Below are 57,671 nucleotides of genomic sequence, written 5' to 3' on the forward strand. Positions count from 1 at the left end.
AAAAGAACCTTTATTGATTATTGGAAATTTAGAGTAAATGGCCAATCCGAAATTAGAATTTAATTTGCTAGGTTTTAAATATTTGTATTTATAATTAAAATTTATTCCTTTTTGATTGAAAAATTCTTGAAAAAGCAGAATGTCTGGCGATTCTTTTTTGACAAAATTATTGATGTTTGCTAGTACATTTTTATCATCAATCCAGTTCCAATAATTAAACATTCTAACATTATAACTCATCACTTTTAACTCTTCTTTGTTAGAAATCTCTTTATCAGAAAATTTATAAATAGAAGGTATGCTAAACCAACCTATAACTAAAACTAAAGTTGATAGTAGAAATTGTTTCTTTAAGTTGATGATCCAATACACCACAAAAATCATATTAATTACAATTAAAATGGGTACTAATAAGCTTAAAATTGCAAAAGCAGGAAATGATTTTGGAGATACAAAAGGCAGCAAATAAGAGAATAACAAACAAGCAGCCATCAAAGAATTGATGATATAAATAAGCTTATTTATAAAGGATAACTTTTTCACGCTGGGTAAATATATTTAGCTATTTTTTGCCTTGTCTAAACAAAAAATCTTTTTCTGCTTTGGTTAAAGTATCGTAACCAGATTTACTAATTTTATCTAAAATGGCATCTATTTGCTGCTGATTTAAATTGTTAGTAGTACTCTTTTTTACTTTGGATTTATGTACCGTTTTTAATGGCGATTTCTTTTTCTTTTTAAAAAGATTTGCAAGTTTATCAAAAATTTTAATTTCTGTATTACTTGCTTTTGTAACGTATAAAAAGCCAAATAAAGAACCTCCTAAATGTGCAAAATTACCTCCAGCATTATTGCCAATTAAACCAATAACATCTAAAGCAATCCAAATACCTGCCAAATACCAAAGTTTTACAAAACCTATAAAACGTAATTTTAATTGATAATTTGGTATATAAGTAGCAATACCAATAAAAATGGCAGAAATGCCTGCAGAAGCACCAATTAATATCGAGGATTCACCATCAAATAAAGGAAAATAACTCTGACTAAATATGTAAAAAATACCTCCAAAAAAAGTGCCTAAAAGATAAAAACTAAGCAATTGTTTTTGAGTAAAATATTCAAGAAATAAATTACCTATAAAATACAAAACCATTAAATTCATAAGTATATGAATAAAATCGGCGTGTAAAAATCCGTAAGAAATTATGCTCCAAGGTTTTTTTAATAAAGCATTTACATTATTGTCTAAAGAAAACCAATCTATAAGCCAATTGATTTGTCCTTCATATAAACCTTGAACAACACTTACCAAAATAGTAATAACAAATGCAGTAATATTTATAAAAATTAATTTTTCTACAATATTACCTTTTGTATATCTTTTTTTTATGTCGTTTATAATACTCATTAATTTACTTTAAATTGATTTTTTTTCCAGAACCAAGCGATTAAAAAACCTATTAAAGCACCACCAACGTGTGCAAAATGGGCAACATTTCCAATAGAATATTTTGTCATTCCAAAGAATAAATCACCTAAAATCATTACAGGAATAAAGTATTTAGCAGCAATAGGAACAGGAAAAAATATCAATGCTAATTTGGCATCTTTAAAATACAAGCCAAAAGCTACTAAAATTCCGTAAACAGCACCAGAAGCACCAACTGCAGGTGTATTATACAATGACCAAATTTTATTAAACTGATCTTGATTAATTACTTCTGCTAATCTAGGATCATTTGTGCTACCAATTTCTAAGATAGAGATTACTTCTGAATCAGATAAACCAGCATTTATAAAAATTTCATAAATACCATTAAACTGATAATAATTAACCAATGTGTAAATTAAACCAGCTCCAATTCCTGCAGAAAAATAGAAAAAGAAAAACTTTTTCTTTCCCCACATTTGTTCTAAAGGTGTTCCAAAAGCCCATAAACCATACATATTAAATAGTATATGAGAAAAGCTTCCGTGCATAAAAATGTGCGTAACATATTGCCAAAATCCAAAATGTTCATTTCTTGGAAAATGCAATGCCAAAACATTAGTAAAATCTAATTGCAAAATTTGTGGTGCAATAAAAAGAATTGCATTTATAATAATTAGATGTTTTATGGCGTCTGTAATTCTATTCATTTTTAGCTGTTAAATAGATTATCTATTTCGTTTAATGTAAGCGTTTTAAAAGTTGCTTTTCCAGAAGGAGAAACTGTTGGCTCTTTGCAAGAAAATAAATTGTTTACTAAACTTTCTTGTTCTTGTTCAGAGAGTTGTGTTCCTGTTTTAATCGATAATGTTTTGGCAAATGATTTGGCCATAACATCAAAATGACTAAAACTTGTATCTGGCACTTCTAAATTAATATCATTTAAAAGTTCTTCTAAGATAATGGTAATTTTACTTTCGGTAACAGAAACTGGAATTCCTTTTATGGTAACACTGTCTTTGGTAAATTCATCAAAAGAAAAACCTGCATTTTCTAATTCGGTTTTTATGGTGTAAATCATTTCTATTTCTTGTGATGAAAAAGAAATTTTTACAGGAAATAATAGTTGCTGACTGTTGGCTTCTTTTACAGTGATACTTTCTAAAAACTCTTCGTACAAAATACGTTGATGAGCCAATGATTGGTGAATTAAAACCACTCCAGATTTTATTAAACTCATTACATATTTACGCTGAATTTGGAATGTTTTTTGTGTCTTAGTCTCTGGTTGATGTTCAAATAATTCCTCTTGCTTTTCTGTCTGATGATTTGAAACAGAAGTATATAAACTTTCCCAGCTTTGTGTATTTTGCTCTCTTTTGTAAGGAAAACTAATTTCTTTCTGTTTTATTTCTTCTTTAAAAGGATTAAAATCTGGATCTACCGTAATTTTTGGTGTAGCTGTTTTTGTGTTATTTTTATTTAAATGATAAGGTGTGTCTAAATTTGCATCTCTATTAAAATCTAAAACAGGAGCTACATTATATTGCCCTAAACTATGTTTAACAGTGGCTCTTAGCATAGAATATAAAGCCTTTTCATTATCGAACTTTATTTCTGTTTTTGTAGGATGAATGTTAATATCAATAGTGTTTGCTGGTACTGTTAAATATAAAAAATAGGAGGGATGTGAACCTTGTTCTAGCAAACCATCAAAAGCATTTACAACTGCATGATTTAAATATGAACTTTTTATAAATCTGTCATTTACAAAAAAGAATTGTTCGCCTCTTTTTCTTTTAGAAAACTCTGGTTTTGCTACAAATCCGTTAATATTTAAAATATCTGTTTGCTCGTTTATGGGTACTAATTTTTCATTCATTTTTGTACCAAAAACAGCTACAATTCGTTGTCTTAAATTGCTGCTTTTTAAATGATAAACCTCATTGTTATTATGATGCAATAAAAATGCAATATCTGGATGTGCCAACACAACTCTTTGAAATTCATCAATAATATGTCTGGTTTCAACAGTATCAGATTTTAAAAAATTTCTACGCGCAGGAATATTGTAAAATAAATTTTTTACAGCCAAACTAGTACCTTTAGAAGTAGAAATAAAATCTTGAGAAATTACTTTGCTGCCTTCTATTTTTAAGCAAGAACCTAATTCCTCATTTTCTTGTTTTGTTTTTAACTCTACGTGTGCAATTGCTGCAATAGATGCTAAAGCTTCACCTCTAAAACCTTTTGTGCACAAATTAAATAAATCTTCTGCTTTCTGAATTTTAGAAGTTGCATGCCTTTCAAAACACATTCTGGCATCTGTGGCGCTCATCCCTTTACCATCATCAATAACCTGAATTAAAGTTTTACCAGCATCTTTTAGTAATAATTTTATACTAGTTGCACCTGCATCAATAGCATTTTCTAACAGTTCTTTTACCACAGAAGCGGGTCTTTGCACTACTTCTCCTGCAGCAATTTGGTTGGCTACATGATCTGGTAAAAGTTGAATAATGTCTGACATTAATTATTAATGAATATGGATAAATCGAAATCGATAATGTACAAGAAAATTAAAACTAAAATTAAAACAATGTAAACAATGGTTTTGTTAAACTTGTTTTCTGAATCTTTAAAATCGTTAATTGCTGTTGTAAATTTAGATTTTAAACCTTTGTTTTTTCCTGTTGTTGTTCTGTATTTATCTAGTTTATGTTCTATTTTAAAAGGACTTCCTTCTCCTTTATAATAGCGAGGTTGGTAATCAAATTTTTTATTTGTTCTTTTTAAAAATCCCATAATTTTAGATAATAATTGGTGAATAATGGTTTAGAAAACTCAAATATTGTACCAATTTTAAGGATATCAAAATTAAAGAATTAAAAGGAATACATCAAGAAATGATGTTAAAAGTATTCTTAAAAATCCTGCAAGGTTTTTAAAACCTTGTAGGTTTGTGTATTGGATTAAATTTATGGAAGATTCTAATAGGCTTAAGAAATCTTATAGCGTAAATTTTTTATGAATATTGCTGAATACTTTTTAATGCTACTTTATTAAAAACCAATACTATCAGAAGTTCTGTCTATGTTTTTTAAAGCTGCCATTTTTACAGCTGCAACAGCACATTCAATTCCTTTATTACCTAATTTACCTCCAGATCTGTCTAAAGATTGTTGTTTGGTATTGTCTGTTAATACACAAAAAATTACAGGCACATCATATTTAATATTTAAATCTACAATACCTTGTGTAACACCTTCGCAAACAAAATCGAAATGTTTTGTTTCTCCCTGTATTACGTTACCAATGGCAACAATAGCATCAACTCGTTGAGATTGAATCATTTTTTTGCATCCGTAAACCAATTCAAAACTACCAGGAACATCCCAAGAAATAATGTTTTCTTCAGTTGCACCACAGTCTAAAAAAGCTTCTATAGCTCCTTTTTTTAGGTTTTGTGTAATTTCAGGATTCCATTCAGAAACCACAATCCCAAATCGAAAAGGTTTCGCATTTGGGATTGTAGCTTTATCGTAATAAGATAAATTGGTTGTAGCCATATTATAAAGTTAAAAGTTTTGAGTTCTGAGTTTAGAGTTAAGAGTATTCCTCTTAATTCATCACTTTTAACTCATAACTAATTTTTAGCATATTTTGCTGCATTGATAAACTTTTCTATATCTCTACCTTGATCAGATTTCGAATAGTTTTCTTTAATTTTAGTAAATAAATCTTCTGCTTTGCTGTACTCTTTTAAACTCATTGCAGTTTGTCCTGCTTTGTATAAAAACAAAGGAGTTGTAAAATCGTTAGTTTTTTTGCTAGCTGCTTTTTCGTAGTATTCTAAAGCATCTTCTTCTTGATTTATGTCAGAAAAAGCATCGCCAATTGCACCTAAAGCAACAGGACCTAACATTTCATCATCAGAATCAAATTTACTTAAAAATTCAATAGCTTTATCATACTCACCCATTTGTAAGTAAGAAACACCCGCATAATAATTTGCCATGTTTCCAGCATCAGTTCCAGAATAAGCATCAGCAATATCTATAAATCCATATCTACCATCTGCACCTTCTAAACCTAAAGTTAAAAGAGAATCTATACCAGAACCAGCAGTTGCTGCTTCATCAAAATATTTTCTAGGAAAAGCCAATTCGTTAGAAGCTTCTAATTCATTTGGTTCTACTATGTATTTATTGTATCCTAAAAATGCTAAGAAAACCACAACAATTGCTACTAGAGCACCAAATAAAACTTTGCTGTTTTTCTCAATCCATTGTTCAGATTTAGAAGCAGTTTCATCTAAAGTATTAAATACTTCAGCAGTTGTGCTTTCCATATTTTCTACTTGTTGTTCTTCTTGTTTATTCTTAGGTTTGTATCCTCTCTTCTTGTATGTTGCCATATTTCCTTAAAAATTAGTGGCGCAAAAATAGTTTTTTTAATTGGATTTTAAAAGGGGTTATTTCGCAAAATTTTCAATAATTTGCAATCCGTTTTTAATCTAGTTTTTTATACATGTATTTACAGAAAATTTCTATTGTAAATTTTAAAAATATCGAATCGCAAACCTTTGATTTTCAAGAGAAAATTAATTGCTTTGTGGGTAATAATGGTGTGGGTAAAACCAATGTTTTAGACGCAATTTATTACCTTTCTTTTACAAAAAGCTATTTTAATTCTGTGGCAGTGCAGAATATTAAACACGGTGAAGGATTTTTTATGATAGAAGGGAATTACCTTTTAAACGATAGAAATGAAAAAATTGTCTGCAGTTTAAAAAAAGGACAGAAAAAGGTTTTAAAGAGAAATGAAAAAGCTTACGGAAAATTTTCTGAACATATAGGTCAGTTTCCTTTGGTAATTATTTCGCCTGCAGATAGAGATTTGGTAACAGAAGGTAGTGATACTCGTAGAAAATTTATAGATGGTGTAATTTCTCAGCAAAACAAAACCTATTTGCAAGATTTAATTGCTTATAATAAAGTATTAAGTCAGAGAAATGCATTGTTAAAATATTTTGCGGCAAACCGAACTTTTGATGCTCTAAATTTAAGTGTTTACGATGAACAATTGGCAGATTATGCAGCAAAAATATATGAAGTTAGAAAAAACTTTTTAGAAGAATTTATCCCGATCTTTAACGATAAATATCAAATAATTTCTGGGGATAAAGAGCAAGTTAACTTAAATTATAAAAGTCAGTTGCATGATTTTAATATGGAGACTTTATTAAAAAAATCCTTAGAAAAAGACAGAGTAATTCAATATACTACATCTGGGATTCATAAAGACGATTTAAATTTTGAGATTGGCGATTATCCTATTAAAAAATTTGGTTCTCAAGGTCAGCAAAAATCATATTTAATCGCTTTAAAATTGGCGCAATTTCAATTTATTAAGCAGCAATCTAAAGTTACGCCTATATTATTGTTAGACGATATTTTTGATAAATTGGATGAAAATAGAGTAGCACAAATTATAGATTTGGTAAATAATGATGAGTTTGGACAGATTTTTATTACAGATACACATTCTGATAGAACTGAGAATATTTTAAAACAAGGTGATAAAGCCTATCAAATTTTTAAGTTGTAGGTTATTAAATTTCAAAGTTGCAGAGCTGTAAATTATCAATTTTTTAAAATATCCAACAATCCAACAATCCAACAATCCAACAATCCAACAATCCAACAATCCAACAATCTAATAATCTAAAACAATCTAACAGTCTAAAAACCCCAAAAAATGGCAAAGAGAGAAAACGATTCTTTTTCGATAGAAGATTTAATGAAAACCTTTATCAAAGAAAATAATTTGAGCAAAGGAATGCAGAAAATTAAAGTTGAAGAAACTTGGCACAAAATGATGGGACCAGGAGTTGCAACGCATACTACTTCTGTGCGTTTGCAAAATAAAACGTTAATTATTCAATTAAAATCTTCTGTTTTACGTGAAGAATTAAGTTACGGAAAAGATAAAATTATAAAAATGATGAATGAAGAGTTAGGTGAACAAGTAATTACAAAATTAATGTTGGTGTAAATGAAAAAAATATTCCCTAAAGTTGTTGGAATACTAATCATTTTATTGAGTCTATTTTGGTTGTATCAGAATATGAATCTTTATTACCTTTATCATTATACAGAAGTTCTTTTTGCTTTTAGATATCCTAATTGGGTTTTGTTTTTTCAAGTTTTTTTAGGTGTCTTCAATATATTTATCGGATTTAAAATTTTTCTTAAAACAATTTCATTTAAAAAAGAGCTACAATATTTTATTGCAACCCTTTTTTTAGGCATTTTAGTAGAACAATTTTATTACTTATTTTAATGGCTCAATACTAAAACTATAAGTATATTCTTTTGGCGTAACTCTATATTCTTTGTGTGGTTCAGCTCTTTTAGACCAAGTATTATCACCACCAACTCCCATTTGAATTAAATCGATATTAACCGTTAATTCTTTTCTTTCTGTAAGTTCGTTAGTGTGTTTCGCTTGTTCTAAATCGTTTGTGCTGTAACGTAAAACACTAAAATTTAAAGGTTGTTCTCCTTTTATAATCAATCCTTTTTTCTGATTATTGGTCAATTGAAACCATTTTGTACCCATATGATTTCCATATTCTTGTGGCAAAACATACATGTAATTCATAGCAAAAACATCCTCTTGAAACAACCCAAAATGAGAAGCTGTATTTCTATCAGAATAGTTTGCTTTTGGCCCTTTACCTAAATATGTGATGTTTTTATATTGCTGATCAATATCAAACTGCATTCCTATTTTTGGAATGTTAGGAGCATTTTTATCTACATTAGCCGTATAATTTGTCAATACTTTTCCATTACCATAAATAGTATAGATAAGTGTTACAGCCGTTTTTGGTTGAGCTATTGTACCAGTAATAGTAACCACAATTTCCCCTTTTTTATTTTGGTTGATGTTTGTGTTGCTTACCTTAAAAAGATCTCCAGCTTTCATCCAATCTCTCTCTGATGTTTGTTTTTTTGCTCTTCTATAAGCGGCATCATTTTCTGTTTCTGGTCTCCAGAAATTCAATTTTAAAGGAGCTTTAAAATAGCTTGTGTTTTTATAAGTATATTGCTGTATAGTTCCTTTTTTCTTATCAATCTTAATGTTTAAATTTTTATTGTTGATGGTGATAAGCGCATCATTTTCAGAAACATTTAAACTAGGATAATTTTTAGATTTAACTTCTTTAGATATTTTTACATTTGGTATTAAAAATTGCTCTTCAAAAACAGTGTAATTTACATCTGCCCATAAAGTTTTCTCTTTTAAATTTCCTTTAAAATTGATGTAATAATCGCTACCGGCTTTTAGTTTTAGCTTTTTTAAATCGATTTTAAATTCTTTAGTTTCGTAAGGTGCTAAATCTAAATCATTTATGCTACCAGAAAGAATGATTATTCCGTCTTTTTCTACATTCCAGATAAAATTATAATGACTTAAATGTGTTACTTGATGTCTATTGGTAATTTTAAAAATCCCTTTTTCAACATCAACAGATGAAATAATTATAGGTTGATTTACCTTTTTACATTCATAAATTTCTGGTTTAGGTGTTCTGTCTGCAGCAATAATTCCGTTAATACAAAAACTACCAGAATTTGGTTTATCACCAAAATCGCCACCATACGCTAAAAATTCAGTTCCATTTTCGTCTTTTTTTACAATTCCTTGGTCAATCCAATCCCAAATATAGCCACCTAAAGCTCTGTCGTAATTGTAAATTAAATCCCAATATTCTTTCATGTTTCCAACAGAATTACCCATAGCATGTGCGTATTCGCACATTAACACAGGTCTTTTATCAAAACTCGTATTGTTAATTAAAGATTCTAATTCTGCAGGTTGTGGATACATTCTACTAATCATGTCTACATATACTGGATCTGTAGGATTTCCTTTACCATGATTGTAATAATTTTTCTTGTAATCTTTGTGTGTAGGATCACCTTGAGCACCTTCATAATGTATAAAACGAGTTGGGTCGTAACTTTTAATCCAACCAGCCATTGCTGCATGATTTGGCCCAGTACCAGATTCATTACCTAAAGACCAAAAAACAATACTTGGGTGATTTTTGTCTCTTTCTACCATTCTTACACCACGTTCTAAATATGCATTAGACCATTCTGTAACATTGCTCAATTTTCCTCTTAAACCATGAGTTTCTAAATTGGCTTCGTCCATCACATAAATTCCATATTTATCACATAAATCATAAAAATAAGGATCGTTAGGATAATGAGAAGTTCTAACCGCATTAAAATTAAATTGTTTCATTAATCGAACATCTTTTTCCATGTCTGCTCTGGTTAATGTTTTTCCGTTTTTCATATGATGATCGTGTCTGTTAACACCAATCATTTTTACCGGATTTCCGTTTACCAAAAAACGTCCTTTATCATCGAATTTTGTTTCTCTAAAACCAATTTTTGTGCTTACATATTCTATGGCTTTACCAGTAGTATTGCTAAGCGTAAAAATCGCAGTGTATAAATAAGGATGATCTGAAGACCATTTTTTAGGAGCTTTTATAGGTATTTCAATTAAACTACCAAAGTATACATTATCTCTCTGTGGATACGATTCTCCAAAATAATCTCCCAATTTCATTTGATGAGAAACACCAATATCATTTCCATTTTGGTCATAAAGTTTTGTAGTTAAGGTCCAATCATCAACTCTTGTTTTTAGAGGAGCATCTCCAAAATGACCAACTTTTTTTAAGTATTTGTTTTTAATGTTGGCAACAATTTTTGGTCTTATTTTTAGTGTTGCATTGGTATAAGTATCATCTAAATCGGTTTGTACAAAAAAGTCTTCTAACCGAACTTTTGGTACAGCTTTTATGTAAACTTCTCTTTCTATACCACTTAAACGCCAGTGATCTTGAGCTTCTAAATAACTACCATCAGACCATCTAAAAACTTTTACAGCAATTTTATTTTTACCTTTTTGGGTATATTTTGTAATATCGAATTCAGAAGATAGTCTTGTATCTTCACTATAACCTACAAAATTTCCATTAACCCAAACATAAAAAGCAGAAGATACACCTCCAAAATGAAGAATTAAATCTTTTTCAGACCAACTTTCATCAATTTCAATTTCTTTAATATAATGTCCAACAGGATTATCTGAGTGATTTATAAAAGGAAAATCACTAAAAAAAGGATAGGTAGAATTGGTGTAAATTGGTGTTCCATAACCTCTCATTTCCCAATTAGAAGGCACATCAATTGTGTTCCATTTAGAGGCATTGAAATCCGATTTGTAAAAATCGTGAATTGCTTCTGATGGTTTTTTTACCCAGAAAAAGTTCCAGTCTCCATTTAATGATAAAAAGTTTTCAGAATCTTTTCTAATATCATTTTTAGCTAATTTTTCGGTTTCGTAACTGTAAAATGTAGCCTTAGAGGGCAACCTGTTAATCTGGTTTACTTTTGGGTTTTCCCAATCGTTTTGTTGGGCTGTTAAATTGATAGAAATTAAAAATAGAAATAAAAGTTTCTTGATTTTCATAAATACGATAGTTTATAAATCAAAAGTAATTTTAATTAGAGAGAAAGTAGAAAACAAATGATTTATAGAGTATGTTATATGTTCTATTTTAATTTTGTTTACTTTCTATAAGTTTTGATTAATAGTGTTTTAGATGTTTTAGTGAGGGGGTGTTCATTTAATTTTTAAACAAAAAAACTCGCAACCAAAAGGTTACGAGTTTTATAAAATATGTTTAGAACTAAAATTCTAAATTAGAATTGCTCTCTACCAGAAAAGTGAAAGTTTCCTTCAATTTCAGCATTTTCATCAGAATCAGAACCGTGAACTGCATTTTCTCCCATAGAAGTTGCGTACATTTTTCTAATTGTACCTTCAGCTGCATCAGCAGGATTTGTAGCACCAATTAATGTTCTAAAATCTTCAACTGCGTTTTCTTTTTCTAAGATTGCAGCAATAATTGGTCCTCTTGTCATAAACTCAACTAATTCTCCAAAAAAAGGACGCTCATTATGCACAGCATAAAAAGTTTCTGCATCAGCTTTGGTCATTTGAGTTTTCTTTAACGCTACAATTCTAAATCCAGCAGCATTAATTTTTTCTAAAATCGCTCCAGTATGTCCGTTTTCTACAGCATCTGGTTTTAGCATTGTAAATGTTCTATTTGTTGCCATTTTTCTATAATTTTCGGCAAAAGTACATTTTTTAATGTTAATAACAAGTTAATCATAAGTTTGTATCTTAATTATAAAAATATATGGTTGTTTTATTCATCATAAAAAATTAACATCAATAAAAGTAAAACGAAATTTAACATTATAACTAAAATAAAATATATTTTAATCAATGTTATTAAATTGTATATTCGCAAATTATGATTTTAAAAGGATTTGAAGATTTAAAAGCATTTTTAGAAGAATCTAAAAAAATAGTAATTGTAGGGCATAGAAACCCAGATGGAGATGCTATGGGTTCTACTTTAGCTTTAAAACATTATTTAGATAAAAAAGGGCATTGTTGTACAGTTGTTATGCCAAACGCATATCCCGAGTTTTTAAATTGGTTGCCAGATGCAGACAAAACTTATTTGTTCGATTGGCAAAATAAACAAGCCAAAAGAGCCATACATAATTCTGAAATAATTTTTCTGTTAGATTTTAATGCGTTGCATAGAGTAGGTAATGATATGCAAAATACCTTAGAAGCTTACCAAAAAGATTTTGCAATGATAGATCATCATCAACAACCAGATGATGTAAAATACATGTATTCTGATACAGAAATCTGTTCTACCTGTCAAATGGTGTATCAATTTATTGAAATGAATAACGATTTAGATTTAATAGATGCCAACATTGCTACTTGTTTATATACAGGTATTATGACAGATACTGGTTCTTTCAGATTTAGATCTACAACCAGTACAACTCACAGAATTATTGCAGATTTAATAGACAAAGGAGCAGAAAACGATAGAATACATAATAACGTTTACGATGCTAATTCTTACAACAGGTTGCTTTTATTAGGGCAAGCTTTAAGTAATTTACAAATTTTACCAAACTATAAAACGGCTTATATTACTTTAACTGATGCAGAAAAAAAACGTTTCGATTTTCAAAAAGGAGATTCTGAAGGCGTTGTAAATTATGCTTTATCGCTAAAAGGAATTATTTTTGCAGCCATTTTTATTGAAGATAAAGAACAAGGAATTATAAAAATTTCGTTTAGATCTAAAGGTAAATTCTCTGTAAATCAATTTGCTAGAAATCATTTTGATGGTGGAGGTCATGACAATGCAGCAGGAGGTAGATCTGAATTAGATATGGCAAAAACAATCACAAAATTCACAACATTAATACCTGAATATCAACAAGAATTAGAAAGCTCTTATGAAGAATAGTTTTTTATTTTTATTGATGGTCTTCTGTTTTTCGTGTACTAAATTAAAACCTCGAAGACCAATTCATCCAAAGCCATCTACCACTGTTTATTTTGAAGCCATGCAACAGAATAAAATTTTAAATAACCTGGAAGATGAAAAGATTTTACAAATTATAAAAAATGATTCTACAAATACCTATTATCAATCTTCTAACGGGTTTTGGTACAAATACATTACTAAAGTAGAAGAAGATTTACCAACTCCTAGTAAAGGAAACGAGGTTACATTTACCTATAATATTACAGATTTAAAAGACTCTATAATATACAGCCAAGAAGAATTGGGTATAAAAAAGTATTCTGTAGATAAAGAAGACTTTATTTCTGGTTTGCAAAAAGGAATAAAGTTGATGAAAATAGGAGAAACCATTACATTTGTAATTCCTTCTTACAGTGCCTATGGTATTACTGGTGATGGGAATAAAATAGGAATAAATAAATCTATAAAAAGTACAGTAACATTAACAAATATTAAATAAACAATTAAAATAAAATGAGAGTATTAAAAAGTTTAGTAGTTATTACAGTTTTAACAATGATGGTTTCTTGTGGTAATCAAGTAAAAAACGCAAGTTCTTTAGAAACTGAAATAGATTCAGCTAGTTACGCTTTAGGTTTGGATATGGCTTTTAAAGTAAAAGCAAATTTCGATAAAGCTAATACAGATTTATTTTTACAAGGATATAGAAACGGAATGGATTCTACCAACTTGTTAATAGAAGCAAAAGAATTAAATAAATTTTTAGGAGCTTTCTTTCAAAAACAACAAGTAGAAAAAATGAAAGAACAGCAAGCTAAAGCAGAAAAAGAAGCTTTAGTAAAATATGCTGATAACAAAAAAGCTGGTGAAGAGTTTTTAACTTTAAATAAAGTAAAAGACGGTGTAGAAACAACTGCAAGTGGTTTGCAATATGTGGTAATTAAAAAAGGAAAAGGAGAAAACGTAAAACCAACGGATAAAGTTAAAATTCATTATCATGGAACAACAATAGATGGTGAGGTTTTTGATAGTACTGTAGATAGAAAATCGCCTTATACATCTAACGCAAATATTTTTGTACCTGGTTTTAATGAAGCCTTAACTTTAATGAATGTTGGTTCTAAGTACAGATTTTTTATTCCTCAAGAATTGGCTTATGGAGCGCAACAAAGAGGGCAATTAATCAAACCTTTTTCTACTTTAATTTTCGAAGTAGAAGTGTTAGAAATTATCAAGTAATTCATGAGATCATCAATCTATATTTTAGTTAGTTTTCTTTTAATTGTTGGTTGTCAATCTCCAAAATATAAAGACTTACAAGAAGGTTTGTATGCAGAAATACAAACAAATAAAGGCGATATTTTATTAGAATTGTATCCAGAAGTAGCTCCAATGACAGTTGCAAATTTTGTATCCTTATCAGAAGGTACAAACAACAGAGTTGCAGATTCTTTAGCAGGTAAAAAATTCTACGATGGTATTCGTTTTCATAGAGTTGTAAATAATTTTGTAATTCAAGGAGGAGATCCAACAGAAACAGGAAGAGGAACTGCAGGTTATAGATTTGGTGATGAGTTTACCAAAGATGAAAATGGTGTTTTAATGTACAAACACGATGATGCAGGTGTGTTATCTATGGCAAATGGAGGTCCAGATTCTAATGGAAGTCAGTTTTTTATAACGCACAATCCAATTCCGCATTTAGATGGTAAACACACTGTATTTGGTAAAACAATTGTAAATTCATTACAATTAGAAGCTTTAAAAGCTAAAACAAAAGATTCTTTAAGTTTAGAAAAGGCTATTGATTCTTTAAGAATGGAAGTGGTTTATAATATTGAGCAATTCGATACTATTAATACCATAGAAATTATTAGAATTGGTAGCAAAGCAAAATCTTTTGATGCAGCTGAAGTTTTTGATGCTGAGTTGATGAAATTTGCAGCAGTTAAAAAAGATAGAGAAAAAGAAGAATTAGATGCAGAAACTGCAAGATATTCTAAATATTTAGAAGATAAGGTTGCTTTTTTAGCTAAAATGGACGAAGCAAAAGCGAAAAAAACAAGTTCGGGTTTACGAATTTTAATGCTTAAAAAGAATCCATCAGGAGAAAAAGTAGTTACCAATAAACCAATTAAAGCACATTTTACTTTATATACTGCAGATGGTGTTAAAATACAATCTACAGAAGAATCTGGTCAGCCTTTTGTTTTTCAGTTAGATGATGCAGAAAGACCAATGATTACTGGTTTTAAAGAAGGTGTTGCAGATATGAGAGTAGGAGAAAAAGTACGTCTTTTTATCCCTTATTATATTGGTTTTGGAGAAGCCAAATACGGACCTTTTCCTGCAAAATCTGATTTAGTTTTTGAAGTAGAAATCTTAGAAATAAGCAAGTAATTTGTTCGATGCTATCATACAAAAAGATCAAGAATTATTAATATTCTTAAATAATTTAGGAAGCGAACAATGGGATCCATTTTGGTTGGCAATCACCAAGCAATTCAATTGGGCTCCATTGTTCCTTTTTATAATTATCCTAATTTTTAAATCCTTTGGATGGAAACGTGGTGGTTTTGTACTACTATCTTTAATAATTTTAGTAACCTTTTCAGATCAATTTGTAAATCTTATTAAAAATTCAGTTGAAAGATTGCGCCCTAACAACAATCCAGAAATTAATCATTTAATCAGAACTTTTTCATATTCTCCAGGAGGTTTTAGTTTTGTTTCTGGGCACGCAACAACATCAACATTTTTCTCTGTATTTGTTATTCTTTTATTTAAAGAAAAATTCAAATACATTTACTTTATTTTAATTTTTCCAATACTATTTGCATATAGCAGAATGTATTTAGGCGTACATTTTCCTATTGATATTACAATGGGGGCAGCTATTGGTTTTACATTGGCAAATGTATATTTTTTGCTATTTACTAAGGTAGATCAGAAGTTGTTTTCTAAACCCATTTTACAAAAGTAGATTATTTAATTTCTACTAAATATCTAGTTTCTAAAGCGTTTTTTCTGGTGGCTTTGGTTAAGAATTTATTATTAATTCTACTTACAAAAAAGTTGTCTATTTCTTTAATAATTTTAAAATTAACGTTTTGTCTTTTAAATAGTTCAAGTTCGTTTTTATCAACATAAAATATGCGTCCAGTTTCTTGTTGCAATTTTAAAGTATCTACTCTTTTAAAGGTGTTATTTTGATAAAATTCAAAACCAAAATGATGATGCCTATTATCAATTAAACTTCCTTTACCAGAAAAATTTTTGTTTACAAATTTAGCGGCACTAACCCCTCCTTGATAAGGTAAAATTGTTGGGTAAAAATGAGTAAACAAATATCCATAAACATTGATAAAAATTACAGTTGACACCAAAAATACTTTAATAATGTTTTTTTGTGATGATATATATATAGCTCTTAAAACAACAATAGAAATAAGGATAAAACCAATAAATAGGTAGTTGATTTCGGGTTTCATTATGGCAAATAAATAAGAGATGAGTATTATAGCAACCACATTCTGAAACCAAAATATAATTTTGTAAGCTTTGTATTGGGTTTCTTTTATAGAATTACTGAGTTTGTAAATAAAATCTGCCACCATAATTGCCATAAATGGAAATACAATATTAGAATAATGTGCCAATTGAAATTTGCTTAAAGAAAAAATGAGTAAGGTAGTTAAACTTCCAAAAATGGTGTAAAATTCTTCTTTTTGAACAATTTTTTTTAGGTTTCTTTTTATTTTACAGAACGTAGCAATGTAAAATAGAATTCCCCAAGGTAAAAAAGCCCATAAAATTGTATGAAAAAAGAAAAACACATCTCCTGAACCTTTTATGGGAGCAGTATTGAAAAATCGACCAAATTGACTGTCCCAGAAGAAAAATTTAAGGCCAGAAACACCATTTTTATTAAAAATTAGTTTCTCTGGATGTAAATCAAACTGAAGGTATAAAGTATAAAGTTCTGGTAAAATAAATACAAATATCAATATAATTGCCAACAACCAAATAGGATGAAATACTTGTTTCCAGTTGCGTTTTACAAACAATTCTCCAGCCAAAGCAGCTATTATCGGAATCAATGCAAAAATTCCTTTTGTCATTATGGCAAAGGCCGCAAAAAGACAAGCTAAAACAAGTGTAGTTGTTTTTTTTGTTTTTAAATAACAATCAATGTAATAAATACTACTAATTATAAAAGCAGTCAAATAAGGTTCTGCTCTTACATCAAAATTAGAAATAATGCTATGAGTGGCAGTGGCTAAAATAAGGGCTGCAAAAATTCCTGTTTTGGTGTTGTAATTGTTTTTAGTAAACTTATAAGTAGTATAAACTCCGAAGAAAAAAATAAGTACTGCTGGTAGTTTGTAAGCAAAATTAGAAACTCCAAAAATTTTAAAAGAAATGGCAGTAATCCAAAAAGGAAAATGCGGTTTGTCTAACCAATCGTGCCCTAAAGAATAAAGGTTTACAAAATCGTTATTGTTGGCTATTGTTTTAGAAATTGTAGCGTATAAAGCTGCATCAGGATCAATTAAATCTAAAGGCAACCCAACAAGTGTAACTATAAAAATTAAAATAAAAATTAAAATAAATAGATTGTTTTCTTTTGATAAAATATTGATTATCATATAGTTGTTTGTTTTTTTTGAATCTATTTAGTTATGTTCACTTAAAAGTTCTTGAACAAATTCTTCAAAATCTCTTTTAAACGTTTCGTATTTTTCTCCTGTAGCTGGTCCATTAAAACCAGTATGAATTTTTCGTACTTTTCGGTTTTTATCCATAAAAATGGTGGTAGGATAAGAAATGATGTGGTTTAGCATTGGTAATTTTTTTTGCGCTAAAGTTTTATCAGCATCTTTACCAAATTGAGCCAACAAAACTGGGTATGCTACGCCAACTCTTTCTTTAAATCGCTTAATTCTTTTGTACGCAATTTCTCTGGTTTTTGCTACTTCAAAAGCCAAAGCAATTACTTGTAAATTTTCATTCGGATTTTCTTTTAAATAGTTCACCAAAAATTTACTTTCGTCCAAACAATTAGGGCACCAAGTTCCCATAATTTGAATGATAATAGTTTTGTCCTTAAATTCAGGATCGCTTAAGGCAACAACTCGTCCACGAGTATCAGGAAAAGAAAAATCGAAATACTCATACCCCTCTTTAATATAGGTTAAATCTTCTTCTTTTGGTAATTCATAATTGTTGTTTAGTTTAGCTGTAAAAGGTTCTTTCCAATGATTACCAGAATAAAAAAATCCGTTCATTGTAGAATCTGTTACTTTGGCTGTAAATAAAAATGCATGAGCACCATCAAACGTAGAAAGTTTTAAAGAATCTCCATCTACAATCCCTTCTAAATATCTGTAATCTCCTGTGGTTGTTCTAAAAGTTCCTTTTACTTTGTTTTTAGTCTGATTAAAAATTCCTTTTGCAATATACTTTTCATCAGGATTATTGGCACTAAATACAGTTTCCCAATTTCCTGAAATGTTAACATTAGCTTTTTGTTTTGATGAAAATCGGATGCTATCTTTTGTGGCTTTAAAAGGAACAATTCTGTCTAAACTAGGTTTTATAAAACTTCCTTTCAATTTATTTTCGTAAATTTTAGCCACAATATAACCTTCAAAAACAGGTGTTTGTATGGTTACAGAATCATTTTGATAAGTAATTTCATCAACCCTAATTTTTTCATCAGCATTTATAATTGTAATTAAAGAATCGTTTTCAACATGAAAAATAAAAGGAAGTTCTTGTTGGTCTTGTACCTTTAAAACAGCTCTATATGTTCCTTTTTTTAGTGATTTGTTTGTTTCTTTATCACATGAAATAAATAATAAAACACTGATTATCAATATAAAAAACCTCATTTCTATTTCTTTTTAATAAAAATCGAATTTACAATAATTTGTGAACATTATTGCTTATAAAATTCTATTGAATAAGTTTAGTATAATCTTAAAATTGGTTAAATTCGCAGATTAAATATTATCATAAAAGAATAAATGAAAATATCGTATAATTGGTTACAGCAATTTTTAAAAGTAGATTGGGAAGCTGAGAAAACTGGTGAGCTTTTAACGGATTTAGGTTTAGAAGTTGAAGGGATTGAAAAGATAGAATCTATTAAAGGTAGTTTAAAAGGAGTGGTTGTTGGTGAGGTTTTAACTTGTATTCAACACCCAAATGCAGACAGATTAAAAGTAACTACTGTTAATTTAGGCGATGAAAATCCTGTGCAAATTGTTTGTGGTGCACCAAATGTAGCAGCTGGTCAAAAAGTACCTGTAGCCACTATTGGCACTGTTTTGTATGATGAAAAAGGTGAAGGTTTTAAAATTAAAAAAGGTAAAATTAGAGGAGAAGAAAGCCATGGAATGATTTGCGCAGAAGACGAATTAGGTCTAGGTAAAAGTCATGATGGTATTCTGGTTTTAGACAATGAATTGATTCCTGGTACACCTGCTGCAGAAGTTTTTGATATTGAAACTGATTATGTTTTCGAAATTGGTTTAACACCTAACAGATCTGATGCTATGAGTCATTTTGGAGTAGCTAGAGATTTACGTGCTGGCTTAATTCAAAACGATTTAAAACTTGAATTAATCTCGCCTTATGTGGGCGATTTTCATGTAGATGAAAGAACTTTGCGTTTTGATGTAGAAGTAGAAGATAAAGAATTAGTACCTCGTTATTGTGGAATTTCGATTACTGATGTAGAAGTTAAAGATTCTCCAGATTGGATTAAAAATAGATTAAAAGCCATTGGTATTACACCAAAAAATAATATTGTAGATATTACCAATTATGTTTTACATGAACTAGGGCAACCTTTGCATGCTTTTGATGCTCAGAAGATTAAAGGGAATAAGATTATTGTTAAAACCTTAGAAGAGGGTACAAAGTTTACCACTTTAGATGAGGTAGAGAGAGAACTTTCTGCAGATGATATTATGATTTGTGATGCAGACGAAAATCCACTTTGTATAGGAGGTGTTTTTGGAGGATTACAGTCTGGAGTTACAGAACATACAAATTCAATATTTTTAGAAAGTGCGTATTTTAATCCTGTTTCTGTGCGTAAAACTGCCAAAAGACATGCATTAAATACAGATGCTTCTTTTCGTTTTGAAAGAGGAATAGATATTAATACCACAAAATATGCCTTAAAAAGAGCTGCCTTGTTAATAGAAAAATATGCAGGTGGTAAATTTGCCTCAGATATTTCTGATTTTTATCCAATTAAAATGGAAGATTTTCAGGTATTTCTGTCTTATGAAAATGCTTACAGATTAATTGGTCAAGAAATCCCGAAAGAAAAAATTAAAAACATTTTAGCTTCTTTAGAAATTAAAATTAATAGCGAAACTGCTGGTGGTTTAGGGTTAACCATTCCTTCTTACAGAACAGATGTGCAGAGAGAAGCAGATATTATCGAAGAAATTTTAAGAGTTTATGGGTATAATAATATCGAGTTTTCTTACAAATTAAACACTTCTATTTCTTTTGATAATAATAAGGATACAAAAATAGAAAACATTGTTGCTAACCAATTAAGCGCTTTAGGTTTTAATGAAACTATGGCAAATTCATTAACAAAACCAGAATACAATACGTTATCAGAAAATATTAATGACGATGCTAAAGTAATGATCTTAAATCCGTTAAGTAACGATTTAGCTGTAATGCGTCAATCTATGTTGTTTAGTGGTTTAGAATCCGTTTCTTATAACTTAAACCGAAAAAATACAGCATTAAAGTTTTATGAATTTGGTAAAACATATCATAAATACACAGATAAGTATCAAGAAAATAAACATTTAACCCTTTTTGTAACAGGTAACAGAACCAAAGAATCTTGGAAATCGAATTCAGAAACTTCTGATTTCTTTTACTTAAAAGGAGTAATTACTGCTGTTTTAGAACGTTTAGGAATCCAAAAATTAAAAGCAACTCCTGTTAAAAACGATGTTTTTTCAGAAGGTTTAGTGTTTAGTTTGGGTAAAATTAAATTAGCGGAATTCGGAGTAGTAAAAAGAAGTGTTTTAAAAGAATTCGGAATTAAACAAGAAGTTTTATATGCCGATTTTAATTGGGATACTGTATTAAAATTCTCTGGTAATAAAAATGTTAAAGTTGCTAGTTTAACAAAGTTTCCGGCTGTAAAAAGAGATTTAGCATTATTGTTAAACTCTAAAACTGAATTTAAAGAAGTGTATAATTTAGCATTTCAATCCGAAAGAAAATTATTAAAAGAAGTCGATTTGTTCGATGTTTACGAAGGAGATAATTTACCAGAAGGTAAAAAATCTTACGCAGTTAGTTTTATTTTACAAGACGAAACCAAAACTTTAGAAGACAAACAAATAGATAAAATAATGCAAAAATTGCAACAAAGTTTCGAGAAAAATTTAGAAGCTGTTTTAAGATAATTACAAAGCTCCTTTTTAGGGGCTTTTTTTATAAAAGTAAATTATGTACAAACTAATAATTAGACCAATTTTCTTTCTTTTCGATCCAGAAAAAATTCATCACTTTACATTTGCATTGGTAAAGTTTTTATCTAAAATTCCTTTAATTCCCAATCTTTTTAGAAGTCTTTATCAAGTTAATGATAAAAAGTTAGAACGTAATTTATTTGGATTAACTTTTAAAAATCCTGTTGGTTTAGCAGCGGGTTTTGATAAAAATGCGGTTTTGTATAACGAATTGGCAAATTTCGGATTTGGATTTATAGAAATTGGTACTGTAACTCCAAAAGGACAAGCAGGTAATCCTAAAAAAAGATTATTTCGTTTAAAAGACGATCAAGGAATCATCAATAGAATGGGCTTTAATAACGAGGGTTTAGCAACTGCCATAGAAAAGTTAAAAGGTAACAAAGGCAAAGTAATTATTGGTGGTAATATTGGTAAAAACACCCAAACCTTACCAGAAAATTATACAGCAGATTATTTAGAATGTTTTAAAGGTTTGCATCCTTATGTAGATTATTTTGTATTGAATGTTAGTTGTCCTAATGTTGGTAGTCATGCTAAATTAAATGATAAAGAGTATTTGGTTGAGCTAATTACGGAATGTCAAAAATTGAACAATCAAGAAGAAAAACAAAAGCCAATTCTTTTAAAAATTGCGCCAGATTTAAATAATATTCAGTTAGATGAAATTATAGAATTAGTAGCAGAAACTCAAATAGATGGAGTCATTGCATCAAATACTTCTACTACAAGAGATAATTTAAAAGCTTCAGCAGCACGTTTGCAAGAAATTGGTAATGGAGGTGTAAGTGGACAGCCAATTAAAAATCAGAGTACAAAAGTCATTCAATATTTATCAGAAAAATCGAACAAATCTTTTCCGATTATTGGGGTAGGAGGAATTCATTCAGAACAAGATGCTTTAGATAAATTAAATGCAGGTGCAGATTTGGTTCAGATTTATACAGGTTTTATTTACGAAGGGCCAAGCTTGGTAAAAAGAATCAACAAGGCAGTTTTAGAAAAACACTGATTTGACATTCTGAACTTGTTTCAGGTTCTCACCTAATAATGGCTTAGTGTAATTCCGGTAAAAACGGTAATCCATATTTAACAAGCTAAAATTCCAAACATCTAAAAATCAAAAAACCGTATTTTTACACCAATGTTAGAAATACTTTTGTCTTTTGCACTTGCTACTTCAGTGTTAGCATTATCTCCAGGACCAGATAATATTTTTGTGCTAACCCAAAGTATTGTAAATGGCAGAAAATTTGGTTTAGCAACTGTTTTTGGTTTAATTTCAGGCTGTTTGGTACACACCACTTTATTGGCTTTTGGAGTTTCAGCGATTATTAAACAATCAGAAAAATTATTTTTTGCCATCAAATTATTTGGAGCCATTTATTTGTTGTACTTGGCTTATAAAGTATACAAATCAGATGCAAATATTATTTTATCCCATAAAAATGTTGCAGAAAAAACAACCACACAATTATTTAAACAAGGGTTTATTATGAATGTGTTAAACCCTAAAGTATCTATTTTCTTTTTGGCTTTTTTTCCTGGGTTTTTATTTTCTGATGATCTTTCTACAGTTGTACAATTTTATGTATTGGGAGGTGTTTTTATGATGGTTTCTTTCATCATTTTCTCTACAATTGCCTTTTTAGCAGGAGCAATTTCAAGTACTATAAAACAAAATAAAAAAATCGGATTGTATTTAAAATGGATGCAAATTGTGGTTTTTGTAGCCATTGCTGTTTTTATTTTGATGTAGTTTTTTTTGATACTATCAAATGATAGTATCAAAAATAAAAATCAATCTTTTCAGAAATAAAATTCAACAAAATGTTAAATTTTGATAAATATTATAAACCATCAAAAATATATTGATTATCATTTGGAAGTTATTATATAATATTAAGATATTTGTACAGATTTAAAAAAGTAATGAACTTTATTCAAGCACATCACCATCATTTTTACAATTGCTCTCAAGCGATTTAAAAATGTATTGAATAAAATCAAGATATTTATAAACCTGTTTGAGCAAATCAAACAGGTTTTTTTAATTAAAAAAAAACGTTAAAGTTGTCATTCCTGCGAAGGCAGGAATCTAAACCAAATTTGCTCAGGCATCATAAAAAAACAAAAATGAGTAACTTAAGAATTGCAGTACAAAAATCAGGAAGATTAAACGAAGATTCAATGCGAATCTTAAAAGACATTGGTATTTCTATCGATAATGGAAAAGACCAATTAAAAGCAGCTGCAAGAGATTTTCCTGTAGAAGTTTTTTACCTTAGAAATGGCGATATTCCTCAGTATTTAAAAGACGGAGTAGTAGATGCTGCCATAATTGGCGAGAATGTTTTAATCGAAAAAGGAAACGATATTCAGTTTGTAGAACGTTTGGGTTTTTCGAAATGTAAAGTATCTATTGCTGTACCAAAAGAATCAAATGCTAGTTCATTGAAAGATTTGGCAGGCAAACGCATTGCAACTTCATACCCAGAAACTGTAAAAAAGTTTTTAAAAGAACAAAATATTGATGCTCAGTTACATAAAATTAATGGTTCAGTAGAAATTGCACCCAATATTGGTTTAGCAGATGGTATTTGCGATATCGTTTCTAGTGGAAGTACACTATTTAAAAACGGTTTAAAAGAGATTGAAGTTTTGTTAAAATCGGAAGCGGTTTTAGCAGTTTCACCTCAAATTAACGAAGAAAGAAAAGCAATTTTACAGAAAATACAATTTAGAATTCAGTCAGTTTTAAAAGGCAGAAATTCCAAATATATATTGCTAAATGCACCAAATGATAAGTTAGAAAGTATCTTAAAATTGTTACCAGGTATGAGAAGTCCTACTGTTTTGCCTTTGGCAGAAAAAGGTTGGAGCTCAGTGCATACTGTAATTTCTAAAAACGAATTTTGGGAAATCATAGACGAGTTAAAAGCCAATGGAGCAGAAGGTATTTTAGTGTGTCCAATCGAAAAAATGGTGCTTTAATTTTCCTGCAAGGTTTTAGCAACCTTGTAGGTATAAATGAACAAGATAAATAATTTTTTGGGCGTTTTAACGGGCTTTCATTACTCGCTTTTTTTGAGAAAAACAAAAAAGAGCTCAAACAAGCCATTCAATCCCTAACGCTTACGCAAGTTTATAGAATTTAATCATTATGAAAATTATCAATAACCCATCAAAAGAAACTTGGTCTCAAATTTTAGAAAGACCAACAAAAACAGTAGATGATATAGAAGGTATAGTAAATGAAGTTTTTGCTGATATTCAGAAAAATGGAGATCATGCTGTACAAAAATATACAGCCAAGTTCGATGGTATTTCTTTAGAAAACAATATTGTTTCAGAAGCAGAAATTGCAGAAGCTATAAATTTAGTTTCAGAAGATTTAAAAGCAGCTATTCAATTAGCAAAAGAAAATATTACTAATTTTCATAAAGCTCAAAAAACAGAAAAAGTTTTTGTAGAAACTGCAAACGGAGTAGAATGTTGGCAAGAAAAAAGACCAATTCAAAAAGTAGGTTTGTACATTCCTGGAGGCACAGCACCTTTATTTTCTACAGTTTTAATGTTGGCTGTTCCTGCTCAAATTGCAGGTTGTAGCGAAATTGTTTTGTGTTCTCCACCAAATGCTTCAGGTAAAATTAATCCAGCAATTTTATACACAGCTAATTTATGTGGTGTAACTAAAATTGTAAAAGTTGGCGGAATTCAAGCCATTGCAGGTTTTACTTTCGGAACAGAAACTATACCACAAGTGTATAAAATTTTCGGACCTGGAAATCAGTTTGTAACGGTTGCCAAACAATTAGCAACAAAATTTGGTGTGGCAATAGATATGCCTGCAGGACCAAGTGAATTGTTAGTAGTTGCAGACAATGCTGCAAATGCAAGTTTTGTGGCATCAGATTTATTAAGTCAGGCAGAACATGGAGTAGATAGTCAAGTTATTTTAGTATCCACATCAGAAGAATTGATTAATGAAGTTGAAAAAGAAATTGAAAAGCAATTAGCAGTATTACCAAGAGTAGAAATTGCCCAAAAAGCCATTGCCAACTCTAAATCTATTTTAGTTGAGAATGATGAAGTTGCTTTAGAATTAATTAATGAATATGGCCCAGAACATTTTATTGTTTGTACCAATAACAATGATTTATATGTAGATCATATTGCAAATGCAGGCTCTGTTTTTATTGGTAATTATACACCAGAAAGTGCAGGAGATTATGCTTCTGGTACAAATCATACTTTACCAACAAATGGTTTTTCTAAAGCCTATTCAGGTGTAAATTTAGATAGTTTTACAAAAAGTATTACTTTTCAAAAAATATCTGAAGAGGGGATAAAAAATATTGGAAATGCCATAGAATTAATGGCAGAAGCAGAAGGTTTGCAAGCACATAAAAATGCGGTTTCCATCCGATTAAAAAATTTGCAAAAATAATTGTAACTAAAACTCCTTTTTTGGAGTCTTTAAAGTATGAAAACAGACTTTAACATCAACAATCTAGTAAGAGAGAACATTAAATCTTTAAAACCTTATTCATCTGCAAGAGATGAGTATAAAGATGTAACTTATAATGATATGATTTTCTTGGACGCCAATGAAAATCCTTTCGAAAATGGGGTAAATCGTTATCCCGATCCACAACAAAGTGATGTAAAAAAAATCTTATCAAAAATTAAAGAAATAGAACCAGAACATATTCTTTTAGGTAATGGTAGTGACGAAGTTTTAGACTTAATTTTTAGGGCATTTTGCGAACCCAAAGTAGACAATGTTATAACTTTGCCACCAACTTACGGAATGTATTCTGTTTTGGCAGATTTAAATAATATCGAAAACAAAAAGGTATTATTAACTACAGATTTTCAGCCAAAAATTACTGAGATTTTAAATGCAAGTGATAAGAATTCTAAAATTCTGTTTTTATGTTCACCTAACAATCCAACTGGCAATAGTTTTACAGAAAAATCTGTGCATGAATTACTGATAAAATTTAAAGGTTTAGTAGTTATAGATGAAGCTTATATCGATTTTTCAACCCAAAAAAGTTGGTTAAAAAAATTGAATAAATTTCCGAATTTAATCATTACTCAAACCTTATCAAAAGCTTTTGGTTTGGCAGGTATTCGTTTGGGAGTTTGTTATGCATCAAAAGAAATTATTAAAATATTAAACACTATAAAACCTCCATACAACGTAAACGAATTAACGCAGAAAAGAGCCATTGATCGTTTGCAAAAAATAGAGGAAATTAACAATGAGGTTGCACAATTAATCAGCGAAAGAAAACGCCTAAAGCAAGAGTTAGAATGTTGTGTCAGTTTTATAGAAAAAGTATATCCTTCTGATGGTAATTTTTTACTTATAAAAGTAGACGATGCCAATAAACGTTACAAACAATTAATAGAATATGGAGTTGTAATTAGAAACAGATCTACACAACCATTATGCGATAATTGTATTAGAATTAGCGTTGGTATTTGCGAAGAAAATCAAAGATTAATTAGAGCTTTAAAATCATTACAATAATGAAAAAAGTATTATTTATAGATAGAGACGGAACTCTAGTTTTAGAACCACCTGTAGATTATCAATTAGATAGTTTAGAAAAATTAGAGTACTATCCTAAAGTGTTTCAATACATGGCAAAAATTGCCTCAGAATTAGATTACGAATTGGTAATGGTTACCAACCAAGATGGTTTAGGAACCGATTCTTTTCCAGAAGATACTTTTTGGCCAGCTCAAAATAAAATTATTGCTGCTTTCGAAAAAGAAGGTGTTGTTTTTTCTGAAGTTTGTATCGATAAAACTTTTCCGCATGAAAATGCAGAAACTCGTAAACCAAGAACAGGTTTGTTAACCAAATACTTTTCTGATGATTATGATTTAGAAAATTCTTTTGTTTTGGGTGATCGAATTACAGACATGGAATTGGCTAAAAATCTTGGAGCAAAAGGAATATTTTTATCAGAAAACCCAGAATTAGGTGCAGATGAAATTGAAACTTCTAAACAAGAAATTTTAAATTGTATTGCTTTAACGTCTACAGATTGGAAAGCCATTTACGAGTTTCTAAAACTAGAAGATAGAGTTTCTGAAATTACCAGAAATACCAATGAAACTAAAATTTACATTAAACTAAATTTAGATGGTTCTGGGAAAAATGATATTGATACAGGAGTTAAATTTTTCGATCACATGTTAGATCAAATTGGTAGACATGGAGCTATGGATTTAACTGTAAAAGTTAATGGTGATTTAGAGGTTGATGAACACCACACCATAGAAGATACTATGATTGCTTTAGGTGAATTATTTCACAAAGCATTAGGTAATAAATTAGGGATAGAACGTTATGGTTTCTGTTTGCCTATGGATGATTGTTTAGCGCAAGCAGCAGTTGATTTTGGTGGTAGACCTTGGCTAGTTTGGGATGCAGATTTTAAACGAGAAATGATTGGAGACATGCCAACAGAAATGTTTTTACATTTGTTTAAATCGTTTACAGATGGTGCAAAATGTAATTTAAACATAAAAGCAGAGGGTGATAATGAGCATCATAAAATAGAAGGAATTTTTAAAGCCTTTGCAAAAGCAATGAAAATGGCTGTAAAAAGAGATGCAAATAAGATGTTTTTACCATCTACAAAAGGACTTCTTTAGTTGATAGATGATAATTTTTAGTCGTTAGTTTTTTTTTGAACCATCAACCAAAAACTATCAACCAAAAACCAATAGAAAAATGAAATTAGTGATTATAAATTACGGAGCAGGTAACATAAAAAGCATTCAATTTGCCTTTAAACGTCTGGGGATTGATGCTGTTTTATCGAATAATATTGATGAAATAAAAGCTGCTGATAAAGTAATTTTCCCAGGAGTAGGAGAAGCAAGTTCTGCTATGAAAATGTTACAAGAAAGTGGTTTAGATAAAGTAATACCTACTTTAACACAACCAGTTTTAGGTATTTGTTTGGGCATGCAATTGATGTGTAATTTTTCTGAAGAAGGAAATACTAAAGGCTTAGGTATTTTTGATGTGGCTGTAAAACGTTTTTCTAATGATGTAAAGGTTCCTCAAATGGGATGGAATGTAATTTACAACCTGGAGTCTGAATTATTTGCTGGCATTAAAGAAAAAGAATTTATGTATTTGGTACATAGTTTTTACGCAGAAGAATGCGCAGAATCGATTGCAACTACAGATTATGAAATCGAATATGCATCAGCGTTAAAAAAAGATAATTTTTATGGAGTGCAATTTCATCCAGAGAAGTCATCTCTTGCAGGAGAGCAGATATTAAAGAATTTTTTAAAATTATAAAATTAAGACCTTTCAGGTTTTAAAAACCTGAAAGGTCTATTAAATAGATAAAAAGTGCGTATAATTCCAGCCATAGATATCATAGAAGGAAAATGTGTTCGTTTAACAAAAGGCGATTACAATACCAAAAAAATATATAACGAAAATCCGTTAGAAGTTGCTGCAGCATTTGAAGCAGCAGGAATCGAATATTTACACGTTGTAGATTTAGATGGCGCTAAAGCAAGTCAAATCATCAATTATAAAGTGTTAGAGCAAATTGCTACCAAAACCAATTTAAAGATTGATTTTGGAGGTGGATTAAAGTCTGATAAAGATTTAGAAATTGCTTTTAATTCAGGCGCAAATCAAATTACAGGAGGAAGTATTGCTGTTAAAAATCCACAAATATTTGAAAGTTGGATTGCTAAATATGGTTCAGAGAAAATAATTTTGGGAGCCGATTTTTATCCTGATGCAACAGGAGGAAAAATTGCTACAAATGGTTGGCAAGAAGAAAGTGCTTTAGAGTTGATTCCTTTTATTTCTGATTATCAACAAAAGGGAATTCAGTATGTAATTTGTACAGATATTTCTAAAGATGGTATGTTGCAAGGCCCAAGTTTTAATGTTTATAATGATATTTTAAGTAAAACTGTCATTTCAAACGGAGTTGAGAAATCTCTAAAACTTATTGCGTCTGGAGGAATTTCTAAATTCGATGAATTGCCAAAACTAGCAGAAAATGGTTGCGAAGGCGTAATCATAGGGAAAGCGATTTATGAAAATAAAATCAGTTTAAAACAATTAGAGAATTTTATAATAAAAAAATAGTCATTTGCTTTTAGCAGTTTGCTATTTGCAAACAGCCAAAAGCCAAAAGCCAAAAGCTATAATAAATGTTAACAAAAAGAATAGTACCTTGTTTAGATATCAAAAACGGAAGAACTGTAAAAGGGGTTAATTTCGTGAATTTAATTGATGCTGGAGATCCTGTTGTTTTGGCAAAACAATATGCAGATTTAGGAGCAGATGAGCTGGTTTTTCTAGACATAGCAGCTACTTTAGAAAATAGAGGAACTACTTTAGATATGGTGTTAAAAGTGGCAGAACAAGTAAATATTCCGTTTACAGTTGGTGGTGGAATATCTTCTGTAGAGCATGTAGATGCCTTATTAAAATGTGGTGCAGATAAGGTTTCTATAAATTCATCCGCAGTAAAAAGGCCAGAATTGGTAAGTGAATTGGCAGATAAATTCGGTAGTCAATGTGTAGTAGTTGCCATTGATGCAAAACAAATTGATGGAGAATGGTTTGTGCATTTGGCAGGAGGAACAATTCCTACAGAAATAAAACTTTTTGATTGGGCAAAAGAAGTGGAAGAAAGAGGAGCAGGAGAAATTTTATTTACTTCTATGAATCATGATGGAACAAAAGCTGGTTTTGCAAATGAAGCTTTGGCACAGTTATCAGAATTGGTAAATATTCCGATTATTGCTTCTGGTGGAGCAGGAACAATTCAGCATTTTGCAGATACATTTATTGATGGAAAATCTGATGCAGCTTTGGCAGCTAGCGTTTTTCATTTTGGTGAAATCCCTATTTTAGAATTAAAACAAGCATTAAAAGAACAAAATATTCCTGTAAGATTGTAGCGTCATTAAGAGGAAGAATGACCAAGTAATTTTATTAAATAAACAGATTGCCCCAGCAAATTATCATTTGCTTCGCAATGACAGAAAAATAATATTATGAATATAGATTTCAATAAAAATAACGATGGTTTAGTACCTGCTATCATTCAAGATGCAACTACAAAAAATGTATTGATGTTGGGGTATATGAATGAAGAAGCATTCAACAAAACCAAAGAAACGAGTTTGGTAACTTTTTTTTCTAGAACTAAAAACAGGTTATGGACCAAAGGTGAAGAAAGTGGCAATGTGTTGAATTTAGTGGATATGAAACTAGATTGTGATAATGATACTTTGTTAATTCAGGTGAATCCAAAAGGGCCAACTTGCCATAAAGGGTCAGATACTTGTTGGAACGAAGAAAATAATTCGAATTTTGGTTTCTTTTCTACTTTAGAAGATGTGATTAAAGAACGTGTTGAAAATAAGGATACAAAGAAATCTTATGTAGCGAGTTTGTTTGCAAAAGGGATTAATAAAGTAGCACAAAAAGTAGGAGAGGAGGCTGTAGAAACGGTTATTGAGGCTATGGATAACAATGATGAGTTATTTTTATACGAATCAGCAGATTTATTATTCCATTATTTAATGTTATTACAAGCCAAAGGATTTACCTTAAAAGATATTGAAGCAGAATTAAAAGGTAGACACAAATAGCCTAGGTTAATATGTAATTTTAACAGGATATTTTTAAAAACAGGATCAGTAAAATTTTTTATTTATTACTAGTTAACTATATTTAAAATTTATTCAAATATTTTTTTTTATGAAATTATATCATAGCCTATTTAAAACAGGTATTTTAATTTTCCTTTTTCAAGCAAACCTTTTATCACAAACTTTAGAGTTTAAAAATCCAATAGCCAAACAAAGAGCTGATCCATGGGTTATAAAAACAGATAGTACATATTATTTGATTGCTACAGTTCCTACTTATGACAAAATAGTGATTAGAAAGGCAAATACCATCAACGGCTTAAAAACAGCAAAAGAAACAATAATTTGGAAAAAGCATGATAAAGGTGTAATGGGACATCATATATGGGCTCCAGAATTACACAAAATTGATGGGAAATGGTATATATATTTTGCTGCAGGTGAAGCCGAAAATATATGGAATATTAGAATGTGGGCACTGTCTAACACTTCAAAAGATCCAACTAAAGGAGTTTGGAAAGAGGAAGGAAGAATTATAACACAAAAAGATTCTTTTTCTTTAGATGCTACTAGTTTTACACATAATGGAAAACGCTATTTAGTTTGGGCTCAAAATGTTAGAGGAGGAGAGCATGGCACTGCTTTAGTGATGTCCGAAATGAAAAATGCAACTACTTTAATAGGTCCAGAAATTGTATTAACAGAACCAGAATTTAGTTGGGAAACTATGAAATACAATGTTAATGAAGGTCCTGCAGTTTTAAAAAAGAATGGTAAAATATTTATTACCTATTCTGCAAGTGCTACAAATCATAATTACTGTATTGGTTTGTTATGGATAGATGAAAATAAAGATATCATGGCCCCAAAATTATGGAACAAATCGCCTGCACCAGTTTTTTATAGTAATGATAATTTAAATAGATTTGGTCCAGGACACAATTCCTTTACAGTTGCAGAAGATGGTAAAACTGTAGTTATGATTTATCATGCAAGAGATTATAAAAAAATTGTTGGTTCTGAGCTTTTAGACCCTAACAGAGCAACAAGAGCAAGAGAACTTAAATTTACAGCAAGTGGCTTTCCAGATTTTATGCAAAATGTAAAAGATTAGTAAATCTCAATAAAAATAATGATGAATTATTTTTAGACAAGTTAGGTGGATTTATTATTTCATTATTTAAGTCTGATATAAAAAAAGGTTTTACCTTAAAAATGTATTGAGTCCGATTTGAAAGGTAGACATCAATAAGACTTATTTTATACTTATAATAAAACCTCATAAGTTTAGGCTTATGAGGTTTTTTTTGGTAATATTTTTCAATTATTTAATTTCTTCATCAGGGATATAATTAATTCCTGACCTATTGTTTGATACAGCATCACCTTCATCGTTAAAATTTAAGGTTAAATTCTTTTTTTTATTAATCTTATTTGGAGTTTTATCTTCTTTGTTCGTCATATTATTTTGAGTTTTTATTTATGGTATCTATTTCTAAATTTTCGTTTTCTTCACTTCCTAAACTATACAATTGATTTTCTTCATCTTTCAATAATTTTTCAGAGCTACTTTTTGGTGTTTTTCTGCCAGGTATATCTAATTCATCACCCATAAAATCGGTTTTATTTACTTTATTTTTAAGCAATTCATCATCAGCATTATCATTTCTTAAATTACCTGCTTTATCGCCTAAAGCTTGTAAATCTTCAGTTGTAATAGTAGAATTGTATTCTTTATTTTGTTTTTTCATCTTGTTTTTATTTACTGTTTACATAAAATGCATGTATTACACCTGGCAACCAACCTAAAAAGGTTAATAATAGATTTATTAAAAATTCTTTACCCAAGCCGTGTTTTAGAAAAACAGCTAGAGGTGGTAATAAAACACTTATAATTATTGTTAAAATTGACATTTTCTTCTTCTATTTAGTTAGTTATACAAACTTAAATATATGTAAAAGTTATTGTTAACTTTAAAGATGTAAATATTAACTCTTTTGATATTTTAACAATGTAACTAATTTATTAACAAGTGTTTAACTGTAAAATTAAGGTTTGTTTTGTATATTTACAATGAACTTAAAATTAATATTATGGAACATATAAATGATAAAAGAAAATTCAAGAGAACAGAAAAACAAAATCATCCAATCAGTACATCAATTGATTTAGATAAGAACAAAGATTTTGATATTGATCACAAAACAATTAAAGAAAAACAACAAAACTCTTAGTTAAAATATTAAAAAAACGCTCACAATTTTATGTGAGCGTTTTTTTATTTAAAAGCAATTATAGAATTACTCTTTATAGAAGAATCAAAAAAGAAAATATTTATAAAATAACTGCTTCACTACTTAATTTTTTTCGATATACTTTTACCAAAATAGCTTCGCCTATAAAAATGAATAAGAATAAGAATATAGAAACCATTGGCAATACAAAAGCCAATAAACCTGCCAACACCCAAACTATAAATGCAATAAATGCTCTGTATTTAAAATAGCTTGCTAAAACAGGAGTTATGCCTGTTAATCCTTTTTCTTTTTTGGGGATGTAAGCATTCAGTAAAAAATTAAAAAAACCAATGGCAGATAAGTTAAAACAGTAAAAAGCAAACGGACCTTTTAGCATAAAACCTCTTACATAAAAAGCCGTTGAAAAAGGAAGAAGAACGATAAAGAATAAAAGTAAAATATTATAACGTAAAACTTTTTTGTTGATTGTAGAAGCATATTTCATAATTCGCATATGACCCACCCAATACAAAGAAATAACTATAAAACTAATGATTAAACCAATAAAGCTCGGAATTCTATTTTCTAAAATCAGTAAAGAATCTCCAGTTTTTAATTCTTTATAAGTTGGTGCTACAACATCTAATACCAAAAGTGTAATGGCTATAGAAAAAACTGCATCACTAAAACTAATTACTCTAGCTTTATCAAAAGTTTCGTTTTTCATAATTTTTATCTATACTTTCAAATATAATATTTAAAAATTTGTGATAAATAAAAATAGCACAGAATATTATAATAGTATTTTTGTTCTTTAATTTATCACTTTGAAAAAATCGAAAATTTTAATCGTATTCTCTTTTATTTCAATTTATGTAATTTGGGGGTCTACCTATTTATTTAATAAAGTTGCAGTTACAGAATTGCCACCATTTTTTTTAGCTTCTATTCGTTTTTTTGTGGCAGGTTCTTTAATGATTTTATTAGCTATGGTTTTAAAACAACCTTTAAAGATTACAAGAAAACAATTTTTAAATTCGGCCATTGCTTCTTTTTTCTTTTTTAGTGTATGGTAATGGGGTTTTTGTATGGGCTTTACGATATGTAGATAGTGGTTTTGGAGCTCTATTGGCTTCTACACAACCACTATTTGTCCTTTTTTTATTAAGGTTGATAGATAGAAAACCGCTACAAAAAAAATCGTTGATTGGTGTTGCTTTGGGTATGTTTGGAATGTATTTATTAGTGAGTCAAAAAGAATTGGTAACCTCAGAAGATACATTATTAGGTATTTTTATGATGTTAACTTGTGTTTTAAGCTGGAGTTTGGGTAGCGTATTTGTTTCTAAAGCACAACTACCAAAAAGTTTTATGACCTCTACAGGATATCAAATGTTAATGGCTGGTTTTATCCTTTTTGTTATCAGTATTAGTCTTAATGAAAACTGGAGTTCTCCTTTAAAATGGAGTAAAGAAGTACAATTTTCTATGTTACTTTTAATTGTTTTTGGTGGTATTATCGCATTTACTGCATTCAATTATTTACTAAAGGTTGTTTCTCCAGAAAAAGTGTCTACCTCTGCCTATGTAAATCCTGTAATTGCGTTATTTATGGGATGGTATTTTTTAGATGAAAACCTAACTAAACAATCTATAATTGCATCATCAATTTTGTTAACAGGTGTATATTTTATCACCTCAAGAAAAAGAAGATAGATAAACCTTATTTTGTAGATATTGTAACATTAATTTCTACATAAACTTTTTTTAGATAAAAAGCTAATTTTTTCGTTAAAAAAATATCAAATTAATTTAAAAAAGTTTATATTTGTTTAACCTTAAAACTTAACCCCTATGTTAAATTCAGATCTAACTGCTACTGAGCAGTCTGTACTCAATGCAGTACAAAAAGAACACTTAACCAGTTTCGAAATCCTTAAAAAAGTTGAGAATGTTTCATTAATATTATCTTTGTATAATATTTTAGATAAACTCAATAGTAAAGGTGTGTTAAAAAGCTACGTAAAACAAAATAGAAAGTATCATTACGCTGCTTAATTCTATTTTAACCTAAAAAAAAAAGACGCTATTTTGGTTGTAAATATCAACAGAAATAGCGTTTTTATATTTTTATAATTTTACGAAACTGCAGTTTATCTATAAAAATTGGTCTTTAAAATAAACTAAAGTTTCTTTTGTCTAATTTTTAAAATTTCATTTTAAATCTATTGTAATTTAGAGTATCCTAAATAAGTTTACCATGAAATTCAATAATTTAACAGAGCAACAAAAATCAGTGTTAGATGCAGTTCAGAAAGAACCTTTAACCAGTTTTCAAATTTTAAAAAAAGTTGATAATATATCTATGATTTTATCTTTATATACTATTATGGACGAATTAAAAAGTAAAGGCGCCCTTAAAAGTTATACAGTTGAAAATGTAAAATATCATATTGCAAGCTAATAGTAGTTCTATAAAAAAATAATGGACCTCAATATAAATCTTTTCGTTTTTTTTTGAAGATTTTTTAGAGCATGGCTGGTCTTATATCTACAGAAACTTGCATTATACTTTTTCCAGAACCATAAATTATTCCTTTTAATGGAGGTACATCATAATAATCTCTACCATAAGAAATTACAATGTGCTGATCTTTTGGAATTTGATTGTTTGTAGGATCGAAATCTACCCATCCAAAACCTGGAATAAAAACAGAAAACCAAGCATGAGATGCATCTGTACCTACAAGTTTCTCTTTTCCTGGAGGTGGTAAAGTTTCTATATAACCACTTACATATCTTGCAGGTAAACCCATAGAACGTACACAGGCAATAGCTACTTGCGCAAAATCTTGGCAAACTCCTTTTTTGGCTTCCAAAACTTCTTGTATGGGAGTTGCTATTGTGCTAAAGGTACTGTCGAATTTAAATTCAGTAAAAATTCTTTTCATTAAATCATTTGCAGCTTCAAACACAGAACGATCTTTTTTAAAAGATACTTTAGCATAATCGTGTATTGTAGACGATATATTTTTAATAAGAACAGAATCTAATAAAAACTGTTTTGCATCTATAATTTCTGGCTCTAATGAGTTTAATTTTACCAAAGCTTCTGCCAAAGTGATTGATTTACAAGCTTCTGATGTAAAATCGTTCTGTTGTAGTTTATAAGAACGATCTACTTTACTAACTGCTGTTACAATGAGCTCTTTATGTTGTTTTTCTATTGAAAAATGAGTTACATCATTCCCGAAAAAATCAATATTATCTTTTATTACTGTGGGTGTTGGTGTAATGTCTAAATTGTATTCTAAAACATTTTGGCCACTAAATACTTTGGGTTTTAAAATGGCTAAATTATGGCAATAGGTAACGTTATTATCGTATTTATAAATCGTTTTATGTATGATAGAAAAAATCATATTAAGATGTATAATTTTGATTGAACAACTGTATTTGCTCATCTGAATGATTGAAATACATATCTGTTAAAGACATGGATGTTTTATGAATTAAATCGCTTAAACCCGATAGTAATTCCTCTAATTCTAACCTTGTAACAGAGTTTTTATCAACCTTAATTAAGTTCGTGGCTTTTGCTTCATCTATTAAGTTACATGCATTTAAAATTGAGGCTTGCACTGAGGTTAAATTAGCGTCATCACTTCTTGTAGGTAGTCTAAAGATGTCTTTTCTTATTCTATTTAGTTGATATTTTAAAGATCTAGAATAAGAATTATCTAATAGAATTAGATTAATCACATTTTCGATATCTAAGTAAGATCTAAAACTATATCTGTAAATATTTAAACTTTCGTGACTGTTTAATAGAGATTCTAAAATTTCGTACTCAACATCCTCTTCATAATTTATAGTTAATAATGCTCTACACTTATCTACACACATGATGGCTTGTTCCATTTGAAAGCCAATAAAATACACCAAAAGACCTTGTTCTACCAAAATACTTTCTTCAATTAAACCAATAAATGCAATTAAATTTATAATTATTGTATCTAATAACTTTGTAATTTTAGGTATATTGTTATAGTCTTCTTTATCGAATTCTTGCCAAGTTTTTTCTAACACATCGTACACACGCCACATATCTTTAGACCAAAGATTTCTTAGTGAATAATAGGAGTTTTTAAATGAAGACAAGGCATGCGCCAAACTACCAATTTTTGATTTATCAAAAAGTACAGTTACAATTTCTTTTAAAGGATCTTTAAGAGCTTCTTCCTTATTTTTACCTGTAAAACCAGGGAAAATAGAAGTTAAATGTGTGATAGATTGATATAAAATATGTAAGTTTTCTGAATCAGATTCTCTTTTATTAAATTCAGAATTATACATTTGGTTTAAAACCATTCTAATATATCTTGCAGTAACTAAAGTTCTAGATAAATATCTACCAGACCAAAATAAATTTTCGGCGGTATTACTTGGTATATTTCCAATACCAGATAAATTATTTGAAGCAGAATGATGCCAATGAAATCTTTGTCTTTTTTTGTAAGATCTTTTTTCGCTATTGGTAATCCAGAAATCTTTACTTGTACCTCCTTTTTGATTCGAAACTCTTAATTGTTCTCTTTCTGCTGCAACTCTTACCAAACCACCAGGCATAATACTATAACCGTTTTCTTTGGCTACAGCAAAAGTTCTACACATTACTTTTCTTGGCTCTAATTGTTTGTTTGATAAGTTTGGTGCTGTAGAAAATGAAATTTTTTCTTGAGCTACATAATGATAAGGTTTCGCTAGAATTTCTTTTTTTAGGTCTTCGAGTTCTGTTTCATTTAAAAACTCACAGAAATAAATATGTTCTCTATGTGTATTGTCTATAGGTTTTACTACAAAGTTTTTTAAATTGTCTAAAACGTGTTTACGTTCTTTTTCTTGGCCACACCACCAAGAGGCTATTTGTGGTAATATTAAATCTTCTTTTAAGAAATATTTACAAATAGAATTCATAAACGGAATTAAACCAGGGTTTTCTAAAACGCCACTTCCTATAGGATTCATAATTGCAACATTTTGTTGCCTAACTACATTTAATAAACCAGCAACGCCTAAATAAGAATTTCCATTTAATTCTAAAGGATCTGAATACGCATCGTCTACACGTCTGTAAATTACATCAACCTGTATTAATCCTTTTAATGTTTTAATCCATACTTTATTGTCTCTTACCACTAAATCATTTCCTTTTACTAAAGGATAGCCAAAGAATGATGATAAATAAGCGTGTTCAAAATACGTTTCGTTATGAGGCCCAGGAGTTAGAATTACAATATTTGGGTTTTCTTTGTTTGATGGAGCTGCATTAATTAATAACTCGTTAAAATCTTTAATAAAACCAAAAGGCTCTTTTACATTTATTTCTTTAAAAAAGTCGGGTACAACCTCGCTTGTAGAAAAACGATTTTCTAAAGAATATCCCAAACCAGAAGGGGCTTCAGTTCTATCATTAACCACCCACATTTGGCCATCAGGACCTCTGGCTAAATCTGCTGAATGTATTAATAATTGTTTTGCAGTTTTGTATTGTATTTGGTGGCAAGGTCTTAAAAAACCACGATGTGAAAATATAATTTCGTAAGGTACAATGCCGTTTTTAATTAATTCTCTCTTACCATAAATGTCTTTTAAAACAAGATCTAAAACTTTGGCACGTTGCTGTAATCCTTTTTCAATAGTTTTCCATTCTTTTTTTTCTATTACAAAAGGAATAATATTTAAACTCCAAGGTCTATTTAAACCATTAGGATCGTTATAAACGTTGTACGTTACTCCGTTTTCTGCAAGTAACCAATCTAAATCTTCTTGTCTCTTTGTTAATTCATCAATCCCTAATTTAGAAAAGTTATTGAGCAATCTTTCCCAATTAGGATTAATTTCCATACCCGATTTTAAAACTTCATCATAGTTTTCAAAATCTTTAAAGTAATCATTAAAAAAAGAGCTTATTGGTGTTTTAATCAAATTACATTATTTTTTAAGACGCAAATCTAAGGTATTTGGATATTCTGAGTTAACAGGATATACTTTATATCTATAAATATTTGAACTTTCTTGTTCTTCAACTGATTTTTCAGTTACTTCTTGCTCGCTTTGCATTAGTTCCTCTATATAACTTGCATCAGTTTGGGTTTCTCCAATATCCCAAAAACGGTTAATTCGTCTAGATTCTGCTTCAAAACTATTTACAGGGAAAGTTTCATAAGATCTACCTCCTGGATGAGCTACAAAATACTTACAACCTCCAATTGATTTTTTACTCCAAGTATCAACAATATCAAAAGACAAAGGGGTGTCTACACCAATGGTTGGGTGTAAGGCAGAATACGGATCCCAAGCTTTGTATCTAATACCAGCTACATATTCACCTTTTTTTGTTGTAGGTTGTAACTGTACTTTTACTCCATTACAAGTAAGTACATATCTCTCGTTTGTAAAATTAGAAACTTTTACCTGTAAACGCTCTAGAGAAGAATCTACATAACGTGCAGTTCCTCCGCCAGTCATTTCTTCACCCAAAACATTCCAAGGCTCTATTCCTGCTCTTAATTCTAAATGAATGTTACTAATATCTACCATTCCATGAAGTGGAAAACGGAATTCAAAGAAAGGATCGAACCAATCTACTTCAAACTCGTAACCGGCTTTGTTAAGCTGCTCTACAATGTCTTTAATATCTTCTCTTACATAATGTTCTATTAAAAATTTATCGTGCAATTCTGTACCCCATCTTACCAATTTATGTTCGTAAGGTTTTTCCCAGAACCAAGCCACTAAAGTTCTTACCAATAACATTTGCATTAAACTCATCTGTGGATGAGGAGGCATATCAAAACCACGTAATTCTAAAATTCCTAATCTACCTGATGATGAATCTGGTGAGTATAATTTATCGATACAAAATTCGGCTCTGTGCGTGTTACCAGTTAAATCGGTTAATAAATGTCTAAATAAACGATCTGTTAACCAAAAAGGAACTTCACCTCCTTTAGGAATTTGGCTAAAAGCAATTTCAAGTTCATATAAGTTTTCCATTCTGGCTTCGTCTATTCTTGGAGCTTGACTTGTAGCTCCCACAAAGGCACCAGAAAACAAATAAGATAATCCTGGATGATGTTGCCAAAAAGTCAACAAACTTCTTAACAAACTAGGTCTTCTTAACAACGGACTATCAGAAGGAGTAAACCCACCTAAAGTAACGTGATTACCTCCACCAGTTCCTGTGTGTTTGCCATCTAACATAAACTTTTCTGTACCTAAACGAGATTTTTTTGCTTCTGCGTAAAGGGTTAAAGTATTATGTACTAGTTCTTCCCAACTTTTCATTGGATGCACATTTATTTCAATTACACCAGGATCTGGAGTAATTTTCATAGACTGTAATCTGTTGTCATGAGGTGGATTGTATCCTTCTAAAATTACAGGAATATTTAATTCTTGCGCAGTAGCTTCTATAGAGGCTATTAAATCTAAAAATGCATATGCAGACTCTAAAGGAGGTAAAAATAAATACAATTTACCATCTCTAATTTCTGAACAAAGTGCGGTTTTAACAAAATATTTTGGCTTGTTTTTACTGATGCCATTGGCAACAAAATCTTTATGCCTTTTGCTTACTTTTCTTTTAAAATTAGGTAATTCTTTTTGTTCTTTAAATAAATCTGGTTCGTAAACCGGAAAAACATCATATTCTGGTTTGGCAATTAAAGATTTAATAGGCAACCTTAATCCAATTGGCGAAGTTCCAGGAGTTAAATGTAAATTTTTTCTTCTAAAAACCCATTGGCTAGAAAACCATTCATCATTATGATTGTTTAGTGGCAACACATAACCAACAGGTTTGTGCGTACCTTGAGCTAAGATGTCTGCAAGTCTGTTTCTTACTAAATCTTCGCTATCTTTTTTACTGATATCAATATCTACAGGTAATTTACCTTCTTCCCAAAGCAAATAAAAAGCATCTTCGAAAGTTGGTGTAATCGTCTGACTAGAAATACTCAAATATCTGGTTAATGTAGTTAAAAATCGAATGTCTGCATCTTCGGGTACAATAGGATTAGGAGCAAATGATGATAATAAATCTTGATTATACCAAATTGGTTTTCTATCAATTCTCCAATACAATTGAATTTCCCATCTTGGTAGTGGTTCTCCTGGATACCATTTTCCTTGCGCATGATGTAACATACCACGAATGCCAATTTTATCCATTAACCTTTTGGTTAAGTCATTGGCCAATTTGCGTTTGTGTGGTCCATCAGCATCTGTATTCCATTCAGGAGACTCCATGTCATCAATAGAAACAAATGTAGGTTCACCACCCATTGTTAATCTTACATCTCCTTTTTCTAATTCTTTTTCTACTTTATAACCAAGTTTTTCTATAGCTTTCCATTGTTCTTCGGTATAAGGTTTGGTTACTCTTGGAGATTCTAAAATTCTAGTTACAGAATTATCAAACTCAAATTCTGTTTCAAATTTTTCATCAGACAGAATTCCTCCAGTTACTGCTGCTGCACTTTTATAGTGAGGTGTACAAGATAATGGAATATGTCCTTCACCTACTAGTAAACCAGAAGTAGAATCAAATCCAATCCAACCAGCACCAGGTATATAAACTTCTGTCCAAGCGTGTAAATCTGTAAAATCTTGTTCAGGACCAGATGGACCATCTAAAGATTTTTCATCTGCTTTTAGTTGTACAATATAACCCGAAACAAATCTTGCACCAAAGCCTAAATGCCTCATAACTTGTACAAATAACCAAGCATAATCTCTACAAGAACCTGTTTTGCAAGCTAAAGTTTCTTCAGAAGTTTGCACACCTGGTTCTAAACGGATGTTGTATTTTAAATATTCGTAAATTTTTCTATTTACATCAATTAGAAAATAGATGGTTTTTCTTGGTGTATAATCTATGGTTTTTAAAAAGTCTTGAAGTATTTCACTGTCTTCATTAACTTCTAAATATGGTGCTAATTCTTTTTTTGTAATTTCATCATACTCAAAAGGGTATTCTTCTGCATCATCTTCAACAAAAAAGTCAAAAGGATTTATGGTTTTTAAATCGGCAACAATTTCTACAGCAATAGAAAGTTCTTTTGTTTTTTCTGGAAAAACAACTCTTGCCTGATAATTACCAAAAGGATCTTGTTGCCAATTGAAAAAATGATTTTCTGGCTTAATCTTTAAAGAATAAGATTCAATTGGAGTTCTAGAGTGAGGTGCAGGTCTTAATCTAAATATATGCGGAGAAAGCTTAACAGAACGATCGTATTTATATTTTGTTTTATGTGATATTACAATTTTTAAGGCCATAAATACTTTTTTAAATTATTTTGCTTTAAGCGAACGTGAAATTAATAAAACTACTATCATTTAACTACAAATATCAAAAAATTAATTCGACTAATATAAGATTATTGTATTTTTAATAAAAACAAAGTTTTAGTAAATTAAAAATAAGCTTTTTGTAAAATTAGTTAAAATAATTTAACATAAATCGCTAAAATAGGTATATATTTATATTTAATTTTATTAAATTTACCAAAAAAAGGATTCAATTTGAAAGCACCAACAAGTCTACCGATTTTTTCTTCTTATGAATTTGATTCAAGATTTTATGATGAAATTTTTACAAATAATAATGAAGTAAGAGAAGTTTATAAAACACTGTTTAATTTATTCAGCGAATACTCTGTAAATGATTTTGTGAATTTAAATGACAAAGCAAAAGATGCTTTTTTTAATCAAGGGATTACATTTCAGGTATATAGCGATCAAGAAACAAAAGAAAAGATATTTCCTTTCGATCTTTTTCCTAGGATTATTGGCCATGAAGAATGGCGTAAAATAGAAACAGGAGCTTTGCAGCGTAGCAAAGCCTTAAATCTATTTTTATGGGATTTATATCACGATCAAAAAATTATTAAGCAAGGTATTGTGCCTAGAGAACTCATAGATTCTTCTGCCAATTACCTAAAGCAAATGCAAGGTTTTGATCCTCCAGGAGGTGTTTATAACCATATTTCTGGTACAGATTTAATAAAACATTTAGATGGTGAGTATTATGTTTTAGAAGATAATATCAGATGCCCTTCTGGTGTAAGTTATGTAGTAGGAAATAGATCTGCATTAAAAAGAACTTTATTTGGTGTCTTTAACCATTACCAATCTTATAATGTTTCTGATTATGGAGAAAATCTATTAGAAGTTATAGAATCTGTAAAACCAAAAGGAGTAGATTTACCTAAATGTGTCGTGTTAACTCCGGGTGTATATAACTCTGCGTATTACGAGCATTCGTTTTTAGCAAAACAAATGGGAGTAGAACTTGTGGAAGGTAGAGATTTATTTATAGAAAACGACTTTGTTTACATGAAAACCATTAAGGGGTTAGAAAGAGTAGATGTTATTTACAGAAGAGTAGATGATGATTTTATTGATCCTTTAGAGTTTAAAAAAGATTCTTTATTAGGCGTGCCTGGTTTATTTAAATGTTATATGAAAGGTAAAGTCTGTTTGGTAAATGCACCTGGAACTGGTGTTGCAGATGACAAAGCCATTTACACGTATATGCCACAAATTATAAAGTATTATTTAGATGAAGAACCAATTTTAAATAATGTACACACTTACCATTGTAGCAGACCAGATGAACTAAAATATGTTTTAGAAAATGTAGATAAATTGGTTGTGAAACCTGTAGATGAATCTGGCGGATATGGAATATCTATAGGTAATAAATTAACCAAAGAAGAAATAGAAAAAGTTAAAACCACCATAAAAGAAAGCCCTAGAAAATATATTGCACAACCAATTATGTCGCTTTCTACACATGCTACTTATATAGAAGAAAAAAATTCTTTTGAACCAAGACATGTAGATTTAAGAACATTTACATTGTTGGGTAAAAATGTAGATTTTGTATTAAAAGGCGGCTTAACAAGAGTAGCATTAAAAAGAGGAAATTTGGTAGTAAATTCTTCTCAAGGAGGTGGGTCTAAAGATACTTGGGTATTAAAAAAATAAAACAATTTTATGTTAGCAAGAGTAGCCAATAATTTATTTTGGATGGGGCGTTATTTAGAACGTTCTGAGCATTTAGCAAGGTATATGAACGTAAATTATTTTTCTTCATTAGATGCTCCTAATGATATATCACAATCAAGACAATTTGTATTGCGTTCTATGCTTTTTGTAGCCGATGAAGATGAAATTAAAGATGTTAAAGAATTAGATGAACAAAAAGTTTTGTTTGATATTGGTCTAAATCCAGAAAAACCATTTTCAATTGTATCATCAATCAATAATGCACAACAAAACGCAAACGGAGCAAGAGATTTAATTTCTACAGAGTTATACGAGTCTGTAAATACCTTAAAAAGAGTTGTAAATAATTACGATACAGATCATTTTGTAAAAAATGGTTTGTTCGATTTTACAACCATGATAACCGCAAATGTAGCTTCTTTACGAACAAAAATTAGAGGTACATTATTGCACGATGAAGTGTATGCCATTATTATGTTAGGTATTTATATAGAAAGAGCCAATCAAGTAATTAGAATTATAAACTCTAAGTATAATGATGCTTTAATAGAAAAGGTAAATTTTGGCAGCTCTTTAACCAAAAGTTACGAATGGACCACCTTATTAAAATGTGTAGAATCGTATGATATGATGCGTAGATATTACAGAAAAGTACCTACAAGCCATACTGTTTTAGACTTTTTAATTTTAAATCCACACTGTCCAAGATCTATTATGAACTCTTTAAACTGTATACAAAGTTATATCTGTTACTTGTCTAAAGACGAAATGCCACACAAAGATTCTGCAGCTTTTTTAATTGGTAAATTAAAATACGAACATCAATATAAAACCATAGAAGATGTACAGGGAGATTTAAAAGGATTTATCGAAAAATTAGTAGACGATTTATCTTTAGTGGGCGAAAAAATGGATAAAGATTATTTTTCACTATACTAACTAAAATTCGTAATAAAATTAATTTAAAACTGTTTTAGAATCTTTAATTCTAAAACAGTTTTCTTTTCCTAAGAATTCTGGGTCACCAAATTCTTCCGACCAAAACCCTTCAAAAATATCTTTATTTAAACATTTATAGACTACAGTTCCATAATACACAGAGTCTTCATCACCTTGATAATTAAAGTTGATGACCAAAATGTTCTTATTAAAAAATCCTATTCCAAATTGCTCTTGACTTTTATTGATGAGCCACTTTGCAACAACCCTATTTTTATCATCTAAACTGAGCGTTAATTCGCCTTTATAGGTTTCTTTAGAATTATTTTGATTAGAACCAAGGATGGAAAATTTACCTAAAATATCTTCTTTAGTCATTTATGTTAGATTTCTATAAAAAATACGAAGATCTAAGGTAATCAATAAGTAGAATAAAATTTTAATTTTTAGGATTTAAAAATTTTATTCAGACTTCATTAAAAACGTTTACCAATACCAATACCAATAGACCAAGTACCAAAGTTGTTAGAACGATAATCATAAAAAATAGTAGGAGCCACATCCCAATGATTGCCAAATTCAATTTCGTATTCTAAACCAGTTCTAATGATAAATAAGTCTTCATTTTTTTCAAATTCAACACCTGTACCCAAAACTAAAATCCATTCTTTATGAAATTTCCAAAGTGCATCAATTGTTAAAACTACTGGGAATTCCTTTTCAATAAAAAGTTGATGGTCTTTTTCAATTTCGAAAGTTTCTAATTCCAAATCGTTATGAAACCCAAAACCCCATTCTTTAGTAAACCAATACTCTACATCTAAACCAATAGAAGGTACAATTACGGTTTTGTCTCCATCATTTGTAGCCATAGGAATATAAGTATGGCTTAACACTGGACTAATTCTAAAATGTTTAAAATGTTCTTCTTGAGCCACTAATTTTACAGTGCTTAATAAGAGTGCTAAAACTAGAATGTTTTTTTTCAAAATAATTTAATTTTATATTAATTTTAATACAAAATTAGATTCAAGTTATTTTTTAAAATATGATAAATGTTAACTCTTTATAAAGAAAATCGGTTAGAAAATGTATAATATTTTATGTTAAAAATTTTGTTTATTATTGTTTCAATAAAGCTCATAGATATAAAGCAACAAAAAGGATAAAGGTTTTAATATTTGGAAAAATAAAGGAGTAATTTTCACTAATTCTGAAGTACTTTATTTTCGAATATTCTTGCTTGAATCAAATTTTTGCAAAACTACGCTGCTTATCAGACCACTGATATCAAGTAATTTTACTTTAATAACATTTGTTGATAAATTAGAATTAATTAAATTATTAGGAACAGTACTTACTGAAATACCCAAAAATGATCTAATATTTTTTGAAAGTAGGATGATTTTACCTTCAAACTTTTTTATTTTTCAAACTCCATAAAGAAACTATACGTATAACTGTTTTTCTCTAGCCTATAGGCAGGTAAAGCCAATGCATTAGGTCCCCAACTGTTATCACCACCCACACCAATTTGTTTGTAATCTATGTTTAAGGTATAGAAGTTTTCATTTTTCAATTTGTATGTGTGTGTTGCTTTATCCAAGTTTTCTTGTGTATAAGGCCATACAGAAAAATCAATAGTTGGGTACCCCTTTATGTTTAATTCCATATCAGGATTTACCAATGTCAATGCTCGTACTTCACTACGGTTTCCGTTTTCTTGTGGATATATGTAGTCAAAAGCAATATTTTTGGTTGCTATTTCATAGGATCCTAGTTTTGCGCTTTGCATACGATCTCGATAGTTTTCATGAGGACCTTTTCCGTAAAATTTTGTTTTGTTAAAATCTTTTGGAATGGTTGTTTGCAAGCCAAAACGAACAATTTGTGAAGCCGTTTCGGGTTTTTCAAAGCTGAAAGTCACCTTTACACCTTGGTCAAACAATGCATATTCAAACATTAGTTTTGATCCAAATGAAGAGGTTCCTTTTACCAAAATTGTATTTTCTTTGATAGCAACATTTTCCACTTTAAAGTCATCTGCCACATCTTTCCACTTCATAGCCTTGTGCATTACTTTGTTTCCTCTACCTCTGTCATTATCGGTTTCAGCTCGTACAAAATTCGGTTTCAATGCTGATAATAAAACAGGTTTTTTTTCCATTTTTATCGATGTGATATAGCCCGTTAATTTATCAACGGTCACTTTATAAGAAGAGGTACTTCCTGTGATAATGTTGTCTGTAGTTGTAAGTGTTACTTTTTTGGAGGATAGCTTTTCGTTAGCCTTTACCATTGGTAACACAATATCCTCCCAAGCAACTTCATATCCCGATTTAGCATAAGCATTGCTCTTTTTTTGACGAACACTAATGTTGATGACATATTCCACACCTGCTTTTTTCTTTAATTTCTTGATGGGCAAAATGAGTGTTGTTGTTTTGGCTGGCTCTAGGTTTATAGGTTCAAGATCTCCGTTCATTATTTCTACACCATTGGCCTTTACACTGTAGGTAAAGTCAAATTCGTTCAGATTGGTAAAGTGATACTGGTTTTTGATGTTAATGCCAAATTCGTTGCTTTCGTCTTTAGAAATTTCAACAAATTGGAACACCTTTTTGCATTCGTAAAGCTGAGGCTTAGGGCTTTTATCAGGATTGATAATTCCGTTTATCAAGAAGTTCATTCGCCCAGGATCTGCCCCAAAGTGTTTCCAACGATCATTACCATACCCCCAATAGGCTTTTCCGTCCTTGGTTTTTAAAGCAATACCTTGGTCTATATAATCCCAAATTGCACCACCAATAATGTTGTCATGAGAGCGAGCACCGTCTACATATTCTTTTAAATTCCCCAAAGAATTCCCCATGGCATGAGCAAATTCACAGTTAAACACTGGGCGATTGTCATTAGGGTCTTCTGCCAATTGGTTTATAATTGCAGCAGTAGCATACATACGACTAATCATATCTACATAAGGACGATCTCTAGGATTTAGCAAGTAATTAGTCCATTCATCAGAACCGTGCTGTTTGTAACGTCTGTCAGTAGGGTCTCCTTGCGCACCTTCTGAATGTATAGGACGAGTAAAGTCATAGGTTTTTATCCAAGATGCCATTGCTGCATGATTAGGCCCTGTACCAGATTCATTTCCTAAAGACCAAAACACCACTGAAGGATGCAATTTATCACGCTCTACCATTTTGATGGCACGATCTAAAAAAGAGTAAGTCCATTCTGGTGAGTTAGAAGGTTCTCCTCGCAAACCATGACTCTCTAGATTGGCTTCATCCATTACATAAATTCCAAGTTGATCACACAATTCATACAGATAAGGATCGTTAGGATAATGACAAGTACGAATAAGATTCATATTATTTTGTTTCAAGATGGTAATGTCCTCTAACAATTCTTCTCGTGAAACCGTTTTTCCTTCAGTTGGACTGTGGTCGTGACGATTTACACCAAACATGATGACACGCTTACCGTTTACCGTTAATACTCCATCTTTTATGTCTATTTGTCTAAATCCTATTTGGGTACTGGTTGCCTGTATTACTTTATTGTCTTTCTCAATAGTAACAAGTAGGGTGTATAAATTAGGTTTTTCTGCACTCCATTTTTTGGGATTTTTGATGTTTTGTTTCATCAAGGCAAAATGTACATTGTCCGCTTGTGGATACCATTCATGCACTACTTTTTGTACGGGAATCTGCATAGGAGTTTCCAATATCTTGGTTGTTCCATCAAATAATTGCGCTTTGATTTGATACCCTTTTAGGTTTTCTCCTTTGGATTGTAAATGCACACGAGGGCGAATTTGCAAAACAGCATCTTCGTAATTGTCATCTAACAAGGTGCGCACATGCAAGTCAGAAATTGCAATTTTTGGCCAAGCTTGTAAAAATACTTCTCTAAAATTCCCACTCATACGCCAATTGTCTTGGTCTTCTAAATAGGCACCATCACTCCAACGATATACTTTTACAGCAACTGTATTTTTTCCTGGTTTTAGGTATTTTGTAATATCAAATTCAGAGGTGGTGTAACTCCCTTGATTGTAACCCACTTCTTTACCATTAACATACAGGTAATACGCATTTAAAACCCCTCCAAAATTAATCAAAACCGTTTTGTCGTTCCAATCATTAGGAATGTTGAACGTTCTTTTGTACGAGCCTACAGGATTGTGGTTGTGGTCTATAAAAGGTGGGTTATTAGGAAAAGGATACCCTGAATTTACATAGGTAGCTTGTCCATAACCTTTCATTTCCCAGCAAGAGGGCACCTCAATATCATCCCATTTAGAAACATCGTACTCTTCTTTATAAAAATCATTAGGTGCATCTGCTGGTTTTTTTACCCAGTTAAATTTCCATGTACCATTTAAAGTTTTGTACCAAGGTGATTTTTCTCTGTCAAGTGTTTTGGCTTTTTCTATGCTAGGGTAGGAGTATAGGGTTGACCTTGACGGAAACCTGTTTTTTTGAACAACCAAAGGGTTTTCCCAGTCGTTGTTGTATTGAGAAAAGCTGGTTGTAATAAATAGCAGGTAAAATGTTAAGGTGTAAATTGCTTTCATTGCTGTGTAATGTAAATTTCTGAATGTAAAAAATGTATTGTTAGGGACCTACATATAGCATGCCCCCAACAACACTCAATGTTATTTTAGTAGCGTTATTTGACTACTTTAAACTGAATTGCCTGTCCACCACTGGCAGCCAAAACAAGATCTAATTTATCTTTAGAAGTTACTTTCTTTTTAACAATCTCAACAGGGTAAGGATTTGTTTTCCAATTGGCATCTTTACCATCTGCATAAATAATGGCTTCGTATTGTTTGTCTTTCGCTAAGAAATCAAGGTTGATGCTTAAGTTGCGAGGATTCTCATCAGTAATACTTCCTAAAAACCAATTGTCGGTTCCTTTTTCCTGACGTACAATGGTAAAGTAGTCACCAATTTTGGCATTTAATACTATACTTTCTGACCAATCAGTTGCCAAATCTTTTACAAATTGAAACACATCTGGGCGAGCTTCATAAAATTTAGGTAAATCGGCAGCCATAGGAATAGGACTATACATGGTAATAAAATAAGCCAATTGTTTGGCCACGGTACTACGTACTCTAATTTCAAAATTTGCCCAATCTCTTTGTGGTAACATCGGTTCAAAAATTCCTACTGTATAATCATTTGGTCCACCTAAATTACGTGTAAAAGGAAGTACCACACCATGTTCTGGACTATTCCCTTCGCTCCAAGCATTGTACTCTTGTCCTCTAGCTCCTTCTCGTGCCATTAGGTTAGGGTAGGTGCGTTGTTCTCCTGTGTACTTTATAGGTTCGTGGTTGATGATTTGCAATTGGTATTTTGCTGCTGTCTGCACCATTTTTTTGTAGTGACGTACCATGTACTGCCCATGGTGATGCTGACGGTATTTTTGATTTTTAGTGTCCCAGTTTACACCACCTGTGTAACCCACTTTTACCGTTTTAATTCCTAGGTCTTTACACATTTTGTAAAGTGAATCCATTTTAGGTTCGTAATGGTCAATGTCTGAAATGGTTTCGTGATACATCATCATACGTACTCCTTTTTCAGCACCATAACGACACACTTCTTCTAAATCAAAATCGTCGGTAGAAGTAGCCCAATCAAAAATTCCATAGCCTTTCCAGTCTGGTTCCATATCGTCCCAACCTTTGTCCCAACCTTCGATTAGTACATCTTTGATGCCGTGTTTTGCAGCAAAATCAATATGGTATTTGGCATTTTCTGTAGTGGCACCATGAGGACGATTTGGAGATAAAGGGATTCCAAATTGTTTCTTTTCCGCCCATGCTGTTCTAGCCGTATGCATTTCCCACCAAATACCAACGTATGTATAGGTTTCAATCCAATCGGTATCCTCGTAAGCGCAAGGAGGGTTTAAGTTCATAATTAAATCTGACTCTACTAAATCTCCAGCGTTCGTACCTATTTGAATGGTTCTCCAAGGGGTTTTCATAGGAGCAGTAGCTCTTACCAAGTCACCATTCATCCAAGGTGTTAACTGTGCTTTTAGTTTTTTACCTTCTAGCGTGTTTAGCAAATTCATACCCGCATAATCTGTTAAGTCTGCTTCGTGAATACTAATTACTAAATGATCGTTTACCTCCATGGTTAAAGGGGTGTTACACATATTAGCTCGTTCTTCTTTACCTACACGACGAGCAAATTTGATAGAATCTCCAATTTGACTAATCGGAGAATTGTAGTACACTTTTTCATAGTTATCGTAATCAGCAAAATTCCACCATGCTTTGTAATCTCCTGCAAAATTAAACTCCGTAAGTTCATCCATAATGATGAAATCTTTTAGTTCTGACTGTTCTGGAAAAGCGTAGCGAAAAGCCACACCATCATCAAAAACTCTCGCTTGTACATTTACCAATATGTCAGTATTCTTTTGCTTTAATTGTAAGCTTAATTCATTGTAATGATTCACAACCGTTTCACGTTCACCCCAAACTGTTTTCCATGTGGTGTTTTCTGAACTAATTTTAGAAGCCACCAAATCAAATCCTTCTTTTAGTGATTTTGTTTTTAGTTCGAATCCAAGAGCTGAGCTTTTTATAATTTTATTGTTCTCGCGAAAAACTTCATAAAACAATTGTCCTTTTTCGTTCAATTCAAAAGTGATTTTGTTTTTTGCATCAGGAGATGCTATTTCTGTTATGGATGTTTGACAGCTTACGAAGCTTAGACATAAAAGAAATAAAAAAGTAAATAATTTCATTGGATATTATATTAAGTTAAAACAGTGCAATGTTCTTGCGATAACAAAAATGCTCTTAATTTTGCCTAAAATGAAATAATTCACTTCGTCAAAAATTATACAAGCATACTTTTTATCCTTGTAATTACTTATACTTGTAATAGTAAAGAACTGTATAGTTGATTTTTCTTTGAAATTTATTTAATCCATTGTAATTCTGTATGTTAAAATTAAAATTACTTCTAATTGTAGGGTGTTTGGTAAAGTTTTATTATGCCCAATCTTCTTTAAAAGATAGTTTAGCTTTAAAAAAAGACTTATACTATAAGGTGTTGAATAGTGATTCTTCTACCATTGTCGAACTTAAAGAATGCAAACAGTTTTATGAACAATCTAAGGATTCTATTTTGTTAGTACGTTCCCTAATTGGCTTGTCTAAACAGTATTCTAGATTGGGAAATTACAATGATAGTTTTGGTTATTTATGGAAAGCATTGCACTATGCCGAAAGTTTAGAGAGCGACAAATTGTTGTTTCAGGTTCATGATCAGCTAGGGATTATGTTTTATATTTTTGATAAAAATGAAGAAACTTTATTGCATAGAACGCAAGCACTGACGTATGCCAAAAAAGCAGTTGCTAAAGACTTTATGAATAACGAAGGTGTGATTTCTGCCTATTATGGTCTTGTGCATTATTACCGAAAAGTAGGAGATTATCAACGTTCTCTTTCGTATTTGGACTCGTGCCAAATTTTAGCAGACAAACTAAATTATAAGTACGACCAACGTATTTATCTTCATTCTGAAAAAGGAAATATCCTCCGAAAATTGGGAGAATTAGAAGATGCTTTAGTGATACTTCATCAGGCAGAGGACAATTTTAATAGATTAGATCCTAGCTATTTACCTATTGTCTATTTTTATTTAGGGTCTAGCTATATGGCAAAGAAAGATTGGAAAAATGCGGAAAGCTATTTTAAGAAATCGGTTACTAGCATTGATCGTTATAAAACTCATTTTGATGCCAAAGCAGAAAGTTTAAGCAGGTTGGCACTTTGCTTAAACAAACAAAAAAGGTATGTAGAAGCGTATCAAATATTAAGGGAGTCTAAGGAAATTTACGACAATACCTTTAGTACCAAAAGTTATCAGAATGCGGGCTTGTTAGGCATTAGAAACATGTATAAGGAGGAGTTAGAAGCGCGTGACAAAATTATCTTGGAACGCGATAAAGAACTCATTCAGCAAAAAGCCCAAATGCTAACCATTAGACTCGTGTTTTTAGCTTTGTTTAGTGCTGTAATCGTAGGAGTATTGTTTTGGTATGTAAAGTTGCAACGTAAAAAATTTAAAACAGAAAAAGAGAAGCAACATCTAAAAGCACAAATTGAGCAGGAACAAAACCGAGCATTGGTTGAAATTAAAAATAAAGAAATTACTTCTTTTACCTTACGTCTAATTGATAAGCAAAGTATTATTAGTGAAATGACGGAGTCTATCAATAAATATGCTCCAACAAATATTGGTTTGTTAAAATCGATAAAGCATAAAACCACAGGAAGAATAAAACTTTGGGAAGAATTTGACAAACGTTTTATAGATGTAAACAAAGGTTTTTATGAAAACCTTAAAGCAAATTATACTGATCTTACTCCCACAGAATTGAAGCATTGCGCATTGATTAAATTGAATTTTTCTGCAAAAGAAATGGCCCAACTTCTTAATATTTCTGTAAATGGGGTGAACACCTCTAGATACCGAATTAGAAAGAAATTAAACTTAAAAAGGGAAGAGAATTTAACAATAGTAATTGAGCAATTTTAAAGAGTTATAACTGGTGTTAGGGTTGTTCTATTTGGCCTTAATCTGTTTATTTAAATAATAGTACTTAAATTATATCCTTAAACTTTATCCCTATAAAATGGTATTAAAAGGGATATAATTTACGCGCAGAAAAAAGTATGCTTTACGAGTACATTGTTTATAAATAAGTACTTTGGTTGATAACTTATTTTTAAAATTCCTCTTTTTTGATAAAATGAACTGAAAAAATGCATTTTCTACTGCTGAAAATGCAATTTTTTTGATGAAAAGTACTTTTCGATGTATTTTTAAATGCGTCTTGATGCAACTTTTATTGCATCAAGATGCAATTTTTATCGCGTCAAGACGCAATTTTAGTCGCATCTTGATTGAAATCTGCCTAAAAAGCATAAAAAAACCTTATAACATCGAGGTTATAAAGTTCTACGCAATACGATATGATAAATTATAATGGTTTGTAGTGGTCAATTATTTTAATTTCGGTGAAATCTACCTAAAACTAAAGTTTATAACAATTCTTAAGAATATTTTTGTTTGTAAAACTTAAGAACTGTTGGCATTGTACAATAACAAAGATAAGACTTCTATTTGAATGCATTTTATACTCATAGAGTTAATTATTAACAATTTACAAACAACACCTCTTTGTTAGTTAGATGCTTTACAAATGATTGGTTCGTTCTATTTTTGATTTTTCTTTAGAAAAATGCACAACACAAAATGCACGACCTTTTTTAAAATCGACTGGGTTTTGGGGTGTGGGGAATAAAAAAGAGCCTTCCGAAAAAGACTCTTTCGTTATTGGTTTAATGGTCGTGATTTGAATGGTCATCACTTTTTGTTTCACCTGATTGATTCATCATCATTTCGTGGTCGTACTTACAACATCCTGGTAAACCATTATATGCTTCTTCATCACCTGCTACTTTTTCGGTATCATAACCTGAAGCTGCGATTGCTTTATGGATTGCCATTGCATCTGTTTTGGTATCATCAAAAGACACATCAATCTTCTTTTTATCGACATCCCAATTCGCACTTGCAACACCTTCAACACCATTGGCTGCTTTTTCGATGGTACTTTTACACATTCCGCAATTTCCTCTTACACCAAAAGACAGGTCTGTCATTGCCATTTCTTTTGACATTTCAGTGGTTGTGGTTTCTGTTTGTTTTTTGGTTTCGTTTTTACAACTTGTTAAACCTAATGCTGCTATTACAGCTACACTTAAAATTACTTTCTTCATTGTTTAAAATTTAATTGTTATTATTCTATTATTTGTTTTACTTCACCACAGGTTAGCATTGCATCACCAAAATATGGATTGATTACTTTTTCTTCTTTGCTCAACCAAAACGCACCCTTGTTATTATCTGCCATTGGACAAAATTCTACATAGACTTTTTTATTTACACCAAATAGTTGAACAGCATTGATTAGATATGATGACAAATGTTTAAAATGGTCTCTTTGTGATTTTATATCTGACGTTTCAGAAATTGAGGTCGCTGAAGATTTTATTCCCTTTTCTAATGACATCCAATGGTTATGCGCCTTGTTATCTGACAACAATTTCATATCTACTTTGCTTAAATTGTTCAATAGACTTGTTGCGCTTGTTGAAGCAACTTTTGAATCTTCTTTTACTAAAGCATCTTTTAAATTGATATACGCATTGAAAACAGCTTTTAACTGCTCTTGAAATTTCGCTGATACTTCCAAACGCTCATTCATAGTAGTGTGGTCGCTTTCTTTATTTGATGAATTGTTATTCATTCCTAAATGACCTTCGTGTCCCGTCATTACTTTTCCACCATCCTTATTCATCATCGACTTTTTGCCTTGTAATTGTGCTGCTGCATCAACCGTAAATGTTCCGTTAGTTACTATTTCATTTCCAGCAAACAAGCCTTCTAAAACTTCATATTCATTACCAATTTGATTGCCTAATCTAATTTCACGCATTTCAAAAATAGGTTGGTCTGGATTTGTTTTAAGGTACACCACAGAACGTTCACCTGTCCATAACACAGCAGATGCAGGAATTGTTAAAAGGTCGTGATTGTTAGCTTGACTGCCTTCAATATTTGCGGTTACAAACATTCCTGGTTTAAATACATCATCCTTGTTGTTTAGAACCACACGCAAGGTTACTGTTCTTGTTTTTGTGTTTAAAACTGGGTCAATGAAATCTACTTTAGTTTTAAACTCTTTATTAGGATAAGCATTGGTTGTTATCATCACTTCCTGTCCTTTTTTAAAGCGGTCAATCTGATTTTCATACACATCAAAATTTCCCCAAACTGTGTTAAGATTAGCAATTTTTAATAAAGGTTGACCTTGTTTGATGTAATCACCTTGCGCTACCAATTTTTCTGTGACAGTTCCTGAAACGGTTGCATACACAGAAAAGTTTTCTTTCACTTTTTGGGTTTCTTCAATCTGATTGATTTGATTTTCAGAGAGCTTCCATAATTTCAGTTTATTACGGACTGCTTTGTATAAAGCAGGTTGTGCTTCTTTTAAAGATGCTGCTGTAATGAGTTCTTGTTGTGCTGCATAGAGTTCTGGCGAATAAATGGTTGCCAATAATTGACCTTTATGAACTTCTTGGCCTGTAAAACTCACATTCAAACGTTCAATTCTTCCAGCGAAATAACTTACCTGTACTGCATTGGCTTCTTCGTTTTTAGCAATTTTACCAGATAGTTTGATAGTATTGCCTTCAACATTGCCTTTACCAACAATAGATGTTTGAATATTGGCTAATGCCATAGCATTTTCTGTAAGCTTAAATTGGTCTGCTAACAAGCCATCACTTCCACTTTCCGCAGGAATTAAATCCATTCCACAAATAGGACAATCACCTGGTTCTGGTTGCATAATCTGTGGATGCATTGAACACGTCCATAGTTGATTAGTTTCTGAAACCGCATCGTGATTATGGTCTGTTTCTTTATTTGATGAGCCACCAAACAGTGTCCACCCTAAAAGTAGACCAACAGCTAATATTCCGAGATAAACTATATATTTTTTCATTTCTTTATTTTTTTCGTTTTAATAATTTCCTAATTGAAGGTGACGAGGTGTACCACAACAAAAACCCACTTAAAACGGTTATCAAACCTAAAAGTGAAAATGCTCTTAAAACAAGGGTGTTAAAATTATCTCTACCTTCATAATCCATGGTGTGTGTCATCCATAAAAAATCGAACCAACGCCAAGCACGATGTCTTACGGTTTGAAATTTTCCGTCGTTTACAGACACATAGGCTTTTAGAGCTTCATCGGTTTTATAGGATATAACATAAGCAGGTAGCAGTTTTTCTCGATATTCGTGGTGTTTTCCAGTTTCAGTAATTTGCTCAACAGATTCTACCTCTAAACCACTTTTCATATGGTTTTTGGCAATATAGAGTGCCTCATCCTGCGTAATACTATTTTTAGGACTTCCATCAATAGCATTATACAATTGTTTATTGTTTATCCAATAGTAAGGCAAATTGTCAATATCTTTTAATTCAATAGTATTTACACCTTCAGCTATATTAAGTTTTGAAGGGCTTATTAAATTCTTAAACGCTTTGGGTTGATACTCCAAGTTTTTAAATTGATCTCCGTGTATTTCATCGATGTTTGTCCAACTGAAGTATAAACCACTAATGGTCCAAAATAGGAATTGAATTCCTAAAAAGAGCCCCAAATACCTGTGTGTTTTTCTAATTTTTAAAGCTGTATT

General features: G+C 30.6%; 51 protein-coding genes and 1 pseudogene (2 of these 52 running past the window's edge). 27 read left to right on the forward strand and 25 right to left on the reverse strand.

Annotated elements, in window-relative coordinates; genetic code table 11:
- The 7 genes from ACWYN7_RS07345 to ACWYN7_RS07375 form a co-directional block, all read right to left on the reverse strand.
- On the reverse strand, nucleotides 1-543 hold the 5' portion of the coding sequence (locus ACWYN7_RS07345; protein ID WP_462859242.1) for an endonuclease/exonuclease/phosphatase family protein. The gene continues 468 nt to the left of window position 1, outside the view; 543 of the gene's 1,011 nt are visible here — the first part of the coding sequence; the start codon lies at nucleotides 541-543; the stop codon falls past the left edge of the window.
- A gap of 19 nt (nucleotides 544-562) precedes the next feature.
- Nucleotides 563-1,411: a rhomboid family intramembrane serine protease gene (locus ACWYN7_RS07350; RefSeq protein WP_462859243.1), complete on the reverse strand. Its 849-nt coding sequence runs from the start codon at nucleotides 1,409-1,411 to the stop codon at nucleotides 563-565.
- Nucleotides 1,411-2,142, reverse strand: coding sequence for a rhomboid family intramembrane serine protease (locus tag ACWYN7_RS07355; RefSeq protein ID WP_462859244.1), 732 nt, complete (start codon nucleotides 2,140-2,142; stop codon nucleotides 1,411-1,413). Before ACWYN7_RS07355 ends, ACWYN7_RS07350 begins: the two co-directional genes overlap by 1 nt.
- 2 nt (nucleotides 2,143-2,144) lie before the next feature.
- Nucleotides 2,145-3,962, reverse strand: coding sequence for a DNA mismatch repair endonuclease MutL (mutL, locus tag ACWYN7_RS07360; protein WP_462859245.1), 1,818 nt, complete (start codon nucleotides 3,960-3,962; stop codon nucleotides 2,145-2,147).
- Nucleotides 3,962-4,237 (reverse strand): riboflavin synthase subunit beta, encoded by a 276-nt coding sequence (locus tag ACWYN7_RS07365; protein ID WP_462859246.1) that lies wholly within the window; start codon nucleotides 4,235-4,237, stop codon nucleotides 3,962-3,964. Before ACWYN7_RS07365 ends, mutL begins: the two co-directional genes overlap by 1 nt.
- Nucleotides 4,238-4,494: 257 nt before the next feature.
- Nucleotides 4,495-5,001: a 6,7-dimethyl-8-ribityllumazine synthase gene (ribH, locus tag ACWYN7_RS07370; protein ID WP_462859247.1), complete on the reverse strand. Its 507-nt coding sequence runs from the start codon at nucleotides 4,999-5,001 to the stop codon at nucleotides 4,495-4,497.
- A gap of 77 nt (nucleotides 5,002-5,078) precedes the next feature.
- The gene (locus ACWYN7_RS07375) at nucleotides 5,079-5,849 is read right to left on the reverse strand and encodes a tetratricopeptide repeat protein (protein ID WP_462859248.1); all 771 of its coding nucleotides are present in this window, start codon (nucleotides 5,847-5,849) and stop codon (nucleotides 5,079-5,081) included.
- Between the two features lie 113 nt (nucleotides 5,850-5,962).
- On the opposite strand from ACWYN7_RS07375, the gene recF reads away from it, so the two are divergent.
- The 3 genes from recF to ACWYN7_RS07390 all read left to right on the forward strand — a co-directional run bounded on the left by recF (nucleotide 5,963) and on the right by ACWYN7_RS07390 (nucleotide 7,777).
- Nucleotides 5,963-7,042 carry a DNA replication/repair protein RecF gene (recF, locus tag ACWYN7_RS07380; protein ID WP_462859249.1) on the forward strand — a complete coding sequence of 360 codons (1,080 nt, stop codon included), beginning with the start codon at nucleotides 5,963-5,965 and terminating at the stop codon, nucleotides 7,040-7,042.
- A gap of 150 nt (nucleotides 7,043-7,192) precedes the next feature.
- Nucleotides 7,193-7,489, forward strand: a complete 297-nt coding sequence (locus ACWYN7_RS07385; RefSeq protein ID WP_462859251.1) for a DciA family protein — start codon at nucleotides 7,193-7,195, stop codon at nucleotides 7,487-7,489.
- Nucleotides 7,490-7,777, forward strand: a complete 288-nt coding sequence (locus tag ACWYN7_RS07390; RefSeq protein WP_462859253.1) for a hypothetical protein — start codon at nucleotides 7,490-7,492, stop codon at nucleotides 7,775-7,777.
- Here the strand turns inward: ACWYN7_RS07390 and lacZ are convergent.
- Nucleotides 7,769-10,996, reverse strand: coding sequence for a beta-galactosidase, LacZ type (gene lacZ / locus ACWYN7_RS07395; RefSeq protein ID WP_462859255.1), 3,228 nt, complete (start codon nucleotides 10,994-10,996; stop codon nucleotides 7,769-7,771). The two genes, ACWYN7_RS07390 and lacZ, sit on opposite strands and share 9 nt — an antisense overlap.
- A 233-nt stretch (nucleotides 10,997-11,229) precedes the next feature.
- Nucleotides 11,230-11,649, reverse strand: a complete 420-nt coding sequence (locus ACWYN7_RS07400) for a nucleoside-diphosphate kinase (protein ID WP_462859257.1) — start codon at nucleotides 11,647-11,649, stop codon at nucleotides 11,230-11,232.
- A 200-nt stretch (nucleotides 11,650-11,849) separates the two neighbouring features.
- Here ACWYN7_RS07400 and ACWYN7_RS07405 point away from each other — a divergent pair, with 200 nt between their 5' ends.
- The 5 genes from ACWYN7_RS07405 to ACWYN7_RS07425 are packed head-to-tail and all read left to right on the forward strand — an operon-like array spanning nucleotide 11,850 to nucleotide 15,882.
- Nucleotides 11,850-12,878: a DHH family phosphoesterase gene (locus ACWYN7_RS07405; RefSeq protein ID WP_462859259.1), complete on the forward strand. Its 1,029-nt coding sequence runs from the start codon at nucleotides 11,850-11,852 to the stop codon at nucleotides 12,876-12,878.
- Nucleotides 12,868-13,398 (forward strand): gliding motility-associated peptidyl-prolyl isomerase GldI, encoded by a 531-nt coding sequence (gene gldI, locus ACWYN7_RS07410; protein ID WP_462859260.1) that lies wholly within the window; start codon nucleotides 12,868-12,870, stop codon nucleotides 13,396-13,398. The genes ACWYN7_RS07405 and gldI overlap by 11 nt, the downstream gene beginning before the upstream one ends.
- Before the next feature lie 14 nt (nucleotides 13,399-13,412).
- Complete coding sequence (locus ACWYN7_RS07415) at nucleotides 13,413-14,138, forward strand: FKBP-type peptidyl-prolyl cis-trans isomerase (RefSeq protein ID WP_462859262.1); 726 nt, start codon at nucleotides 13,413-13,415, stop codon at nucleotides 14,136-14,138.
- A gap of 3 nt (nucleotides 14,139-14,141) precedes the next feature.
- Nucleotides 14,142-15,299, forward strand: a complete 1,158-nt coding sequence (locus ACWYN7_RS07420; protein WP_462859263.1) for a peptidylprolyl isomerase — start codon at nucleotides 14,142-14,144, stop codon at nucleotides 15,297-15,299.
- 1 nt (nucleotide 15,300) lies between these two features.
- Nucleotides 15,301-15,882 carry a phosphatase PAP2 family protein gene (locus ACWYN7_RS07425; protein WP_462859265.1) on the forward strand — a complete coding sequence of 194 codons (582 nt, stop codon included), beginning with the start codon at nucleotides 15,301-15,303 and terminating at the stop codon, nucleotides 15,880-15,882.
- Nucleotide 15,883: 1 nt separating this feature from the next.
- Here ACWYN7_RS07425 and ACWYN7_RS07430 read toward each other — a convergent pair whose 3' ends face one another.
- Entirely contained in the window at nucleotides 15,884-17,548 is a 1,665-nt protein-coding gene (locus ACWYN7_RS07430; protein WP_462859267.1) for an ArnT family glycosyltransferase, read from the reverse strand.
- Nucleotides 17,549-17,575: 27 nt separating this feature from the next.
- Nucleotides 17,576-18,793, reverse strand: coding sequence for a peroxiredoxin family protein (locus ACWYN7_RS07435; protein ID WP_462859268.1), 1,218 nt, complete (start codon nucleotides 18,791-18,793; stop codon nucleotides 17,576-17,578).
- Nucleotides 18,794-18,928: 135 nt separating this feature from the next.
- On the opposite strand from ACWYN7_RS07435, the gene pheT reads away from it, so the two are divergent.
- From pheT to ACWYN7_RS07495, 12 genes are all read left to right on the forward strand, one after another.
- Nucleotides 18,929-21,355, forward strand: coding sequence for a phenylalanine--tRNA ligase subunit beta (pheT, locus tag ACWYN7_RS07440; protein ID WP_462859269.1), 2,427 nt, complete (start codon nucleotides 18,929-18,931; stop codon nucleotides 21,353-21,355).
- A gap of 43 nt (nucleotides 21,356-21,398) precedes the next feature.
- Nucleotides 21,399-22,433 carry a quinone-dependent dihydroorotate dehydrogenase gene (locus tag ACWYN7_RS07445; protein ID WP_462859271.1) on the forward strand — a complete coding sequence of 345 codons (1,035 nt, stop codon included), beginning with the start codon at nucleotides 21,399-21,401 and terminating at the stop codon, nucleotides 22,431-22,433.
- A gap of 132 nt (nucleotides 22,434-22,565) precedes the next feature.
- Complete coding sequence (locus ACWYN7_RS07450; protein ID WP_462859273.1) at nucleotides 22,566-23,180, forward strand: LysE family translocator; 615 nt, start codon at nucleotides 22,566-22,568, stop codon at nucleotides 23,178-23,180.
- A 377-nt stretch (nucleotides 23,181-23,557) separates the two neighbouring features.
- On the forward strand, nucleotides 23,558-24,415 hold the full coding sequence (hisG, locus tag ACWYN7_RS07455) for an ATP phosphoribosyltransferase (RefSeq protein WP_459485947.1): 858 nt from the start codon (nucleotides 23,558-23,560) through the stop codon (nucleotides 24,413-24,415).
- 169 nt (nucleotides 24,416-24,584) lie between these two features.
- Entirely contained in the window at nucleotides 24,585-25,871 is a 1,287-nt protein-coding gene (gene hisD / locus ACWYN7_RS07460; RefSeq protein ID WP_462859276.1) for a histidinol dehydrogenase, read from the forward strand.
- A gap of 36 nt (nucleotides 25,872-25,907) precedes the next feature.
- Complete coding sequence (gene hisC / locus ACWYN7_RS07465) at nucleotides 25,908-26,963, forward strand: histidinol-phosphate transaminase (RefSeq protein WP_462859278.1); 1,056 nt, start codon at nucleotides 25,908-25,910, stop codon at nucleotides 26,961-26,963.
- Nucleotides 26,963-28,099 (forward strand): bifunctional histidinol-phosphatase/imidazoleglycerol-phosphate dehydratase HisB, encoded by a 1,137-nt coding sequence (hisB, locus tag ACWYN7_RS07470; RefSeq protein WP_462859280.1) that lies wholly within the window; start codon nucleotides 26,963-26,965, stop codon nucleotides 28,097-28,099. Before hisC ends, hisB begins: the two co-directional genes overlap by 1 nt.
- Nucleotides 28,100-28,178: 79 nt before the next feature.
- Complete coding sequence (gene hisH, locus ACWYN7_RS07475) at nucleotides 28,179-28,760, forward strand: imidazole glycerol phosphate synthase subunit HisH (RefSeq protein WP_462859282.1); 582 nt, start codon at nucleotides 28,179-28,181, stop codon at nucleotides 28,758-28,760.
- Between the two features lie 54 nt (nucleotides 28,761-28,814).
- Complete coding sequence (gene hisA, locus ACWYN7_RS07480; protein WP_462859283.1) at nucleotides 28,815-29,573, forward strand: 1-(5-phosphoribosyl)-5-[(5-phosphoribosylamino)methylideneamino]imidazole-4-carboxamide isomerase; 759 nt, start codon at nucleotides 28,815-28,817, stop codon at nucleotides 29,571-29,573.
- Between the two features lie 65 nt (nucleotides 29,574-29,638).
- A complete protein-coding gene (gene hisF / locus ACWYN7_RS07485; RefSeq protein ID WP_462859285.1) occupies nucleotides 29,639-30,394 on the forward strand; it encodes an imidazole glycerol phosphate synthase subunit HisF in 756 nt (251 codons plus the stop codon).
- Between the two features lie 96 nt (nucleotides 30,395-30,490).
- Nucleotides 30,491-31,090, forward strand: a complete 600-nt coding sequence (gene hisIE, locus ACWYN7_RS07490) for a bifunctional phosphoribosyl-AMP cyclohydrolase/phosphoribosyl-ATP diphosphatase HisIE (protein WP_462859286.1) — start codon at nucleotides 30,491-30,493, stop codon at nucleotides 31,088-31,090.
- Nucleotides 31,091-31,199: 109 nt separating this feature from the next.
- Complete coding sequence (locus ACWYN7_RS07495; protein WP_462859288.1) at nucleotides 31,200-32,204, forward strand: glycoside hydrolase family 43 protein; 1,005 nt, start codon at nucleotides 31,200-31,202, stop codon at nucleotides 32,202-32,204.
- 210 nt (nucleotides 32,205-32,414) lie between these two features.
- Here the strand turns inward: ACWYN7_RS07495 and ACWYN7_RS07500 are convergent, their stop codons facing one another.
- From ACWYN7_RS07500 to ACWYN7_RS07510, 3 genes are read right to left on the reverse strand one after another with little or no spacing between them, the layout of a single operon-like run.
- Nucleotides 32,415-32,552, reverse strand: coding sequence for a hypothetical protein (locus ACWYN7_RS07500; RefSeq protein ID WP_462859290.1), 138 nt, complete (start codon nucleotides 32,550-32,552; stop codon nucleotides 32,415-32,417).
- Nucleotide 32,553: 1 nt separating this feature from the next.
- Nucleotides 32,554-32,841 (reverse strand): hypothetical protein, encoded by a 288-nt coding sequence (locus ACWYN7_RS07505; RefSeq protein ID WP_462859291.1) that lies wholly within the window; start codon nucleotides 32,839-32,841, stop codon nucleotides 32,554-32,556.
- Between the two features lie 7 nt (nucleotides 32,842-32,848).
- Nucleotides 32,849-33,004 carry a YqaE/Pmp3 family membrane protein gene (locus ACWYN7_RS07510; RefSeq protein ID WP_462859293.1) on the reverse strand — a complete coding sequence of 52 codons (156 nt, stop codon included), beginning with the start codon at nucleotides 33,002-33,004 and terminating at the stop codon, nucleotides 32,849-32,851.
- A gap of 180 nt (nucleotides 33,005-33,184) precedes the next feature.
- On the opposite strand from ACWYN7_RS07510, the gene ACWYN7_RS07515 reads away from it, so the two are divergent.
- Nucleotides 33,185-33,325, forward strand: coding sequence for a hypothetical protein (locus ACWYN7_RS07515; protein WP_462859294.1), 141 nt, complete (start codon nucleotides 33,185-33,187; stop codon nucleotides 33,323-33,325).
- A gap of 100 nt (nucleotides 33,326-33,425) precedes the next feature.
- Here the strand turns inward: ACWYN7_RS07515 and ACWYN7_RS07520 are convergent, their stop codons facing one another.
- Nucleotides 33,426-34,055, reverse strand: coding sequence for a TMEM175 family protein (locus ACWYN7_RS07520; RefSeq protein ID WP_462859296.1), 630 nt, complete (start codon nucleotides 34,053-34,055; stop codon nucleotides 33,426-33,428).
- A gap of 94 nt (nucleotides 34,056-34,149) precedes the next feature.
- Here ACWYN7_RS07520 and ACWYN7_RS07525 point away from each other — a divergent pair.
- From ACWYN7_RS07525 to ACWYN7_RS07535, 3 genes and pseudogenes are all read left to right on the forward strand, one after another.
- Nucleotides 34,150-35,044: pseudogene (locus ACWYN7_RS07525) on the forward strand (EamA family transporter).
- Between the two features lie 138 nt (nucleotides 35,045-35,182).
- The gene (locus ACWYN7_RS07530) at nucleotides 35,183-35,386 is read left to right on the forward strand and encodes a hypothetical protein (protein ID WP_462859297.1); all 204 of its coding nucleotides are present in this window, start codon (nucleotides 35,183-35,185) and stop codon (nucleotides 35,384-35,386) included.
- Between the two features lie 202 nt (nucleotides 35,387-35,588).
- Nucleotides 35,589-35,792 (forward strand): hypothetical protein, encoded by a 204-nt coding sequence (locus ACWYN7_RS07535; RefSeq protein ID WP_462859298.1) that lies wholly within the window; start codon nucleotides 35,589-35,591, stop codon nucleotides 35,790-35,792.
- A 64-nt stretch (nucleotides 35,793-35,856) separates the two neighbouring features.
- Here ACWYN7_RS07535 and ACWYN7_RS07540 read toward each other — a convergent pair whose 3' ends face one another.
- The 3 genes from ACWYN7_RS07540 to ACWYN7_RS07550 are packed head-to-tail and all read right to left on the reverse strand — an operon-like array spanning nucleotide 35,857 to nucleotide 42,670.
- A complete protein-coding gene (locus ACWYN7_RS07540) occupies nucleotides 35,857-36,750 on the reverse strand; it encodes a transglutaminase family protein (RefSeq protein ID WP_462859299.1) in 894 nt (297 codons plus the stop codon).
- Nucleotide 36,751: 1 nt separating this feature from the next.
- Complete coding sequence (locus tag ACWYN7_RS07545) at nucleotides 36,752-39,316, reverse strand: circularly permuted type 2 ATP-grasp protein (RefSeq protein WP_462859301.1); 2,565 nt, start codon at nucleotides 39,314-39,316, stop codon at nucleotides 36,752-36,754.
- Between the two features lie 6 nt (nucleotides 39,317-39,322).
- Nucleotides 39,323-42,670, reverse strand: a complete 3,348-nt coding sequence (locus ACWYN7_RS07550; RefSeq protein ID WP_462859303.1) for a transglutaminase family protein — start codon at nucleotides 42,668-42,670, stop codon at nucleotides 39,323-39,325.
- A gap of 246 nt (nucleotides 42,671-42,916) precedes the next feature.
- On the opposite strand from ACWYN7_RS07550, the gene ACWYN7_RS07555 reads away from it, so the two are divergent.
- Nucleotides 42,917-44,383 carry a circularly permuted type 2 ATP-grasp protein gene (locus ACWYN7_RS07555; protein ID WP_462859305.1) on the forward strand — a complete coding sequence of 489 codons (1,467 nt, stop codon included), beginning with the start codon at nucleotides 42,917-42,919 and terminating at the stop codon, nucleotides 44,381-44,383.
- A gap of 9 nt (nucleotides 44,384-44,392) precedes the next feature.
- The gene (locus ACWYN7_RS07560; protein WP_462859307.1) at nucleotides 44,393-45,343 is read left to right on the forward strand and encodes an alpha-E domain-containing protein; all 951 of its coding nucleotides are present in this window, start codon (nucleotides 44,393-44,395) and stop codon (nucleotides 45,341-45,343) included.
- An 18-nt stretch (nucleotides 45,344-45,361) separates the two neighbouring features.
- Here the strand turns inward: ACWYN7_RS07560 and ACWYN7_RS07565 are convergent, their stop codons facing one another.
- The 4 genes from ACWYN7_RS07565 to ACWYN7_RS07580 all read right to left on the reverse strand — a co-directional run bounded on the left by ACWYN7_RS07565 (nucleotide 45,362) and on the right by ACWYN7_RS07580 (nucleotide 52,126).
- Nucleotides 45,362-45,721 carry a hypothetical protein gene (locus ACWYN7_RS07565; RefSeq protein ID WP_462859309.1) on the reverse strand — a complete coding sequence of 120 codons (360 nt, stop codon included), beginning with the start codon at nucleotides 45,719-45,721 and terminating at the stop codon, nucleotides 45,362-45,364.
- A gap of 98 nt (nucleotides 45,722-45,819) precedes the next feature.
- Entirely contained in the window at nucleotides 45,820-46,332 is a 513-nt protein-coding gene (locus ACWYN7_RS07570; protein WP_462859310.1) for a hypothetical protein, read from the reverse strand.
- 434 nt (nucleotides 46,333-46,766) lie between these two features.
- Complete coding sequence (locus ACWYN7_RS07575; protein WP_462859311.1) at nucleotides 46,767-49,928, reverse strand: glycoside hydrolase family 2 TIM barrel-domain containing protein; 3,162 nt, start codon at nucleotides 49,926-49,928, stop codon at nucleotides 46,767-46,769.
- A 95-nt stretch (nucleotides 49,929-50,023) separates the two neighbouring features.
- Nucleotides 50,024-52,126, reverse strand: a complete 2,103-nt coding sequence (locus tag ACWYN7_RS07580; RefSeq protein WP_462859313.1) for a glycoside hydrolase family 97 protein — start codon at nucleotides 52,124-52,126, stop codon at nucleotides 50,024-50,026.
- Between the two features lie 200 nt (nucleotides 52,127-52,326).
- Between ACWYN7_RS07580 and ACWYN7_RS07585 the strand changes: the two genes are divergently transcribed.
- The gene (locus ACWYN7_RS07585) at nucleotides 52,327-53,931 is read left to right on the forward strand and encodes a tetratricopeptide repeat protein (protein ID WP_462859314.1); all 1,605 of its coding nucleotides are present in this window, start codon (nucleotides 52,327-52,329) and stop codon (nucleotides 53,929-53,931) included.
- A gap of 806 nt (nucleotides 53,932-54,737) precedes the next feature.
- Here the strand turns inward: ACWYN7_RS07585 and ACWYN7_RS07590 are convergent.
- The 3 genes in view from ACWYN7_RS07590 to ACWYN7_RS07600 are tightly spaced (at most 20 nt apart) and all read right to left on the reverse strand, a layout consistent with a single transcriptional unit that may run on beyond the window.
- The gene (locus ACWYN7_RS07590) at nucleotides 54,738-55,178 is read right to left on the reverse strand and encodes a heavy-metal-associated domain-containing protein (protein WP_462859316.1); all 441 of its coding nucleotides are present in this window, start codon (nucleotides 55,176-55,178) and stop codon (nucleotides 54,738-54,740) included.
- Nucleotides 55,179-55,198: 20 nt separating this feature from the next.
- Nucleotides 55,199-56,971 carry an efflux RND transporter periplasmic adaptor subunit gene (locus ACWYN7_RS07595; RefSeq protein ID WP_462859318.1) on the reverse strand — a complete coding sequence of 591 codons (1,773 nt, stop codon included), beginning with the start codon at nucleotides 56,969-56,971 and terminating at the stop codon, nucleotides 55,199-55,201.
- A 4-nt stretch (nucleotides 56,972-56,975) separates the two neighbouring features.
- On the reverse strand, nucleotides 56,976-57,671 hold the 3' portion of the coding sequence (locus ACWYN7_RS07600; protein WP_462859320.1) for a PepSY domain-containing protein. Its footprint extends 12 nt past the window's final position; 696 of the gene's 708 nt are visible here — the last part of the coding sequence; the start codon falls outside the window, past its right edge — the gene reads right to left on this strand; the stop codon is at nucleotides 56,976-56,978.

The organism is Polaribacter sp. M10 (assembly GCF_054968445.1).

Bases quoted from the DNA above. Each gene is read 5' to 3' on its own strand.
- ACWYN7_RS07535 (WP_462859298.1), top strand. From the start codon at position 35,589: ATGAAATTCAATAATTTAACAGAGCAACAAAAATCAGTGTTAGATGCA.
- ACWYN7_RS07430 (WP_462859267.1), bottom strand. From the start codon at position 17,548: ATGATAATCAATATTTTATCAAAAGAAAACAATCTATTTATTTTAATT.
- ACWYN7_RS07375 (WP_462859248.1), bottom strand. From the start codon at position 5,849: ATGGCAACATACAAGAAGAGAGGATACAAACCTAAGAATAAACAAGAA.
- ACWYN7_RS07585 (WP_462859314.1), top strand. From the start codon at position 52,327: ATGTTAAAATTAAAATTACTTCTAATTGTAGGGTGTTTGGTAAAGTTT.
- ACWYN7_RS07415 (WP_462859262.1), top strand. From the start codon at position 13,413: ATGAGAGTATTAAAAAGTTTAGTAGTTATTACAGTTTTAACAATGATG.
- ACWYN7_RS07590 (WP_462859316.1), bottom strand. From the start codon at position 55,178: ATGAAGAAAGTAATTTTAAGTGTAGCTGTAATAGCAGCATTAGGTTTA.
- hisD (WP_462859276.1), top strand. From the start codon at position 24,585: ATGAAAATTATCAATAACCCATCAAAAGAAACTTGGTCTCAAATTTTA.
- ACWYN7_RS07515 (WP_462859294.1), top strand. From the start codon at position 33,185: ATGGAACATATAAATGATAAAAGAAAATTCAAGAGAACAGAAAAACAA.
- ribH (WP_462859247.1), bottom strand. From the start codon at position 5,001: ATGGCTACAACCAATTTATCTTATTACGATAAAGCTACAATCCCAAAT.
- ACWYN7_RS07530 (WP_462859297.1), top strand. From the start codon at position 35,183: ATGTTAAATTCAGATCTAACTGCTACTGAGCAGTCTGTACTCAATGCA.
- ACWYN7_RS07365 (WP_462859246.1), bottom strand. From the start codon at position 4,237: ATGGGATTTTTAAAAAGAACAAATAAAAAATTTGATTACCAACCTCGC.
- hisIE (WP_462859286.1), top strand. From the start codon at position 30,491: ATGAATATAGATTTCAATAAAAATAACGATGGTTTAGTACCTGCTATC.
- ACWYN7_RS07505 (WP_462859291.1), bottom strand. From the start codon at position 32,841: ATGAAAAAACAAAATAAAGAATACAATTCTACTATTACAACTGAAGAT.
- hisF (WP_462859285.1), top strand. From the start codon at position 29,639: ATGTTAACAAAAAGAATAGTACCTTGTTTAGATATCAAAAACGGAAGA.
- hisH (WP_462859282.1), top strand. From the start codon at position 28,179: ATGAAATTAGTGATTATAAATTACGGAGCAGGTAACATAAAAAGCATT.
- pheT (WP_462859269.1), top strand. From the start codon at position 18,929: ATGAAAATATCGTATAATTGGTTACAGCAATTTTTAAAAGTAGATTGG.
- ACWYN7_RS07405 (WP_462859259.1), top strand. From the start codon at position 11,850: ATGATTTTAAAAGGATTTGAAGATTTAAAAGCATTTTTAGAAGAATCT.
- ACWYN7_RS07445 (WP_462859271.1), top strand. From the start codon at position 21,399: ATGTACAAACTAATAATTAGACCAATTTTCTTTCTTTTCGATCCAGAA.
- mutL (WP_462859245.1), bottom strand. From the start codon at position 3,962: ATGTCAGACATTATTCAACTTTTACCAGATCATGTAGCCAACCAAATT.
- ACWYN7_RS07435 (WP_462859268.1), bottom strand. From the start codon at position 18,793: ATGAGGTTTTTTATATTGATAATCAGTGTTTTATTATTTATTTCATGT.
- ACWYN7_RS07420 (WP_462859263.1), top strand. From the start codon at position 14,142: ATGAGATCATCAATCTATATTTTAGTTAGTTTTCTTTTAATTGTTGGT.
- gldI (WP_462859260.1), top strand. From the start codon at position 12,868: ATGAAGAATAGTTTTTTATTTTTATTGATGGTCTTCTGTTTTTCGTGT.
- ACWYN7_RS07500 (WP_462859290.1), bottom strand. From the start codon at position 32,552: ATGACGAACAAAGAAGATAAAACTCCAAATAAGATTAATAAAAAAAAG.
- recF (WP_462859249.1), top strand. From the start codon at position 5,963: ATGTATTTACAGAAAATTTCTATTGTAAATTTTAAAAATATCGAATCG.
- hisB (WP_462859280.1), top strand. From the start codon at position 26,963: ATGAAAAAAGTATTATTTATAGATAGAGACGGAACTCTAGTTTTAGAA.
- ACWYN7_RS07510 (WP_462859293.1), bottom strand. From the start codon at position 33,004: ATGTCAATTTTAACAATAATTATAAGTGTTTTATTACCACCTCTAGCT.
- lacZ (WP_462859255.1), bottom strand. From the start codon at position 10,996: ATGAAAATCAAGAAACTTTTATTTCTATTTTTAATTTCTATCAATTTA.
- ACWYN7_RS07595 (WP_462859318.1), bottom strand. From the start codon at position 56,971: ATGAAAAAATATATAGTTTATCTCGGAATATTAGCTGTTGGTCTACTT.
- ACWYN7_RS07390 (WP_462859253.1), top strand. From the start codon at position 7,490: ATGAAAAAAATATTCCCTAAAGTTGTTGGAATACTAATCATTTTATTG.
- ACWYN7_RS07540 (WP_462859299.1), bottom strand. From the start codon at position 36,750: ATGATTTTTTCTATCATACATAAAACGATTTATAAATACGATAATAAC.
- ACWYN7_RS07400 (WP_462859257.1), bottom strand. From the start codon at position 11,649: ATGGCAACAAATAGAACATTTACAATGCTAAAACCAGATGCTGTAGAA.
- ACWYN7_RS07355 (WP_462859244.1), bottom strand. From the start codon at position 2,142: ATGAATAGAATTACAGACGCCATAAAACATCTAATTATTATAAATGCA.
- ACWYN7_RS07350 (WP_462859243.1), bottom strand. From the start codon at position 1,411: ATGAGTATTATAAACGACATAAAAAAAAGATATACAAAAGGTAATATT.
- ACWYN7_RS07580 (WP_462859313.1), bottom strand. From the start codon at position 52,126: ATGAAATTATTTACTTTTTTATTTCTTTTATGTCTAAGCTTCGTAAGC.
- ACWYN7_RS07550 (WP_462859303.1), bottom strand. From the start codon at position 42,670: ATGGCCTTAAAAATTGTAATATCACATAAAACAAAATATAAATACGAT.
- ACWYN7_RS07385 (WP_462859251.1), top strand. From the start codon at position 7,193: ATGGCAAAGAGAGAAAACGATTCTTTTTCGATAGAAGATTTAATGAAA.
- ACWYN7_RS07520 (WP_462859296.1), bottom strand. From the start codon at position 34,055: ATGAAAAACGAAACTTTTGATAAAGCTAGAGTAATTAGTTTTAGTGAT.
- ACWYN7_RS07575 (WP_462859311.1), bottom strand. From the start codon at position 49,928: ATGAAAGCAATTTACACCTTAACATTTTACCTGCTATTTATTACAACC.
- hisG (WP_459485947.1), top strand. From the start codon at position 23,558: ATGAGTAACTTAAGAATTGCAGTACAAAAATCAGGAAGATTAAACGAA.
- ACWYN7_RS07560 (WP_462859307.1), top strand. From the start codon at position 44,393: ATGTTAGCAAGAGTAGCCAATAATTTATTTTGGATGGGGCGTTATTTA.
- hisC (WP_462859278.1), top strand. From the start codon at position 25,908: ATGAAAACAGACTTTAACATCAACAATCTAGTAAGAGAGAACATTAAA.
- ACWYN7_RS07450 (WP_462859273.1), top strand. From the start codon at position 22,566: ATGTTAGAAATACTTTTGTCTTTTGCACTTGCTACTTCAGTGTTAGCA.
- ACWYN7_RS07565 (WP_462859309.1), bottom strand. From the start codon at position 45,721: ATGACTAAAGAAGATATTTTAGGTAAATTTTCCATCCTTGGTTCTAAT.
- ACWYN7_RS07495 (WP_462859288.1), top strand. From the start codon at position 31,200: ATGAAATTATATCATAGCCTATTTAAAACAGGTATTTTAATTTTCCTT.